General features: G+C 56.0%; 53 protein-coding genes (1 of these 53 only partly in view). 23 read left to right on the top strand and 30 right to left on the bottom strand.

The annotated features are described in order from the left end of the window. The first annotated feature begins 105 nt into the window (after window positions 1-105). A complete protein-coding gene (locus SH421x_RS26405; RefSeq protein WP_488853020.1) occupies window positions 106-1,212 on the top strand; it encodes a cis-3-hydroxy-L-proline dehydratase in 1,107 nt (368 codons plus the stop codon). A 13-nt stretch (window positions 1,213-1,225) separates the two neighbouring features. Here SH421x_RS26405 and SH421x_RS26400 read toward each other — a convergent pair whose 3' ends face one another. Next, on the bottom strand, window positions 1,226-2,011 hold the full coding sequence (locus tag SH421x_RS26400) for a class I SAM-dependent methyltransferase (protein ID WP_488853019.1): 786 nt from the start codon (window positions 2,009-2,011) through the stop codon (window positions 1,226-1,228). Window positions 2,012-2,090: 79 nt separating this feature from the next. On the opposite strand from SH421x_RS26400, the gene bioD reads away from it, so the two are divergent. Beyond that, window positions 2,091-2,789 (top strand): dethiobiotin synthase, encoded by a 699-nt coding sequence (bioD, locus tag SH421x_RS26395; protein WP_488853018.1) that lies wholly within the window; start codon window positions 2,091-2,093, stop codon window positions 2,787-2,789. A gap of 118 nt (window positions 2,790-2,907) precedes the next feature. Then, on the top strand, window positions 2,908-3,834 hold the full coding sequence (locus tag SH421x_RS26390; RefSeq protein WP_488853017.1) for a DNA-methyltransferase: 927 nt from the start codon (window positions 2,908-2,910) through the stop codon (window positions 3,832-3,834). A 33-nt stretch (window positions 3,835-3,867) separates the two neighbouring features. Here SH421x_RS26390 and SH421x_RS26385 read toward each other — a convergent pair whose 3' ends face one another. Next, on the bottom strand, window positions 3,868-4,980 hold the full coding sequence (locus SH421x_RS26385; RefSeq protein WP_488853016.1) for a fatty acid desaturase family protein: 1,113 nt from the start codon (window positions 4,978-4,980) through the stop codon (window positions 3,868-3,870). Window positions 4,981-5,327: 347 nt separating this feature from the next. Here SH421x_RS26385 and SH421x_RS26380 point away from each other — a divergent pair, with 347 nt between their 5' ends. Then, window positions 5,328-6,593 (top strand): beta-ketoacyl-[acyl-carrier-protein] synthase family protein, encoded by a 1,266-nt coding sequence (locus SH421x_RS26380; protein ID WP_488853015.1) that lies wholly within the window; start codon window positions 5,328-5,330, stop codon window positions 6,591-6,593. Here the strand turns inward: SH421x_RS26380 and SH421x_RS26375 are convergent. The 4 genes from SH421x_RS26375 to SH421x_RS26360 form a co-directional block, all read right to left on the bottom strand. Beyond that, window positions 6,590-7,147 carry a hypothetical protein gene (locus SH421x_RS26375; protein ID WP_488853014.1) on the bottom strand — a complete coding sequence of 186 codons (558 nt, stop codon included), beginning with the start codon at window positions 7,145-7,147 and terminating at the stop codon, window positions 6,590-6,592. The genes SH421x_RS26380 and SH421x_RS26375 overlap by 4 nt on opposite strands. A gap of 8 nt (window positions 7,148-7,155) precedes the next feature. After that, window positions 7,156-8,535, bottom strand: a complete 1,380-nt coding sequence (locus SH421x_RS26370) for a glycerate kinase type-2 family protein (protein WP_488853013.1) — start codon at window positions 8,533-8,535, stop codon at window positions 7,156-7,158. Between the two features lie 4 nt (window positions 8,536-8,539). Next, window positions 8,540-9,172, bottom strand: a complete 633-nt coding sequence (locus SH421x_RS26365) for a hypothetical protein (protein WP_488853012.1) — start codon at window positions 9,170-9,172, stop codon at window positions 8,540-8,542. An 81-nt stretch (window positions 9,173-9,253) separates the two neighbouring features. Further along, on the bottom strand, window positions 9,254-11,998 hold the full coding sequence (locus tag SH421x_RS26360; protein WP_488853011.1) for a hypothetical protein: 2,745 nt from the start codon (window positions 11,996-11,998) through the stop codon (window positions 9,254-9,256). 228 nt (window positions 11,999-12,226) lie between these two features. On the opposite strand from SH421x_RS26360, the gene SH421x_RS26355 reads away from it, so the two are divergent. Both SH421x_RS26355 and SH421x_RS26350 read left to right on the top strand, forming a co-directional pair. Next, window positions 12,227-12,517 carry a transcriptional regulator gene (locus tag SH421x_RS26355; RefSeq protein WP_488853010.1) on the top strand — a complete coding sequence of 97 codons (291 nt, stop codon included), beginning with the start codon at window positions 12,227-12,229 and terminating at the stop codon, window positions 12,515-12,517. A gap of 246 nt (window positions 12,518-12,763) precedes the next feature. Further along, window positions 12,764-14,287: a protein kinase domain-containing protein gene (locus SH421x_RS26350; RefSeq protein ID WP_488853009.1), complete on the top strand. Its 1,524-nt coding sequence runs from the start codon at window positions 12,764-12,766 to the stop codon at window positions 14,285-14,287. A 109-nt stretch (window positions 14,288-14,396) separates the two neighbouring features. Here SH421x_RS26350 and SH421x_RS26345 read toward each other — a convergent pair whose 3' ends face one another. Further along, a complete protein-coding gene (locus SH421x_RS26345) occupies window positions 14,397-14,621 on the bottom strand; it encodes a hypothetical protein (protein ID WP_488853008.1) in 225 nt (74 codons plus the stop codon). Between the two features lie 227 nt (window positions 14,622-14,848). Here SH421x_RS26345 and SH421x_RS26340 point away from each other — a divergent pair, with 227 nt between their 5' ends. From SH421x_RS26340 to SH421x_RS26330, 3 genes are all read left to right on the top strand, one after another. After that, window positions 14,849-16,399: a cation:dicarboxylate symporter family transporter gene (locus SH421x_RS26340; protein ID WP_488853007.1), complete on the top strand. Its 1,551-nt coding sequence runs from the start codon at window positions 14,849-14,851 to the stop codon at window positions 16,397-16,399. A 114-nt stretch (window positions 16,400-16,513) separates the two neighbouring features. Further along, window positions 16,514-17,161 carry a hypothetical protein gene (locus SH421x_RS26335; protein ID WP_488853006.1) on the top strand — a complete coding sequence of 216 codons (648 nt, stop codon included), beginning with the start codon at window positions 16,514-16,516 and terminating at the stop codon, window positions 17,159-17,161. A gap of 112 nt (window positions 17,162-17,273) precedes the next feature. Further along, entirely contained in the window at window positions 17,274-18,146 is an 873-nt protein-coding gene (locus tag SH421x_RS26330) for a hypothetical protein (RefSeq protein WP_488853005.1), read from the top strand. 155 nt (window positions 18,147-18,301) lie between these two features. Here the strand turns inward: SH421x_RS26330 and SH421x_RS26325 are convergent, their stop codons facing one another. The 4 genes from SH421x_RS26325 to SH421x_RS26310 all read right to left on the bottom strand — a co-directional run bounded on the left by SH421x_RS26325 (window position 18,302) and on the right by SH421x_RS26310 (window position 22,342). Next, a complete protein-coding gene (locus SH421x_RS26325; protein ID WP_488853004.1) occupies window positions 18,302-19,441 on the bottom strand; it encodes a Gfo/Idh/MocA family protein in 1,140 nt (379 codons plus the stop codon). Window positions 19,442-19,543: 102 nt separating this feature from the next. Further along, entirely contained in the window at window positions 19,544-19,912 is a 369-nt protein-coding gene (locus SH421x_RS26320) for a four helix bundle protein (protein ID WP_488853003.1), read from the bottom strand. Window positions 19,913-19,954: 42 nt separating this feature from the next. After that, complete coding sequence (locus SH421x_RS26315; RefSeq protein ID WP_488853002.1) at window positions 19,955-20,989, bottom strand: sugar phosphate isomerase/epimerase family protein; 1,035 nt, start codon at window positions 20,987-20,989, stop codon at window positions 19,955-19,957. Window positions 20,990-21,094: 105 nt separating this feature from the next. Then, complete coding sequence (locus SH421x_RS26310) at window positions 21,095-22,342, bottom strand: hypothetical protein (RefSeq protein WP_488853001.1); 1,248 nt, start codon at window positions 22,340-22,342, stop codon at window positions 21,095-21,097. Window positions 22,343-22,625: 283 nt separating this feature from the next. Here SH421x_RS26310 and SH421x_RS26305 point away from each other — a divergent pair, with 283 nt between their 5' ends. Continuing rightward, a complete protein-coding gene (locus SH421x_RS26305; protein ID WP_488853000.1) occupies window positions 22,626-23,789 on the top strand; it encodes an aldose 1-epimerase family protein in 1,164 nt (387 codons plus the stop codon). On the opposite strand, the gene SH421x_RS26300 is transcribed toward SH421x_RS26305, so the two are convergent. Continuing rightward, the gene (locus tag SH421x_RS26300) at window positions 23,775-24,584 is read right to left on the bottom strand and encodes an endonuclease/exonuclease/phosphatase family protein (RefSeq protein WP_488852999.1); all 810 of its coding nucleotides are present in this window, start codon (window positions 24,582-24,584) and stop codon (window positions 23,775-23,777) included. The two genes, SH421x_RS26305 and SH421x_RS26300, sit on opposite strands and share 15 nt — an antisense overlap. A gap of 284 nt (window positions 24,585-24,868) precedes the next feature. On the opposite strand from SH421x_RS26300, the gene dnaE reads away from it, so the two are divergent. Both dnaE and SH421x_RS26290 read left to right on the top strand, forming a co-directional pair. After that, the gene (dnaE, locus tag SH421x_RS26295) at window positions 24,869-28,411 is read left to right on the top strand and encodes a DNA polymerase III subunit alpha (protein ID WP_488856494.1); all 3,543 of its coding nucleotides are present in this window, start codon (window positions 24,869-24,871) and stop codon (window positions 28,409-28,411) included. 271 nt (window positions 28,412-28,682) lie between these two features. Then, window positions 28,683-30,059 (top strand): DUF1598 domain-containing protein, encoded by a 1,377-nt coding sequence (locus tag SH421x_RS26290; RefSeq protein WP_488852998.1) that lies wholly within the window; start codon window positions 28,683-28,685, stop codon window positions 30,057-30,059. A gap of 333 nt (window positions 30,060-30,392) precedes the next feature. On the opposite strand, the gene SH421x_RS26285 is transcribed toward SH421x_RS26290, so the two are convergent. Continuing rightward, window positions 30,393-31,277, bottom strand: coding sequence for a cupin domain-containing protein (locus tag SH421x_RS26285; protein ID WP_488852997.1), 885 nt, complete (start codon window positions 31,275-31,277; stop codon window positions 30,393-30,395). Between the two features lie 129 nt (window positions 31,278-31,406). Continuing rightward, window positions 31,407-32,243, bottom strand: a complete 837-nt coding sequence (locus tag SH421x_RS26280) for a DUF4261 domain-containing protein (RefSeq protein WP_488852996.1) — start codon at window positions 32,241-32,243, stop codon at window positions 31,407-31,409. 307 nt (window positions 32,244-32,550) lie between these two features. On the opposite strand from SH421x_RS26280, the gene SH421x_RS26275 reads away from it, so the two are divergent. After that, a complete protein-coding gene (locus SH421x_RS26275) occupies window positions 32,551-32,985 on the top strand; it encodes a hemerythrin domain-containing protein (protein ID WP_488852995.1) in 435 nt (144 codons plus the stop codon). Window positions 32,986-32,997: 12 nt separating this feature from the next. On the opposite strand, the gene SH421x_RS26270 is transcribed toward SH421x_RS26275, so the two are convergent. The 4 genes from SH421x_RS26270 to SH421x_RS26255 all read right to left on the bottom strand — a co-directional run bounded on the left by SH421x_RS26270 (window position 32,998) and on the right by SH421x_RS26255 (window position 38,830). Further along, window positions 32,998-34,515, bottom strand: coding sequence for a mercuric reductase (locus SH421x_RS26270; protein ID WP_488852994.1), 1,518 nt, complete (start codon window positions 34,513-34,515; stop codon window positions 32,998-33,000). 215 nt (window positions 34,516-34,730) lie between these two features. Beyond that, a complete protein-coding gene (locus SH421x_RS26265; RefSeq protein ID WP_488852993.1) occupies window positions 34,731-35,996 on the bottom strand; it encodes a DUF1501 domain-containing protein in 1,266 nt (421 codons plus the stop codon). Window positions 35,997-36,044: 48 nt separating this feature from the next. Continuing rightward, a complete protein-coding gene (locus SH421x_RS26260; RefSeq protein WP_488852992.1) occupies window positions 36,045-38,279 on the bottom strand; it encodes a DUF1549 domain-containing protein in 2,235 nt (744 codons plus the stop codon). Beyond that, window positions 38,276-38,830: an RNA polymerase sigma factor gene (locus SH421x_RS26255; RefSeq protein WP_488852991.1), complete on the bottom strand. Its 555-nt coding sequence runs from the start codon at window positions 38,828-38,830 to the stop codon at window positions 38,276-38,278. Before SH421x_RS26255 ends, SH421x_RS26260 begins: the two co-directional genes overlap by 4 nt. Before the next feature lie 378 nt (window positions 38,831-39,208). On the opposite strand from SH421x_RS26255, the gene SH421x_RS26250 reads away from it, so the two are divergent. From SH421x_RS26250 to SH421x_RS26240, 3 genes are read left to right on the top strand one after another with little or no spacing between them, the layout of a single operon-like run. Beyond that, window positions 39,209-39,694 (top strand): hypothetical protein, encoded by a 486-nt coding sequence (locus tag SH421x_RS26250; protein WP_488852990.1) that lies wholly within the window; start codon window positions 39,209-39,211, stop codon window positions 39,692-39,694. A gap of 11 nt (window positions 39,695-39,705) precedes the next feature. Beyond that, complete coding sequence (locus SH421x_RS26245; RefSeq protein WP_488852989.1) at window positions 39,706-40,275, top strand: SelL-related redox protein; 570 nt, start codon at window positions 39,706-39,708, stop codon at window positions 40,273-40,275. Next, window positions 40,272-40,619, top strand: coding sequence for a VOC family protein (locus SH421x_RS26240; protein WP_488852988.1), 348 nt, complete (start codon window positions 40,272-40,274; stop codon window positions 40,617-40,619). The genes SH421x_RS26245 and SH421x_RS26240 overlap by 4 nt, the downstream gene beginning before the upstream one ends. 164 nt (window positions 40,620-40,783) lie before the next feature. Here SH421x_RS26240 and SH421x_RS26235 read toward each other — a convergent pair whose 3' ends face one another. Further along, on the bottom strand, window positions 40,784-41,524 hold the full coding sequence (locus tag SH421x_RS26235; protein WP_488852987.1) for a leucine-rich repeat domain-containing protein: 741 nt from the start codon (window positions 41,522-41,524) through the stop codon (window positions 40,784-40,786). 120 nt (window positions 41,525-41,644) lie between these two features. On the opposite strand from SH421x_RS26235, the gene SH421x_RS26230 reads away from it, so the two are divergent. Then, window positions 41,645-41,866, top strand: coding sequence for a hypothetical protein (locus SH421x_RS26230; RefSeq protein ID WP_488852986.1), 222 nt, complete (start codon window positions 41,645-41,647; stop codon window positions 41,864-41,866). Window positions 41,867-41,952: 86 nt separating this feature from the next. Then, window positions 41,953-42,180: a hypothetical protein gene (locus SH421x_RS26225; protein WP_488852985.1), complete on the top strand. Its 228-nt coding sequence runs from the start codon at window positions 41,953-41,955 to the stop codon at window positions 42,178-42,180. On the opposite strand, the gene SH421x_RS26220 is transcribed toward SH421x_RS26225, so the two are convergent. Beyond that, on the bottom strand, window positions 42,170-42,946 hold the full coding sequence (locus tag SH421x_RS26220; RefSeq protein ID WP_488852984.1) for a hypothetical protein: 777 nt from the start codon (window positions 42,944-42,946) through the stop codon (window positions 42,170-42,172). The genes SH421x_RS26225 and SH421x_RS26220 overlap by 11 nt on opposite strands. A 109-nt stretch (window positions 42,947-43,055) precedes the next feature. Here SH421x_RS26220 and SH421x_RS26215 point away from each other — a divergent pair, with 109 nt between their 5' ends. Continuing rightward, complete coding sequence (locus SH421x_RS26215; protein WP_488852983.1) at window positions 43,056-43,874, top strand: shikimate dehydrogenase family protein; 819 nt, start codon at window positions 43,056-43,058, stop codon at window positions 43,872-43,874. Between the two features lie 421 nt (window positions 43,875-44,295). Here SH421x_RS26215 and SH421x_RS26210 read toward each other — a convergent pair whose 3' ends face one another. The 6 genes from SH421x_RS26210 to SH421x_RS26185 form a co-directional block, all read right to left on the bottom strand. Then, complete coding sequence (locus SH421x_RS26210) at window positions 44,296-44,874, bottom strand: hypothetical protein (protein ID WP_488852982.1); 579 nt, start codon at window positions 44,872-44,874, stop codon at window positions 44,296-44,298. Between the two features lie 102 nt (window positions 44,875-44,976). Beyond that, entirely contained in the window at window positions 44,977-45,465 is a 489-nt protein-coding gene (locus tag SH421x_RS26205; RefSeq protein WP_488852981.1) for a DUF2752 domain-containing protein, read from the bottom strand. Next, window positions 45,462-47,396, bottom strand: a complete 1,935-nt coding sequence (locus SH421x_RS26200; protein ID WP_488852980.1) for a tetratricopeptide repeat protein — start codon at window positions 47,394-47,396, stop codon at window positions 45,462-45,464. The genes SH421x_RS26205 and SH421x_RS26200 overlap by 4 nt, the downstream gene beginning before the upstream one ends. Window positions 47,397-47,508: 112 nt before the next feature. Next, window positions 47,509-48,816 (bottom strand): APC family permease, encoded by a 1,308-nt coding sequence (locus SH421x_RS26195; RefSeq protein ID WP_488852979.1) that lies wholly within the window; start codon window positions 48,814-48,816, stop codon window positions 47,509-47,511. Continuing rightward, window positions 48,813-49,553: a class I SAM-dependent methyltransferase gene (locus SH421x_RS26190; RefSeq protein WP_488852978.1), complete on the bottom strand. Its 741-nt coding sequence runs from the start codon at window positions 49,551-49,553 to the stop codon at window positions 48,813-48,815. The genes SH421x_RS26195 and SH421x_RS26190 overlap by 4 nt, the downstream gene beginning before the upstream one ends. Window positions 49,554-49,557: 4 nt before the next feature. After that, window positions 49,558-50,313, bottom strand: a complete 756-nt coding sequence (locus SH421x_RS26185) for a platelet-activating factor acetylhydrolase IB subunit (protein ID WP_488852977.1) — start codon at window positions 50,311-50,313, stop codon at window positions 49,558-49,560. A gap of 169 nt (window positions 50,314-50,482) precedes the next feature. Here SH421x_RS26185 and SH421x_RS26180 point away from each other — a divergent pair, with 169 nt between their 5' ends. From SH421x_RS26180 to SH421x_RS26165, 4 genes are all read left to right on the top strand, one after another. Further along, on the top strand, window positions 50,483-51,373 hold the full coding sequence (locus SH421x_RS26180) for an ABC transporter ATP-binding protein (protein ID WP_488852976.1): 891 nt from the start codon (window positions 50,483-50,485) through the stop codon (window positions 51,371-51,373). Next, window positions 51,370-52,344, top strand: a complete 975-nt coding sequence (locus SH421x_RS26175; RefSeq protein WP_488852975.1) for an ABC transporter permease subunit — start codon at window positions 51,370-51,372, stop codon at window positions 52,342-52,344. Before SH421x_RS26180 ends, SH421x_RS26175 begins: the two co-directional genes overlap by 4 nt. 402 nt (window positions 52,345-52,746) lie before the next feature. Next, on the top strand, window positions 52,747-53,679 hold the full coding sequence (locus tag SH421x_RS26170; protein WP_488852974.1) for a DUF1559 domain-containing protein: 933 nt from the start codon (window positions 52,747-52,749) through the stop codon (window positions 53,677-53,679). A gap of 63 nt (window positions 53,680-53,742) precedes the next feature. Beyond that, window positions 53,743-54,180: a hypothetical protein gene (locus SH421x_RS26165; RefSeq protein ID WP_488852973.1), complete on the top strand. Its 438-nt coding sequence runs from the start codon at window positions 53,743-53,745 to the stop codon at window positions 54,178-54,180. A gap of 25 nt (window positions 54,181-54,205) precedes the next feature. On the opposite strand, the gene SH421x_RS26160 is transcribed toward SH421x_RS26165, so the two are convergent. The 4 genes from SH421x_RS26160 to SH421x_RS26145 form a co-directional block, all read right to left on the bottom strand. After that, window positions 54,206-54,613, bottom strand: coding sequence for a hypothetical protein (locus SH421x_RS26160; protein ID WP_488852972.1), 408 nt, complete (start codon window positions 54,611-54,613; stop codon window positions 54,206-54,208). Between the two features lie 36 nt (window positions 54,614-54,649). Then, on the bottom strand, window positions 54,650-55,357 hold the full coding sequence (locus SH421x_RS26155; RefSeq protein WP_488852971.1) for an AIM24 family protein: 708 nt from the start codon (window positions 55,355-55,357) through the stop codon (window positions 54,650-54,652). 117 nt (window positions 55,358-55,474) lie between these two features. Then, entirely contained in the window at window positions 55,475-56,122 is a 648-nt protein-coding gene (locus tag SH421x_RS26150; protein WP_488852970.1) for an RNA polymerase sigma factor, read from the bottom strand. A gap of 76 nt (window positions 56,123-56,198) precedes the next feature. Beyond that, window positions 56,199-56,815 carry the 3' portion of a hypothetical protein gene (locus tag SH421x_RS26145; protein ID WP_488852969.1) on the bottom strand. It continues 340 nt past the right edge of the window, so the window shows 617 of its 957 coding nt (coding positions 341-957); the start codon falls outside the window, past its right edge; the stop codon is at window positions 56,199-56,201.

The following is a 56,815-nucleotide window of genomic DNA, read 5'->3' as shown; positions in this document are numbered from 1 at the left end:
CTGAGTGCTTTGTGTACAATGTACAAAAATGCATTCCCACGGCTTCAAGCAGTGATATAATTTGTTCAGCCCTCCTCCCTTCTTTCGCTCGCATCGAGACCCATCATGAAGATCACATCGATTGCCGTTTACCAAGTCGATTTGCCGCTACGAGAAGGAAATTATGCTTGGAGCGAAGGAAAGAACGTCTCGGTCTTTGACAGTACGGTGGTGCGAATCGAGACCGATTCAGGCATCATTGGACACGGCGAGGTTTGTCCATTAGGGCCGGTCTATCTACCAGCCTACGCAGCCGGCGTGCGAACCGGCATTGCTGAAATTGGTCCGGCGCTGATCGGCGATGATCCGACCGAGCTGGCCAAACTGAATCGCAAGATGGACTATCTACTGAAGGGACATCCTTACGTCAAGTCAGCGTTAGACGTGGCTTGTTGGGATATCTTAGGGCAAGCGGCAGGCATGCCGATTTGCACGCTGCTCGGAGGTCGATACGGCGATGACTTAACATTGTATCGAGCGATCTCGCAACGTTCGCCAAGCGAGATGGCCGAAAACGTGGCGATGTACCGAGGAGAGGGCTATCGCCGCTTTCAGTTGAAAGTCGGGGGTAATCCTGACCAAGATATCATGCGAATTCACGAAGCAGCCGAAATGCTGGAGCCCGGCGACAAATTGGTCGCCGACGCCAACACGGGTTGGCTAAAACATGAAGCGCTGCGCGTGGTTAACGCAGTGCGTGAAGTTGATGTATATATTGAACAGCCCTGCCCTTCGTACGAAGATTGTTTGGCGATTCGAGAGCGGACGACGCTGCCGTTTATCTTGGACGAAGTGATCGACAGCGTTGACATGATTGTGCGCTGCGCCGCCGAGCGCGCCGCTGATGTGGTCAATCTGAAAATCAGCAAACTAGGCGGGCTGACCAAGGCGCGTCAAGCACGCGATTTGTGCGTCTCGCTCGGGATGGCGATGACGATCGAAGATAGCTGGGGCGGCGATATCGTCACCGCTGCGATCGCGCATCTGGCGCACAGCACGCCGACCGAGTATCTTTTTTCGTCGACTGATTTCAACAGCTACGTCACCAAAAGCATCGCTGATGGAGCCCCGCAACGCGTCAACGGTCGCATGGCCGCCTCCACAGAGCCAGGCTTAGGCGTCCAGCCAAAGCTGAGCGTGCTAGGCAAACCAGTCGCCGTCTACGGCAAGTAAAAGTAGGCCTGCCCTAAGCAGAACAGACCACAATCCAACCGCTAGCGCGGAATCCACCTAGTAGCCAACTGGCTCGCAAGCGGTTTTGGCGATTGGTCGCGAGCGGGATGACGCGGTCGATCTCGAAGCCGGCGGTGCGCAATGCAGATAGCAGTTCGCCGCGGCTAAAGACGTGCAAAAAGAAATTCGGCACGTTGCGATAGTCATAGTATTTGTCTCCTCGCTCGTGCCATTTCAAAACGTGGGCGCGAAACAGGTGCAGCATCACCCAGCTGAAGCCGCTGGGTTCGAACAGGTTGAACCAAAAGTTGTGGACATGAACCACGAATTTGCCGCCAGGCTTCAAAATCCGACGCGTGTGCTCCAAAAATTTGGCGCGATTCGCGGCGCCGTGGATCATCCCCAGCGTGCTGAACAAACAGATCGCATGATCCACTGAATTGGTCTCAATCGTACTCAGATCGACCAGGTTCGCTAAGACGCAGGTGATATCAAGATCGTCGAGCTTTGCTTTCTCGGCCACCACGCGCAGCATCTCGGCAGAGAGATCGACCGCCAAGCCGCGATTGCCGCGGCGCACCAACGGAATCAACGCCCGCGCGGTGCCGCAGCCCAGATCGGCGACTAGCCCGGTTGGCGGGATCGACTGGGCAATGACCGCTTCGTCAAACTGAAAGAGATCGCTAAACGCGAAATACTCGTCATAGTCATCTGCAATTGCCGGCGACTCGACATAGTCCATCGTCCCCCGTGTGACGCCGGGAGGAAGTTGCCACCGAGGTTTTTGTTTACCAGCCATAGGAAGATTATAAACGGTTGCCTCGCTTTTCGATCAGGGGGCGTCGCCGAGCGCCTTGCCGCTTGTTAACCTGGTTTTTATGACCAACAAACCACCGCTCGGGCTGTTTATTACCGGTAACAATACGGAAGTCGGTAAGACTTACGTCACGGCGCTAATGGCGCGGCAAATCGTCGCCGCCGGAATCCGGCTCGGCGTATACAAACCGGCCGCCAGTGGTTGCCGTACGGTCGATGGTCAGCAGGTCGCCGACGACGCGATCGCGCTTTGGGAAGCAGCCGGTCGCCCTGGCGCGCTCGAAGAGGTCTGCCCGCAAATGTTCGCCGCTCCCCTGGCGCCGCACTTAGCAGCGCGAGCTGAAGGGAAAGAATTGGACGTCGACTTACTACGCCGCGGCGTAGAAGCTTGGACGGGACGCTGCGAATTGCTGTTGGTCGAAGGGGCCGGAGGGCTAATGTCGCCGTTTTCCGACGAAGAGTATGTCGCCGACTTGGCGCGGGATCTGGGGTATCCATTGATCGTGGTCGCGGCGAATCGTCTGGGCGTGATCAACGAGACGCTCCAGACGTTGATTACCGCGTCGGTATTTCGAGGCGGATTAGACATCGCCGGCGTGATTCTCAACGACTTAGCGCCGGCTGCCGAAGACGTGAGCCGCGACAGCAACTATGCCGAATTAAAACGGCGCTGTGCACCATCGTTGTTGGCGCATATATCTTACGCCGCGGCGGAGTTGCCATCCCAGATCGATTGGCTGGCGCTGGCGCGGGGCGAATAGCTCGCGTTTTTAATTTGTTGATCGCGCCCCCTGGTAGCAGGCTGGCGCTACTCAGCGCGCCGGTTATCATATGGCTTACTGAATAAATCGCCGAATACTCGCCAGGAGGGCTGATGCCTTGTCAAAGGTCACGCTCGATACACTGACCAACATCGACTGCATCCAAGGAATGAGCAAGCTGCCTGATGGCTCGGTCGATTTGGTGTTTGCGGATCCGCCATTTAATATCGGCTTCAAGTATGACGTCTACGATGATCGTCGTTCGGCCGACGAATACTTGGAGTGGAGTCGCGCCTGGATGGAGCAAGTGGCGCGAGTCCTGAAGTCGGATGGTTCTTTCTGGCTGGCGATCGGCGATGATTTTGCCGCCGAGCTCAAAGTGTTGGCCACCCGCGATCTAGGCATGCATTGCCGGAACTGGGTTGTCTGGTACTACACGTTCGGAATGCACTGCAAAGCGAAATTTACGCGCAGTCATACGCACTTGTTTTACTTTGTCAAACACCCTGAAAAATTCACCTTCAACGATATGTCCGTCCGAGTGCCGTCGGCGCGGATGCTGGTTTACGGGGATCGTCGCGCCAATCCCAAAGGGCGATTGCCGGATGATACCTGGGTGCTTCGTCCGCAAGATATTCCGGAGAGCTTTCAGGCGGAAGAAGACACTTGGCACTTTCCTCGCGTCGCCGGCACCTTCAAAGAGCGGGCCGGATTTCACGGTTGTCAGATGCCGGAGCAACTGCTCGGCCGAATTATCAAGGTCTCCAGTAGCGAAGCCGAGACGGTGCTTGATCCGTTCGCCGGCAGCGGGTCAACCTTGGTCGTCGCGAAAAAACTGGGACGCCGCTATGTGGGCTTTGAGATGTCGCCTGAGTACGCCGTCGCCGCTCAAGCACGCATTGATGAAGTGAAATCTGGCGACCCGCTGACAGGTTCGCCGGAACCCTCGATGAGCGCTCCCAGCACCGCCAACGGGCGACATGTAAACGATGTCAAACCACTGGGGAAGAAGCGTGCAACCAAAAAGGTAGCGAACAAGAAATAGAGGCGCGTCCGAAAATTGAGCCGTGGTCCTCTGCTACGCGGGCTGTTCTGCATCGCTGCGAGCAGCCGCCTGCTGGCGCTCGTATTCTCGAGAGCGACGCCAGAGATCCAGGATCCCTGAGCTGAGCGTCACGCGGTTCGTCTGACGATACGGCGCGTCTTCAGGTAATTCTTGCATCAAGCGACGATGCGCCGCCGGCATGTTGTGATACGGCATCGACGGAAATAGATGATGCAACGCGTGAAAGCGTGTGCCGATCGGACCCCACCATTCGGTGATCCAAGGTCGGCTGGGATAATTGATCGAGTCGAGCAACTGTTCGACAAAGGACATCTCCCCTTCTTCATTGTCAAACCGATGCGCTCCTAACGTGCGGATTGCGTTGATCGTCAAGATCGTTGCGCCGGTCAGATAGCATTGAATCAGGAAGGGAAACGGATACTTGCCTACCGTGCAGACGCTGATCGCAATCCCCAAGCACCACAGGAAGCAGGCGACCTCTTGCAGGCGGATGATGCGCATCGCTTGCGCTGTCGGCAGAGGACGAATGTAAGCCGGATCCATTACCAGCGATGACGCGTGTCGCAGCACCAAGTTGCGCAGCGACGGGCTGAACCAAGTCAGCGGCGTCAGAATCAGGTAGCGAAAGACCGTCAGCGGCGGAACCAGTAAATTGCCGAGCACAAACGCGATCATCTGCCAGCGCCCGTTTTGGCCTAGCGCCAAGTATTCGCCATCTTTGTCGGTCCCGTAGTGTTTGCGACGATGATGGTCCAAGTGGGGATAATAGATGAATGAGGGCATCAAAAATGGGATGCCGACCAACAGGTTCCAGGCAATTCGGAAATTAGTAAACGTTCCGCTGCGCAAATGGACGAGTTCATGGATGAGCATCGCCAAGCGATAGAACATCAGGCAACTCAATACAAATAGCCCAATCTGCTGCAGAGAGAACAAGGGCGACGGTTTCACCAACGCGAACGCGGTCATACCGATTGCATAAGAAACCAGTAAGTCGGTCCAATAGATGACCGGATTGGGTTTGAATAGATCGTGAACAATCTTGCGGGCGGCCGTCAGAGAGACTTCAGGACGTGCGGCCGATTGTTGACGACAGGTGGTGGAGCGCGTATCGGCAAGACTCATCGGTAGGTTTTCCTGAGCACAGCCTAATGAACGTGAGAAACCCAGCCCCCTCTGCAGGGTTCTGTTCTTCCTTGGGTTGAGCGGTTCGGCGAAAACTATCCATAATTAACGGTCAGATGATCGCGGCGAGGCCACCATACTTTCCGCAACCCGCAAAGTCGGCATATTTTATGAAGGGGGCCAGAATTATGCGAATTCAGGCAGCTAAGTAAAGCAGCGGCCCTTTGCGCATTTCCCATAACGGTGACAATCGTTAGATTCACCAAGGGGCGGTATCTTTCGCGATTTCGGCCCGATTTAACTGCATAGCACACCCCTTTTTTTGATACTGGGCTTTTCGGACCCTCATGGCAGTACCCCTGGAAGTAGTGATCACCGGCTTAGGCGCTGTTGCGCCAAACGGCATCGGCGCCCCCAATTTTTGGAATGCGCTGGTGACCAGCCAAAGCGGTATTGCTCCGTTGGATCAGTTCTCCGTCCCAGGTTTCGCTGCTAATTTCGGAGGAGAGATCCGAAATTTTGACCCCAAGGTCTATGTCAAACCACGAAAAAGCCTGAAAGTGATGTGTCGGGAGATCCAGACTGGGTTTTCCGCTGCGGCGATGGCGATGGAGCAAGCCGGACTCGAGCCGGGAAGTGTTGATCCAGAACGCCTAGGGGTGGTGTACGGCAGCGAGATGTTTTTCTCGAATTATGACGACATGATTTCAGCCTATTCGCGTTGTCTCCGCGATGGCGAATTTCTGTTCGAGAACTGGGGAGATGCGTTTACCTCAGAGATCAATCCGCTTTGGATGCTCAAGTACCTCCCCAACATGCCGGCCTGTCATGTCGGGATTTATTTTGACGGACGAGGGCACAACAACACCATTTGTAGCGATTCCATTTCGTCCCATGTGGCGCTGTCCGAAGGGGTTTCGCAGATTCGTCGCGGCCAAGTGGATGCGATGATCGTCGGGGGAACAGGATCCCGCGTTGCGATCAATGCGCTGATGTTCCGCGGCGACGAACTGCTCTCACGCCGCACGCACGAGCCAGAAAAAGCCTGTCGTCCGTTCGATAGGGATCGCGACGGCGCGGTCCATGGTGAAGGCGCGGCTGCGCTGGTGTTAGAGAGTCGCGCTTCGGCCGAAGCCCGGGGAGCGGAGATCTTGGCGGTTGTGGCCGGCGACGCCAATCGTTTTGCGAAAACCGGAAAAGACGAGCCGTTCACAATCGGTGCAGTCGCCAACAGTATTTCAGCTGTTCTCGAAGACGCCCAGCTTGCGGTTACCGACGTCAGCGCCGTGGTTGCGAATGGGGTCAGCATGCGGAAAGACGACGCCTATGAGGCGGCCGCAATCGCTGCGACGCTCGGAAAAGTTCCGGTGACGGCGCCGAAGAGCATGACGGGCCATATCGGCGCCGGTTGCGGAGCGCTCGATTTGGTCACTGCGACGTTGATGCTGCACAAGTCGCTCATTCCACCTACACTAAACTACGAAACGCCTGATCCGACGTGTCCTATCAACGTTGTCGCCGGAGAAGCACAAGCAGGCCCGCTGAAGTCGGTGATTAGTCTCTCGCAAAACCGGACCGGGCAAGTGACGGCGGTCGCTTTGAAACAGCCTTAAGCTTGAGCCCTCGCTTGCTCGCGTGCGGCGATTGCTGCACGGCCTTGTAAGATTCTGCGTCGCCACCAGATCCAGATGCAGACCGCCATCCCGCCGAAGAAGCCCAACGCATAGGCGGCCAGATGCGCCCAAGCGTCGATCAGAAATCCGAGCTCCGCTTCTCGCCGCATCAGTCGCGCAAAATCAGGACTGGGACGAATCACGCCGGTGCTCCCTAAAAACCAAGCGCTCAGTCCGGCGATCAACGATCCGATCGCCATGGTCAACAGCAGATAGGCGAGCGGGCGGATCAAATCTCGCGCGGTGAGCTTGGGTTCATCGCCCCCGCGCGCCAAAATGACGGCTGGAATCGAAAGAATGAGCCCAACCCACCAAGTCGCTTTCACGCCCCAAGTGAACGCCAGCAGGGTCGGGTCGGTCGCGCCGCCCCAGACCGGTGGGTGGAAGACGGTGAAATATTCAAGGCAAATCCGCGTCGTGATCAGGTCATGACACACGCCGTACAAAATCGCCGCAGTGATGCATAGCAGAATGATTTTTAACGATTCCAACATCCGGAGTTTCACTTGCGAGATTCGGTTTCGATCCGATCAACCACCGCGACGCGCAGGTCGCAGACGTTGGTGTGGGTAGGCCCCGTTTTCAGTAGTCGGTCGAGCGGTTCAAAAAAATGGTAGGCGTCATTGCGTCGCAAGTAGTCCTTCGCTGCGAGTTGTCGTTTATTAGCCTGCGTTGCGCCGGCTGCATCGATCCAGGCGCCCGCCGCGTCGGTCGGACCATCTTCTCCGTCGGATCCGCCGCTCAGAATCGCCATCCCCGCCAACGGCTGCTCTGGATCCGCTTCGCAAAGTCGTTGATAGGCAGCGAGGGTCAATTGCTGATTTCGCCCTCCCTTGCCGCGTTCCTCTGCGGCGGCTAGTTGAACCACCGGTTCGCCGCCGGTGATCAAACAATCCGGTCCTTTCGAATCGCGCATCCGCAGGGTCATCTCGGCTAGATGACGGCCGACCGCTTCGGCCTGACCTTCACTTTGCCGCGCACAAGTCATCGCGTGCGAATAGCCGCGGCGTTCGGCCTCGATGCCGGCGGCGTCGACGGCGACGGCGTTGTTGCCGATGATAAAGTTGTAAACATCGCAGGTGGGGCGCGGAGCGGTTGGTTGTTTTTGCTGAAGAGCCGCCACGATCGCCGCAAACTGCGGCAAGTCTCGCGCGCCAAAATCTTGCATCACCTGCAGCGCGTCGGCCGCAGTCGATTCATTCTGAGTTGTCGGCCCCGAGGCGATCACGTCGAGCGGATCTCCTAGAACATCCGAGATGATCAGCGACACGAGATGACCTGCTTTGCATGCGAGGGCTAGACCATTTCCCTTGACGCGGCTTAGCTGTTTGCGCACCGTATTTAACTGCACGATGTCGGCCCCGGCGCTGCTCAGGTAGTGTGTGATCGCCTGTTTGTCGGCCAACGTGATGCCGGCGATCGGCGCCGCCAACAAAGCAGAACCTCCGCCAGAAAGCAATGCGATACAGAGATCGCGTTCACCCAGGTTGCTGACGCGATTCAGGATTTCGCTGGCGATCTGCACGCCGGCCGAAGTGGGCGCATTGCTGCCGGCTGGTCGGCCGCCGCGCAGTTCGATACGCGACAAAGGACGGACGCAATCCTCGGGAACGCTCAGAAGTCCGCGGAGTCGCTTGGCCTGCATCAGGTCTTCGCCGAGGGCCATTTCTAGGCCGGCCGCCATGCCGGCGCCTGCCTTGCCGGCGCCAACCACCGCGATGCGATCAATGCCGCTTAGATCAAGTTCGATATCGGCCAGACGCAGCTGGTCGCCGATCAGTTGCACATTGTCGCGGAGTAGTCGTTCGCTGCAAACGGCATCGACGCCGGCACGCCAAATCGCGAGCAGATCGGTTTGCAATTGGGCTGCGGTGCGCTTCATCGGTTCACTTGGTTCCCGCTTCACGAATGCGAAAAATATCGAGCCATTGCTGAGGGCGATCGACGAGAATGTGACTCAAAGAGTTCTCTTCATCCGCGCAGCAGACGAGCCCAATCAGGTATTGCTGAGCGTTCGATTCAAATCGCCCGGCAATCGCGCACCAGGCCGTTCCAACCCCCTTGTCGCCTGGCAAAGCTGCTTCGACGAAAAAGCTCTGAGCAAATCCGCTGACGCTTAGTTGTCCTGGCCAACGAAAAAAATCAGGGCGATGAGAGCGGACAACTTGCATCATGCCGGGAGCAAACGCTTCTAACAATTTGCGAAGTTGATCTTCATCAGGGATTGGGCGATTGCGGCCACTCGGCGCAATCACCACCGCGATAATGCGCACCGGCACGTGATACACTTCTGCGCGCGGACCGATTAGCGTGCGCGGTCCCTGGGTGAATCCCCGCTCAATATCAATGCGGGTCAAGCTTTTGCTCGGGGGGGGCGCCGACTGCGGACGCAACCAGCGTAAAGCAGCATAGCCTAGCAGCGCAACGCCCGCTAAGAATCCCAGCAGGATTGGATCAGGCGCATAGTCAAACCACGACGCGGTCGTTTCAGGTTCGATTTGCAATAAAAAGACCGGCATCGAGAATCAGGACAAGCCAGTAGCGAAGATTGGAAGGTACGCAGTTAAACGTATCGTAGCTTCCCCCGCCGCGAGTGCAAACTAGCGTTGATCCTGCAGCCAGGCGTCGTCCTCCGGCTCTGTGGTATCGAGCGGCGAACTGGGACGCGGCTGGCGACGGCGCTGTTGGTACACTTCGATGGTGACGTCGTCGATGGTGACGTCGGCCAATCCGATCATCTCGAAAGTCAGCCGCATTGTTCCCGCTTGGTTCGCGGCTCGAATCAGCGAGAATTCTTGCCAGATGTCGTCGGCCGGCAATTGCAGCCCCAGACGTTTGCCACCCAGGGAGTCATAGATACAGAGAGCGGGTTGGCCAGGAGCGGTTGGCGAGCGAGCTTTGACCCAACCCCGGATCAGCAGCAATTGCCCAGGTTGAACGTCGACTACCGCCGAGTCGATCTGCAGCGGCGAGGTATCGCCCAGCACGGGAGTCAGCTCATTTTCGGACAGGACGCCGAGTCGCAGCGCGTAGTTGCCCCCCTTCACTTCACTGCTGGTCAGTTCGCACTGCAGCTTGATTCCCGGAGAAGGTCGTTGCGATTGCCGCCAGCCGGTCGAAAGCAAAAAGGAGAGATCTTCCATGTCGCCGCCCGCTAGCCGGTTCGCTGATGGCTCCATAATCGCTAGGCGAGACTGAAGCTGCAATGCGAGCGGCAACAAGTCGTACGAGATCGAGAGCGGATTGGTCACCGGCGAAAAATATTGCGAGGTTGTCCGCTCCCACTGCAGCCGTTGGACTTGTTGCAGGCTTCCCATCGCCGCGGCGATTTTCCCATCCGCCTGGTTGAGGTTGCCGATTTCTAAGCCGCGTTCCGCTTGTCGCAGCTCACCCCAGGCCGAAGCGATTTGAGTGGTCGCGACTTGATCGCCGCCGCGTAATTGGGCGGTCACATCACGAGCCAGCGCAAGCGTCTGCTGGGCGATTTCGTACTGGAGTTCTGTAATCCGGCGCCCGTTTTCTGCGATTCTCCGACGCATATCGCGTTGCACAATCGGATCTTGCGTCAGTAGGATCAGCGAAATACGCGATCGGTCGTTCAGCACCAGACGCATGCCGCCATATCGTCGCGAATGACCGACCGGTCGCAGGCCAGAGTTATGCAGCAGGAAAGGTTCGCTATCGGTCGGCACCCCAGGGACTTGAATCGCAATCGAACGGTCAGGGATCGGCGCAACCGTAAACGGGTCGCCAGTGGTCGAGCGGACGACAATCAGCAGCTTGGCGGTCGGAGTCGAGAGCATCGTCGCTTGCACGGTGGGATCGGGCGTGGTGATCGGCGTCAATTGTTCTGCGGCGGCAATCCACGGTTCGACCAGCGCTAGCCGGCGATTGGCCAACTCCAACGCTGCGCGGCGATATTCGGTAACCGGCTGATCGCCTGCCAGCGAAGTTTGACTGGTGAAGACAAATCCCCGTGCTCCGCCGCAAGCTGCCAGAAACAGCTGTTGCTGTAATTGATCGGCTTCGATCGCAGCCGACAGTTGCGGCAGCGAAGACAAGGCTTCCAATTGGCGCCGAGTCTCGGTGGGATATTCGGTTTCGATAACGCTCCAATGGGCCGTCCCCTGCGAACAGAAGAGGCTGCGTTCTTCAATTTTTTTCGAGAGTGCGGCTGGCAAAGCGGTGCTGCCAATCAGCGGCACGTTGTGCAGGATGATGTCAGAGAAGCGACTATGTTCAAACAATGCGGTGGTCGGCGCCGACAGTATCGGACGATTCGAGTCATGATCGGCGCGGCGGACATCGTCGGCAGTTAACGCAAAGTCTGGAAAATCGGCTACGCGGTCTGAGGTCGGGATTTGCCACGCGAGCAACCGTACGTAAGCGCCATCGACCGCTCCTTGGGCTGGAGGGGGAGCGACAAAGGTCATGTCGTATCGCTGCAACTCATACAGCATCGCCTCGTCGGGCTTCGTTGAAAGTCGAATCGCATTGAAGCCCAGCTGACGCAGCAAGGCCAGCGGCTCTCCGTGATAGTCAATCACGCGATGGGCGAGCGGTTGGTTGTCGACCAGCAGCATGTTGCCATCTCGCGAGACGACTGCCCGCGGAGGCGTACCAATCACTTCGGCCCGCGGAGTCGAGGCGCGCAGGCTGACATTGACCGTTGATTTTTCGCCCTGCGGCTGTAGTTGCCCGGTGAGCTCTAGATCGTCGAACCAGTATTCGGTGAAGCCGGGACCGGCGTAAAAGTTAATTCCGACGACGTCGATGTATGCTTCGCGGGGATCAAAGGAAGGCCCATATTGGGCTCGCAGGGCTGCGGTTCGTCGATCGACTTCAGCTTTGAGGTCGCCGGCGGTCAGCTGTTGCCAGCGACCTGCCTGTTGGTAGGTGGAGCCTCCCAGGAACATTGTTGCTGGGATTCCCTCGGAATCAGTGAAGCGGGGAAAGACGACGCGCACCATCATTTGGGCGCCGGCGCGTTCTCCTTTTAACCAGATGGTCGGTTTCAGATCTGCGATCACGCTGCTATGCGGAACCGCCGAGCCAAACATCAGTTTGCTGCCGACAGCGGCTTCAAACGCGAGCGTTTCGGTTCCCCGGCCGCTGCGCGCGACAGTTTGCGTCCGTTCATGACGAACCACGCGAAAGTCGATGTCGACGTCGAGCAACTGAAAGCTGGGCTGCGCCCCCTCGAAGTCCTCTTGGTACGACGCCTGCGCAGCGGCCGAGAAGGCCGAAAAAGCGCTGACGATTATTCCAAGCAACAACGAATAACGCATGCAACAGCACAGATTGCAAAAAGGAGGCGAAAACGCGACATGGACGTTGTCGCGCATAAAGTGGGCTTGTACCTGGATTTGCGCTCGATTGCCAGATCAATCGCGTGGTATTTTGGCAACGTGTTGTCTGAGGGCCGCAAATCACAGATTTCTCTAAGTCATTATCTAGTAGGCGGTTGCGCTTGCATGTGGCGTTTTGGCCGCGATCTTGGCACGATCGGTGCTTATAATCTCTGGCGAAACCCACCGTCGCTGTCGCCGCTAGTCTTGAAGGAAAAAGTCACCATGAGCCAAGCTCCCAAAACTGATCGTCACGCAGAATCCGCCCAAGACGAATTGCCGAAAGATCTGGTCGAATTGGCGATCGCGATCGCTCAAATGCCGGGAGATGTCCGCATGAAGCTGGAGCCGATCATGAACAAAGTGATCGACAACAGCCGCCGCCGCCGCCGAATCTATACGCTGGTTCAAGAGGCGCTCAGCCAGTTGCGGCTCGATATGAAGTATCTGATGTTCGACCTCGAAGCGACCCGCCGTGAACGAGATAACTACAAATCGGGATCAAGTGACGAATAGTACGTATCGGTAAGCCCTGATTTATCAGAACTCGACCTAGTGTCGAGTTTTTTTATCTCGGAACTTTCCGCTAACGTGGTAATATGAAGAAAGCCAGCCTGCCAGCAGAAGTAGCGATTCGGAACAGTCGTTTGCTTCATCGACTTACCTTCACTAGAGTATGTAAGTCGAAACCGGCACTTTTCATATGATTTTTAAGTAGTCACGCGAGAAGAGGAAAAGGCGCTTTCTGCGCCTTAATGCGCTATGACCGACCTGTCTGCGGAAGATTTTGCGCAGCGCGTCCTGGATTATGGCCTGATCGAACCTTCACAATTGGAGGCGATTTGGGGTCAGCTAGGTACGCGTGAGATATCTCTGGGAGAATTCCAGAATGTATTGCTGCGCCGCGAGATTTTGACCAATTATCAAGTCGAACGCTTGTTAAAGGGTCTAAAAAACGGCTATTTCTACGGCAACTACAAAGCGCTGTACATGATCGGTAGCGGGACTTTTGCCCGGGTCTATCGAACCGTCCATAAAGAAACCGGAAAAGTGGTCGCCGCCAAAGTGCTGCGGCGGCGCTTTTGCGAAGATCCTAAACGCTCCAGCCAGTTCATGCAGGAAGGGGAGCTTGGCAAAGCGCTGCGGCACCCGAATATTTGCCCGATCTATGAGGTTCACTCTGAAAGCAACTCCTATCAGCAGGGCGCGAACTTCTTTCTGATTATTGAGTTTATCGAAGGACAAAATCTGCGTGAACTACTGCGGATTCGCGGCAAGTTCAATCCGGTCGACGCAACGAAGTTGATGAGCGATATCTGCAGCGGATTGGCCTACGCCGCAGAACGCGGCTTGACCCATCGCGACTTAAAGCTCTCGAACGTGCTGATCTCTAGTCGCGGCCGCGCCAAATTGGTGGACTTTGGTCTGGCTGCCTTTGCCGAGCAGGTTCAGGATGATGGCGCTGCCGCCAATCCGCGCACGGTGGACTACGCCGGTCTCGAAATGGCGACCAATGCTCCCCGCGACGATCATCGCAGCGATATCTATTTCGCCGGAGCGATCTACTACCAAATGCTGACCGGGCACGCGCCGTTGTACGAAACTCGCGATCGTCAGAAACGGCTCGCAGCGACCCGCTATACCGACTATGAGCCGATTGCGCGCATTGCGCCCGACCTCCCCCGTTCAGTCGCTGCAGTTGCAATGAAGGCAATGGAACTGAATCCGGATAAGCGTTATCAGTCCGCTGCAGCGATGCTCAACGATCTGAAACTGGCCGCACGCCGCTTGGAACAGGGGGACGATGGCGCCGCCGGTGAGATTCGCGCCAAGCTCGAAGCGGAAGGAGGCGGAGGCCCCGTCGCAAAGTTCATGGAAGGTTTGAACAAGACAGTGATGGTCGTTGAGCAGAACCTAGAAATGCAGGATGTGCTCCGCGATCGCTTGAAAGCGTATGGATACCGGGTGCTGGTGATTAGCAATCCCGAACGGGCGATGGCCCGTTTTGCGGAAGAGGGCGCCCGAGCCGCGGACCTTTGCTTGTTCAGCACGATTGATCTCGGTTCTGCAGGATTGGAAGCGTTCAATCGATTCGCTACCGATCCGCACACGGCCAACATTCCTGCCATTTTGTTGCTCAAAGAGCGTCAGGCGAACTGGAAGAGCGACGCCAAGCTGAGTGATCATCGTGCCGTAATGCTGATGCCGATCAAAGTGCGGCAATTGCGCATGCTGGTCCGAGAGCTACTAAAAGAGCCGGCCGAAGAAGAGGTCGAATCCTCTTAGAGTCGCGTCAAGCAATAATTTTCGGGTGCGACGCCTAAAATCGCCGCCAAGAAATACAAAAAGGATGCCCTGTTTTAGGTCATCCTTTTTTTGTGCGTGCGACTACCGACTAGCGGCCGTGGCGAAAGTGGTGGACGCGACGAACCGTGTTGCCATAAAAATGGCCAGGACGATTCGGGCGAGTCAGCAGCGGTTGCGAACGAATAACTTCGCGCTGCGCTTCGGTCGTGGTGACTACGTCAAACCAAGCAGCTGAGCTTTCGCCAGCGCTGACCATGCAAAAGGCCATCGCGAGAACGGCCAACAAAGGGAGATGTAGCTTTTTAAAGTTCATTGGGCGTATCCTCCAAAAGCGAATGAGCAAAGTGTCTTGATGATAAATTAGCACGCGAATCGTGCGCTGCGAGGTAATTTCGCCACTTAGTTTACATTGCCCGGCTTGGCTAATTGGATTGATCGTTACAGTTGGTTGTTCCGGAAGTCGAGTAGTTTCTCTCAAGCATCTTCGCTATCTTTAACCAGCGGCGGCGCTCGATCAATGGCGAACATGTGGGGGACACGATGACCGCAGAAGTACAGCAAGAACCAAAACAATCGTCCAGCGGAAGCTTCACCGGGCTCATTCTGATTCTGGTGGGTATTTTGGCAGGCGCCACTTTGGGGCTGTTCTACGGCGAGACAATGTGGCGCGCCGCTCATGGTCCAACAAAAGCAGTTGAAACGCTCCAAAAAACCTTGGCGCAAAAAGAGCAGTTTTCTCAGCGTGAAACTGCCGCCGCAGCTGCGACCAATGATCCCTTGGCCAAGCAAAAACACGAGAAAGAAGCGGACCGACTGGCAGCTCAAGTAGTTGTCATTGATGCTCGGCTGAGAGAAGTCGAGACGATTGCAGACGATACCGAGAAGCAGCGCGCCGCCGGTCAACTCTATGTGGCCGAGACCGTTTGGATGCTGACTGAGTTTTGCGGCGACGTTTTTCTGCAGATCTTGAAGTTGCTGGTCATTCCGTTGGTGATTACCAGCATGATCACCGGCATCACTTCTCTGGGCGATATTCGCAAAGTGGGACGCGTGGGCGCTTACGCGGTTACCTACTACTTTATCACCACGTCAATCGCCGTCTTGATCGGCTTGATCCTGGTGTTGGTGATTCAGCCCGGTACGAAATCAGACGATACCTTCGCCTATCAAAGTGAGTCGGTGTCGGCGAAGGAACGCGGGACTCCGATTGAAAAGCTGCTAGAAGTGGTCCGCGGAAAACCAAGCGATCCCGGCAGCGGTATGTTCCCGGCGAACATTTTTCAGGCGGCCACTTCGACCAATGTGTTAGCGCTGATCGTGTTTGCGATCGTTTTTGGTTCAGCGTTGACCACGATTGGTGAAGAAGGGGAGATTGTCATTCGCTTCTTCAAAGCAGCGAACGAAGCGGTAATGAAGATGGTCCACTTGGTGATGATGATTGCGCCGATCGGCATCTTTGGCCTGGTCGCTACCAACATCGCCAAAAACGGGGGCGCAGCCGGTTTTAGTGATCAGATGCAGCGCATCGGCTGGTATGTCGCGGCCGTGACGATCGGCTTGCTGCTGCATGCCGTCGTCTTGATGGTGATTGTCTGGTACTTTGGCAAAAAAAATCCGATCAAGTACACGCTGGGAATGTCTCGCGCGCTTTTGACTGCTGTCAGTACCGCCAGCAGTTCGGCCACGTTGCCGGTCACGATTGAATGCGTCGAAGAAAACAACGGCGTTTCGCCCAAAGCGGCCGGCTTTGTGTTGCCGTTGGGGGCGACGATCAACATGGATGGCACCGCACTTTATGAAGCCGTGGCGGTTATTTTTATCGCGCAAAGTCTAGGAATCCCACTTGGGATTGGTGAGTTGCTTGTGATCTTCCTCACTGCTTCACTCGCCGCAGTTGGCGCGGCAGGCGTGCCAGAAGCGGGGCTGTTCACGATGGTTATTGTTCTCCAGGCGGTAGGGCTACCAACTGAAGGAGTGGGCATCATTCTGGCGATCGACTGGTTTTTGGATCGCTTACGCACCACCGTAAATGTGTTTGGTGATTCAATCGGCGCCGCGGTAGTTGATAATTTGGTAGTCTCCCGCGCATAATGGGCTAATCACTCATCTTTTCACTTTACTCCTCTGCATTCTCCTGATCTCCGCGCGCCGGCAGGCGTGACGACTCACCTCTTTTCGCGCTCTTCTCTACAACAAAGACATATCATGCACCGTCTGCTCTGGGCGACGTCCTTCGCTCTTGCTAGCGCTATCTCCGTTTCGAATCCGGTTCATGCGCAATCGAACAAACCCAAAGAAGTCAAGCTCCGCGACATATTTGGCGATCAAAAAGAACGCGAAGTCACCATACGGAGCGTAGTCGATCTTGATGACATCCGGATCCGTTTTGGAGACAAGACGGCTCGCGTTCGCATGGCGTCGGTCGCCCCGTTTCATGAGTGGCCCGTCGGCGATAACCCTGAATGGGTCAAAAAGCAGGAGCAGCTCAAGCAGCAACTCGTCGATCAGTTGGAAGACAAAAAGTTCCTTATTCGAGTCGCACTCTGTCAGACGGCAGGGAAATTTCCAGCGGTGGATATCGAAATCCGTGCGGATTATCTGGTCGATCGCGAAAGCATGTGGGAAGGGCTGAAGCCGGCCGAACGCGTCGGTTGGGCGCGTACATCGCTAAATATCGACATCGTCAACCAAGGCCTGACGATCTATCGGCCCGAATGCGCAGCACGACCGTTGGGCCAGGAAAAGCTGTTTGAAGAAGCCCAGCAAAACGCCGAAGTCTTCCGCCGCGGACTCTGGAAAGATTATCGTTTTTCACGTTCTGTAGAGTCGATCGATAACCTCGTGCGACACTAGCTGTAGATTGAAAATCAGCAGCCTGCTAGCTGTATAAAGCTCTTGACGCTGCCGCGCCATAAGGGCTACTCTCCGGGCGTCATTGATCCACCCGAGAGACGGACGCTTTGCGATGGCTGTTCGCCGCCTATTATTGACCTTGTTTGTTTGCGCTTTGAACTGCGCAAATGGAGCGGCGCAAGGATTGCTTGAGTCGGCTGCATACGAAGCGCGGGAGCCTGCGTCGCCGAGTAACGTTTCGCAGGAACAGCCCAAGTCGCAATCCAAAAAATCGCAACACAATCAGGATTGCGATGATTCCTCATCCTCCACGGATAGTGGTTCGCTCCTCCTCGCTGGCGCATTCATCACAGGCGTCGCGATTACGTCTCCCTGGTGGGGACCCCAGCAAGCGCTGGGAGATGAATTTGCGCGGCCCGGCTCTTTCCAAGCTTATCCCGGCCAATTAGAGAGCGGTTACATGTTGCTGGGCGAAGAATGGGCCGAAACGGGCAAGCCTTATTCGGTGCGGGCCAGTGTCGAATACGACAATGACTTTCACGATCTGTCGCGTGTCGGCGCCAAGCTGCTGGTCGAGGGATCGCAGCGGTGGGGAGTTGATACGCAATGGAATCAGTACTTTGAGAATCGCCCAAACAGCGTCGACGAGCTGACGACCGGAGATTTGAATCTGGTTTTTCGCTTTGCCCAAAGTGAGACGGTCCAGTTCCGCAGCGGATTGGGCGCCAATTTTTTACACGATCGCCAACAGGGAACCGACGTCGGATTCAACTTCACCTATGGCTTCGATTGGTATCCGACCAAGTACGTGATCTCGTCCAATGAACTCGACTGGGGCTATGTCGGGAACGCGTCGCTCTTTCATCTCCGCTCGACCATCGGCGTTCACTTCCGACGCTTGGAAACCTACATCGGCTACGAATACACCAATATCGAAACCGCCGAGTTATATGGCTTGGTCTCTGGCATCCGCTTCTGGTTCTAAATAGTAGGCCCGGCCATACCTGGCGACCGCGCGTGCAAGTCGATTGCTGTCCTGCGATCGTTACAAAAATCGGGAGAAGCAGAGAGCGGCAGGCATGGCCGGCCCAACAAAAAAAGGCTCGCAGATGCGAGCCTTAATTTCGTTATGGGTGTCAGCTAAACATTGATCCATTGGCGCGACTTACCGCTTTCCAAAACGGCGTCACAGACCTTGGCGGTTTCGAGCGCCGACTTGAAGGTTGGTTCGCACGGTTTTCCTTCTTCGAGCGACTTCAGGAAGTCGGCGACCTGGTGAACGAAGCTATGTTCGTAGCCGATGCTCAGCCCCGGCACCCACCAATGGCTCATGTAGGGATGATCGCCGTCCGTGACGTGAATCGACTTCCAGCCGCGCTGCGGGCCATCGTCGGCGTGATCGTACATCTCCAAACGATTCAAGTCGTGTAGATCCCAGCGGAGCGAAGCGTTGGCGCCGTTGATCTCTAGCGTGTAAAGCGCCTTATGACCACGTGCGTAACGAGTCGACTCGAACAGGCCAAGCGACCCGTTGTTGAAGTGGCACATGAACGCACATGCGTCGTCGATAGTGACCTTTTCTTTCTTACCGGTCAGTTGGTGCATGCGCTCTTTAACAAAGGTCTCGGTCATCGCGCTGACATCAGTGATCCCGCCGTTGAGCCAGATCGCGGTGTCGATGCAATGAGCCAGTAAATCGCCGGTGACCCCAGAACCGGCGGCGGCCGCGTCCAAACGCCAGAGGCCGGCGCCGCCTTGCGGCAGTTCGGCGTTGATTGTCCAGTCTTGCAAAAAGTTGGCGCGATAATGATAGATCGTGCCGAGCTTGCCGCTATCGATGATCTGCTTGGCCAGCGATACCGCCGGCAGTCGGCGATAGTTGTACCAAACGGTATTGGGGACGCCGGCCTGCTCGACCGCAGCGACCATCTCTTCACCTTCTGCGGTGGTGCGCGAGATCGGCTTTTCGCACAGGATCATCTTGCCAGCTTTAGCAGCGGCGATCGAGATCGGTGAATGGGTATCGTTGGGCGTGCAAACATCAATCGCATCGATATCATCGCGAGCAATCAGCTTTTCCCAGTCGGTCTCGTAAGACTCATAGCCCCACTGCTCGGCAAATGCTTTTGTCTTTTCTTCACTACGCCCGCAAACGGCTTTAAGCACCGGCGTGTAGTTCAGCTCTGGAAAGAAATCAGCGACGCGTTTGTACCCATTGGTATGAGTACGGCCCATAAAGCCGTAGCCGACGAGACCGATGTTGAGAGGTTTTTTAGCCATGTATTGAGGACCTTTCTGAAGGGCGTTGGTTGTGGGTGATGGGGACTTGGGAATGTCTAATGTCTAAGGACTAATGTCTAATGAAGAAGCAAGAGTCCTTGTTTAACTATTGCGGAAGATGGCGACGAATATCAGGTGCAGTTCTTTCGCCTCCTGCCATAGCTTGCGGCATTCGTCCTTTTGCTCGGGAAGTGCGGTGGCCAGCATGCGAAGCCAATGCTTGGTTTCCCTCGTCTCACGTTTACAAACGCTAATACGATATTTGAACTCTTTTTTGGTGCCAGCGTCATCCGCTTCGCAGTAGTTGGCGCCGATGCTGGTTGCGGAGCGTACAGTCTGTTGAATGAGGGGCCGCGTTACCGAATTCTCAGGTACCGCACGGAGGAAACGAATCGTCGCTTCCCCAAACCGCGCCGTCCGTTCTTCCAGGTCAAACGGACGCTTGGCCCGCGAGTCCTCGTCATTCGGCATTCGAACTTCGTCATTCATTAGACATTAGGATTTAGACCTTAGTCATTCCCACCCATGCGCCCCCCGCACCTTCACCATCGCCTCCAAAATCGTGTTCCAGGTTGCGCTTTGTTCCAGCATTTCGTTGGGGAACATGCAACCGTCCCAGCAGATGTGTTTAACGCCGCGCTGTTGGGCGCCTTCGAGCCAGTAGCCAGAGCATTTCACGATGTCGACCTTGCCGTTGGGATCGTCCGCGGGGCAGTGTCGGCCTGTCTTGTCGTGGGCGCCGGTGCCGTGGACAGTACCGTCGTTTTGGGCGACGTGGAAGTCAATCGTCCAAGGACGCAGCGCATCGGTCATCGTCTTATAGGCGGCCCAGAACTCTTCGTCGCTATAGCCTTCTTTCAGCAGCGCGTGCTCTGGCGCGTTGTAGCCCATCAGGTAGAGATAGGTATGCGCCAGGTCAGCCTGAAAGCCGACGGTTTGCGGCATGTCGACCGCTTCTAGCAGGTTCAGCACATCGCGCCACGAGTGCATGCCGGCCCAGCAAATTTCGCCTTCGGCGGCCAGGCGTTCGCCGTGATCGGCGGCGATCTTGCCTGCTTCTTTGAAGGTGGCGGCGATCTTGGCGGTGCTGGCCGACGGATGTTCAAACCACTTCTCGGTACCCTCGGCCGAGTCGATCCGGATCACGCCGTATTCTCGGACGCCGTGATCGTTGAAGATCTTGGCGATACGACAGGCCTTTTCGATTGCTAGTTTGAACTTCGCCGTATCTTCGCCAGAGCCCATCGCTGAAGCGCCGACAGTACCGGGCCACACCGGCGCGACCAACGAGCCAATCTTCAGGCCCCGTGCGGCGACTTTGTCGGCCAGGATTTTGAGATCATCCTCGGACGCATCGGGATCGGTGTGCGGGTGAAAGAGAAAGCAGTCGATCCCTTCAAACTTTTGGCCATTCACCTCGGCGGCGGCCGTCAGATCCAGCATGTGGTCAAAGCTGATCGGCGGATGATCGGTGCCCTCTTCTTTGCCAACCAGGCCGGGCCACATGGCGTTGTGCAGCTTGGGCATCGCGTGCGTAGAATCGCTCATTTTCGGGTCCCTTTACGGTGCAGATAGAGATGAAGTGGGTGTGCGGCTTGCACACGAAAAAGCCCCGGGCGAAAGCGGCTCCGGGGCTGAGCGGATCAAGAGGCCTTACGCTTGACGGAACGCGCCCATCGCAGGCAGATTGCTATGAACATCGGGGCCGAAGTAGCGGAGGCCGACCAGCGGTTCGCTGCCGGTGTTCTCGATTTCGACGCCGGCAGTCGCCGCTTCGTGCGAGATGAAGACTTCGTCTTCGGTCTCGGCGCCAAAGCGAATCATCGCTGGGGTTTGCAGTTTCAGCTTGCCCATGCGGCCGCTGCCTTGCATGGTGATCCAACCGCTCGCGCCGGGGTCTTGCAGCGTGCATTTGGCGCCGGGCTCAATGGTCAGCTCCTTCGAGCTAAACATTTGCGCTCCGTCGACCGTGCCGTAAACGATCCAGCGATCGGTGTAACCCTTGCCGCTGCGTTCGGTGTCAACAATCGGCTCTAGGTAGTTGTTGGCTTTGAAGTTGGGATCGACATTCTTGTCCCAGTCCAATTGACCGATGATGAAGTCCAGGTCCTGGTGCTTCTCTTCCGGCATATCTTTCACCAGTAGCGACCACGGCACTTCCCGTCCTTCGACCAGCGATTGGAACATGCCAAAGACGTCGCTGCCCCATTGCGGTTCGTAGGTGCAAAGCGAACCGGGTGCATGCAGCACGCCCGGCGGAATCAACCAGCCGGTTCCCCGCTTCAGACGATGCGCCTGCGACAGATAGGTAACGCCGTTGTCCCCCTTGTGCCAATCTTCGAGACACTTACGCAGCTGGGCTTTGGTCGTGTCAGGGGTTAGCCCCATGAAGGTGTAGGCGAAATTATTATCGACGTTGTTCAACTGTGGTGGGAAGTAATAGCTTTCGGGCTTTCCTTCCTGACCGACCAACGCGGCATCTTTGGCGCTTTGATGGAAGTGATGCGGAATCGGTCCCATGTTGTCGAAGAACTTCGAGTAAACCGGCCAGCGATCGTACTTGCTGAACATCGGTTTGCCGATCAGGCGCTCGCCTGCTTCGGCGACGGCGTCTTTCAGTAGGAAGTGCTGGCCTTCAAACAGGCCAAAGCTTTGCCCTTCGTACCACACGCGACCTTCATTCGCCGCGTCCGTGGTGCTGGCGAACCAACGTTCGTCGATGCCGCCGCGGTGAGCGCCATAGGCGTACCAATCTTCTGGATGTAGCTTGATTCGCTTGCCGGGATGCAAAAAACTTCGCGGTACCCAGTTGGGCGAGAGTCGCAACAGACCTTCACCAGCGTCCAAAGCTCGATCCAAGATGGGGGCGACACTGTCCCCTTTCACCACGTTTTCGATCATCGCGTTCGTATCTCTCTGTGTAAGATGAAGCGCCTCGTGGGGCGATTTCCCTATGTCAGCGGCGGATTAAATTCCATTGCCAATGCTCGCGACGCTCGTTTCTGACCCTCCCTCAGGAGAGATCTGCGGAACCGCGCGAAACGCCTGTTTTAGCAGGTTTTTTGCAGGTCGCAAGTAAACCTAGTCCCCTTAACGCAGGGGCAGTGCTGGATTGGATAGCTTTAACGCGATATCGTAAATCAAAAAAATAGATGTCCCTAACACCCCCATCGAGAACCCCGCGATGACTAGCACAGTTTGGACCCTGCTAGACGCAGAAAAAAATCTCACACTCGACACGCCAGACGGTGAAGTCGCGACACTGGCTCGCGATTCCTTTAGCGATGTCTCGATCCGCAAATGGACGCTTCGCGGCGGACTCTCGCAGGGGGGCGATGTAGTGGAAGTGACCAGCGGAGGATTTCGACTCCGAATCTTGCCGACTCGCGGCATGGGCGTCTGGGACGCTTACTGCGATGGAGAGCGGATCGGTTGGAATTCGCCGGTTCCTGGACCTGTTCATCCGCAGTTTGTTCCCCTCAGCGAACCAAACGGCATCGGTTGGCTCGACGGTTTTAACGAACTTCTGGTCCGCTGCGGATTAGAAAGCAACGGCGCGCCAGAGTTCGATCCCCAGACCCACCGCCTGATGTATCCGCTGCATGGCCGCATCGCCAACAAGCCGGCGCAAAGGGTTACCGCCGAAATCACCGAAGAGGGAGAAGTGATCATCCGCGGAGAAGTCTATGAAACCCGCGTCCTGATCTACAACGTCAAGCTAACCGTCGAATATCGTATTGCCCGCGGCGAAAATGGCTTTCGATTGAAAGACACGATCACCAACCTCTCGGCCAAGCCGGCCGAAGCCCAGTTGCTGTATCACATCAACTTGGGCGCTCCGGTCTTGTCAGCAGGAGCGACGGCGGTGATTCCGGCGATCAAAGTTGTGCCGCGCAACGATCACTCAGCCGGAAATATCGGCGCCTGGGATCAATACAGCGGGCCGCAGGTTGGTTTTGAAGAAATGGTCTACTTTTGCGAGTGCGCCACGGACTCCGCTGGTCGAGCGCCGACGATGCTCAAAAATGCGGCCGGCGATCGAGCAATCTCGGTGACGTACAATACGGGGACGCTTCCCTGTTTTTCGCTCTGGAAAAACACGGCGGCCACTGCCGACGGCTATGTGACGGGGCTTGAGCCGGCGACCAATTTCCCCAACCCACGTTCGTTTGAGGTGAAAAACGATCGCGTGGTCAAACTGCCCCCCGGCGGTGCGGTGAATTTCGAGGTTCAACTCGCTTACCACGCGACGACAGACGCAGTTGCCGAGATGGAAAAGTCGATCCGCGATTTGACCCCACAACCGGCGCATCTGCTCGATGCGCCTCATCCGCTATGGTGTTCGTGACGGGTATTCGACAAAGGTCAACGTCGTCGTCACAGGGCAATGATCCGAAGGATAGTGCCCATCGGCGCTTTTCCAGCGGTCGATGGTCGTCTGAGAAGAATCGAAATCTTGTGAATAGAGAATCCAGTCGATCCGAGCCCCTGAGGTCTGGTCGCTCCAGCCGTTAAAGGTCCAAGTCGAAGCTTCCAGGGGGGCGGACATCCAAGAATCACGGAGATGTTGCCCCAACGTTTTATAAGGCGCAGATCCAGCGTCGGTGTTGAAATCGCCGGTCAGGATTACGGGACCGCTTTTGGTCGCCGACTTCATCTGGGCGACCAGCAGTTTGGCCGCCTCTTCGCGAGACTTGGGGCCGCGATGATCGAAGTGCGTGTTCCAAAATGTGAACTCGTGGCCTGACCGCTTGTCGCGCAGTTTGACCCACGACGCAATCCGCGGCAGCGACGAGTCCCAACTGACCGACCCAATTTTCTCGGGCGTCTCGCTCAACGCGACGCTTCCTTTGTCTAGCAGCTCAAACCGCGATTTGCGATAGAAGATGGCGCATTCTTCCCCCGCGGTCCCCTCCCCTTCGCGGCTGACGGCATAGCAGTCGTACTGCGGCAGTTTCTCGCGAATGTACTCTTCCTGAAATGGCAGGCACTCTTGCGTTCCCAGCAGATCGGGATCGTTACGCTCAATCGTCTCGATCACCAGCGGTTTGCGGATGTCCCAGTGATTTTCGCCATCTTTGGCCGAGCCATAGCGAATGTTGAACGACATCACGCGGAGCGATTCGCCGGGGGTTGCGCTCATCGCAATCGAGGGGAAAAGGGCCATTGTCGCGAAAGCGAGCAGGGAAAAAAGTCGTAACACAGGCGGGAACTCCAGAAGTGGGGCGAAGCGGATATCTATCTATCTATTGAACCCTAAGTTGCCGGCTGGGCAAACTATGCGGCGAAAAAACAGGAAAGTGAGACCCGCAAAAAAGTCTTGACGGTTATCAATAGGCGCCGCTCGCGATAGAATCCTGGTTGTCTGCCGCGGCGTCGCTTGTGCCGCTTTGAAGGAACGCCACTCTTTTCGCCCAAGAGGGAATGATGAGCGATCGCCGCTTCGTCCACCTGCACTGCCATACGCACTATAGCCTTCTGGATGGAGCGGGCTCGATTCCGCGATTGGTCGGCAGAGCGAAGGATCACGGCATGAATGCGCTAGCGATTACCGACCACGGTAATCTGCATGGCGCGCTGCAGTTCTATCGCGCGTGCAAAGCAGCTGAAATCAACCCGGTGATTGGGTACGAAGCGTACATTGCGCCCGGCAGCCGGTTTGAGAAGTCTGGCAGTCAGCGCGATTCGAACTATCACCTGACGCTGCTTGCGCAAAACAAGATCGGTTTCCGCAACCTCGTTAAGTTGGCGTCGGCTGCGTATCTCGAAGGGTTTTACTTCAAGCCGCGGATCGACAAAGAACTGCTCGAAAAATATAGCGAAGGTCTCATCTGTCTTAGCGGTTGCGTCAGCAGTGAGTTTTCCAAGACGATTCTTCGCGGCACGTCAACCGAAGAATTAGAACGAGAAGGCGCCAACGTCGCATCATGGTTCCAGCGCGTCTTCAAGGATCGCTACTTTGTCGAGATCATGAACAATGGGCTCGAAATTCAGCGGCTGCAATTGGAAGGGGCTGTCGATATCGCGAACAAGATCGGCGTGCCGTTGGTTGCGACCAGCGATACGCACTATGTCGATCAAGATGACGCCGAAGCGCAAGACGTGATGCTGTGCATCAACACCGGCAAGTTCCGCACCGACACCAATCGGATGCGAATGGAGAACGATCAGTTCTTCCTGCGCTCGCAAGAGCAGATGTACGCCGACTTTCCGCGTTTGGAGCATGCTGTCGCGCGCAGTCAAGAGATCGCTGACACGGTTGATCTTGATTTGGAGTTGGGCAAGCGGCACTTTCCCACCTACAAGTTGCCGCCCGAGAAAACAGCCGATGGCTACTTGCGCGAACTTTGTATCCAAGGACTGAAAGAACGGTACGAAGGAAATGAAGAGATGCTCCCCGGCGGCGAACTGTCGGAGGTCGTCATGGCGCGGCTGGATCGCGAACTGGGCGTGATCAGCCGGCTTGGGTTTCCCAACTACTTTTTGATCGTCTGGGACTTTGTGGTCGAGGCCCGCAAGCAAAACATTCCGGCTACCGCGCGCGGTAGCGGCGTCGGCGCGATTGTCTGCTATGCGCTTTACATGAGTCACGTTTGTCCGATCAAGTACGACTTGCTGTTCGAGCGGTTCCTTGACGAAAACCGCTTGGAAGCGCCAGATATCGATATTGACTTTGACAAAGAGCGCCGCGGGCTTGTCATTCGCTATGTGAAAGACAAATACGGCGAAGACAACGTTGCTCAGATTGGTACGTTCGGTACGTTGGCCGCTCGCGCGGCGATCAAAGACGTCGGGCGTGCGCTGGGTCTGCCACTAGATCGCGTGAACGCAATCACCGGCATGGTCCCCGAAACGCTGGGCATCAAGCTGAAGACGGCGATCGAAACCAGCGAAGAGCTGAAGCAAGCGTACGAAAACGACGGCGAAGCTCGCGAAGTGCTGAGCTTGGCGATGAAGATCGAAGGCTTGGCCCGCAATGTCGGTACGCACGCCGCGGCGGTCGTGATCGCTGATCGTCCGCTGACCGATTACGTGCCGCTCTGCCGCGTGACCGGCAAAGAAGATTTGATCACGCAGTGGTCGATGAACGACGTCGAAGACGCCGGGCTCTTGAAGATGGACTTCTTGGGTCTGCGCAACTTGACGATCTTGCGCAACGCGATCGATCTGATCGAGAAGCGCGAAGGAAAACCGTTCGACATTCATAAGATGCCGCTCGATGACGAAGAGACGTTTGCGCTGCTGCGGCGCGGCGAAACCAAAGGCGTATTCCAGCTCGAAAGCGGCGGTATTCGCGATCTGTTGCGCCGCATGAAGCCCGATAGTTTTCTCGATATCATCGCGACCAATGCGTTGTATCGGCCAGGTCCGCTGGAAGGGGGCATGGTCGACGAATACATCGAAGTCAAAAACGGTCGTAAAGCGGCCGAGTACAAGCATCCGGTGCTGGAAAAGATCTTGGAAGAGACCAACGGGGTGATGGTCTACCAGGAACAGGTGATGCGGATTTTGAATCAGCTCGGCGATATCCCGCTCGCCAAAGCGTACACCTGTATTAAAGCGATCAGTAAGAAGAAAGAGTCGCTGATTCAGCAGAACCGCGAACAGTTTATGATCGGCGCGGTCGAGAAAGGTCTGACCAAGAAAGAGGCCGAAGAATTTTGGGAGATGATTGTTAAGTTTGCCGGGTACGGCTTTAACAAAAGCCATTCGACCGCCTACGCGCTGGTCGCCTATCAAACGGCATACTTGAAGACGCACTATCCCAAAGAGTTTATGGCGGCCTTGCTGTCAGGCGATATCTCTGGTCGTAACTTCAAGACCAAAGATGCGCTGGTCGAGCATATGGAAGACTCCGAGCGGATGGAGATCGAGGTCCTCGCGCCGAATGTGAATACCTCGGATGTCGAGTTCGCCGTGGTCGACGGCGCCATTCCGTTTGCACTAAGCGCGATCAAAGGTTGTGGCGGCGGCGCCGCCGAAGCGATTGTCGCCGCGCGCCGCAAAGATGGCCCCTTTACGGACATCTTTGATTTCTGCGAACGGGTTGACGCTTCGCAGTGCAATCGAGCTGCGATTGAAACCTTGATCAAAGCTGGCGCTTTTGACTCGATGTCCAAAAATCGGGCGCAGCTGAGTTCGGTTTTGGATAAAGCAATCCAAGCTGGTGCTGCGGCATTGTCTGATCGCAAAGCTGGCCAGAAGAACCTCTTTGCGGCGATGGAAGATGCTGCGGGAGCCGGCGCAAAAGCGGTCAAGCTGCCGGACGTCGAAGAGTGGAACGAACGGGAAAAATTGCTCTATGAGAAAGAAGTGCTCGGCTTCTTCCTAACCAGTCACCCGCTGGCCGAATATGGACAATCGTTCGCGATCTACTGCACGCATACTTCTACCGACATTCCGCAAATGAAGGACAAGCAGGATGTGGTGATGGGGGGAATGATCACTTCGATCAAGCTTGCCCACACCAAACGCGCTCGCCCAGGCAGTAACAACACCAAGTACGCCAACTTTGACCTAGAAGATGTCAACGGCGCGATCCGCTGCATCATGTGGCCTGAACAATACGCAAATCTGGGAGATCTGGTAAAAACGGAAGCGGTATTTATTATCGAAGGGCGTGTCGACAAACGGGGGGGAGATGACGAGGCGAATTTGATCGTTAACAACCTAGTTCCGATCGAAGACGCTCATTCGCGATACACCAAAGGGGTGCGAATTCGGATCGACGAATCGCACCATGGGGTCGAGATTCTCCCGAGTTTAAACGAGATTCTGCGGGCCTATCCCGGCGATTGCGACTTGCAATTGGTGCTGCAATTGACCGACGGCCATGCCGCACTGCTACGAACTTCGCGGCGAGTCGACGTCTCGTTGGAGATGCGAGATCGAGTCGATCAGCTGCTGGGAGAAGGAAATTTCAAATTGATCACCGCTCCACCCAATGCACGTCGGCCGAGTAAGAATTGACGCAAGTTCTTGATTTGAAAAGAGTTGCGACGCGAAATTGTCGAGATTAGGCCTGCGGAGAGGAAAACCGTTACGATCTGTGCCTTTTTCGTCGATTGCTTGCCTTCCCTATTTTCCCAAATTAAGATCAAAGGGACGGCTGACTTGCGGCGATTTGCTGTGGGTTGTCTGTAACGGCATTGCCGGCTCATCTTTCGTCGCTTGCACTTCACAAGCGGTGAGCAATTCGCGCCTACCCTTTCTTGCTGCGTATTTGGACCAAGGATCAGACATGGAATTCCGCTCGACCCGGCTGTATCACTTGCTGTTGGCGACATTCGCCGTCGGATTATTGGTCGCCCCGGCTGCTGCTCAAACTAACAATGGCAACATCAACCAGTCCGGCGTTTACGTCGACGCCCAAGGCGTGCTGCGGATGCAACGCGCGGCTGATCCGACCGGACAGCTGATGCGCCAACGTTTGGAAGCCGCAAACGCGACGCAATCGCCAGAACTGCGTAAAGCGAGCGGGCTCCGCAAAATCTCGCTAAATCGCCTAGAAAAAGAGCTGGCCAAAGCGACCGATCAAAACAACACGATTTCAGAAGAGATGAAGCATCTCGCCGGACTGACGCAGTTGAAGTACGTCTTCTTCTATCCCGAATCCGGGGATGTTGTGATCGCTGGTCCGGCAGAAGGATTCGTGACCGATCTCGCTGGCGAAACCATCGGCACGACCACCGGTCAGGCAGTCTTGTCGCTGGACGACTTGATTGTTGCGATGCGAGCCTATGCCCCTGACACCCAGGGAGTCAACTTTGTCGGCGTTTCAATCGATCCGACTGCCGAAGGCTTGAAGAACTACAACCAGTATATTGCCAGCCTCGGCACCAATCTCGCGAATATCAACCTGAACACTCTGATCCCAGGTATGAAGCAAGCGTTGGGCAAGCAAAACGTCACGGTGACCGGTATCTCGCCCAAGACCAATTTTGCGAAAGTATTGGTGGAAGCCGACTATCGCATGAAACTGATCGGCATCGGACTAGAGCAACCGCCGGTTCGGATTCCTAGCTACACCGAAAAATCTCGCGGCGGCTCCAAAGCGTTGCAGCGTTGGTTTTTCACGCCGAACTACGAGTGCGTGAAAATGAGCGAAGATGGACTCGCGATGGAACTGGTCGGTGAAGGAGTCAAGTTGATTGGCGAATCCGAACTGGTGACCCGTGATGGTGGTCGCTTGCAGACCGGTGGCGAAGATGCCGCCAGCCGCATGTTCACCACGACCTTCACCAAGAAGTATCCAGAACTAGCCAAGCGGTCGCCGGTTTACGCTCAACTGCGTAACCAGATCGACATGCTGATCGCTGCCGCTTACATCCAAGAGTATGACCTTTACGGTCAGGCCAACTGGGGCTTGGGAGTCTTCAACGACGAAAGCCGTTATCCGGTTGAAGTCCTGAATGCACCGACTCAGGTCGAGACCGCGGTTAACGCCGTCTGGAAAGGTTCACGACTTGTCACCCCGATCGGCGGCGGCGTTTCGATCAAGCCCAAGTATGCTCTGTTGCCAGAACGCCAAGTGCCGGACGAAAACGGAGCGTTGCAAAAGGAACGTGCCGAAGTGGTTGTACCAGACCTCAAGCCGGGCCAATGGTGGTGGGACTAACGTTCCCAGGCCACAATCAGAAATAGAAAAAGCCGACCCCAATGGTCGGCTTTTTTTGTGGTTCCTAGCATCTCCCGTAAGGTGGTTGGAACACGCGATTGCCGCTGAGCCTGGGGAGAAAACCTGATTCGCGTCTGCAACCCACCAGACCATGCTTGTCGAGCGGAAGTTGGTGCTTCCACAAGCCGAGTGAGGTCGTTTGAAATTGGTTACCGGGATGCGTCTTGCTTCACCCAGCCCACGTCGAGCAACGCTCTTCGGCTTCCATGAGGCATTTGGATTTTAATCACGCAGCCATCTACAAACAGATTGCACACTGCGCGTGTCGACGCTCTAAACCGGCGCCGCGCTCTTATGGGCTTCTAAGAAGGTCGAGCGATACTCGCGAGGAGTCATTTGCTTGATCTTGCGGAAACTGCGATTGAAGCTGGAGAGATTGTCGAAGCCAGACTTTAGACTGACATCAAGAATGCTGTCTCCGGTCTCCATCAGCAGCCGACAAGCAATGCCGATGCGCAGCTCGCTGACATATTGGGTGACGGTCCGACCGGTAGCACGCTTGAACATGCGACTGAACGACGAGGGGTTCATGTCGACTTCTTTGCAGATCGCGGCGTGCGAGAGTTCTGGATCTTCGAGATGTTCGTTGATGTAATTACAGGCCTTGTCGATGCGCCAGTCGGACGCATGATCAAAGCCTGGGGTATACCCTTCGCTGGCGAGAACTTCGCCACCTTCTTCGGCCAGCAAATTTAAGCAGTTGAGCAGCGAAATCAGTTGCGTCAGCCCCTGCTGCTCAGGCATTTGCTTCATGATCTCGCCCACACGCTGAATGACGTTGGGGCTAAATAGTAAGCCGCGGCGGGCCTTGTGCAGCATCAAGCGGACGTCGGTCAGCTCAGGCGCTTCAAAAAAGGTTGCGCCGAGAAAGTCATTGCTGAACTGGATCACATACGCGATGTGTCGATCGAACTTTTTACCGACAAAGTCGTCAGAGAGCCAAGTATGCGGCAGATTCTCGCCGGACAGGACCAGGTCACCGGGGCTATAGCGAGCGACATGATCGCCCACGAGACGTGTGCCGGAGCCATAAGGAACGAAGGTGATTTCAAGTTCCGGATGCCGATGCCACTTCGCAGGCGTTTCTAGCGCTGAGCGTTCAAAACAGCGAAAGGAATGGCCCGGAGGCGGAACGAGTTTTTCAAATGCAATCGTCACGGCAGCTGTCTACGCATGGGTTTGCGATTTTGGGGCTCTCTTTAAAGATAGCCAGACTGGGCACTTATGCACACGCTATCTTGGATTTTCAGGTAAATTGCGCATGAATTCGCCCACTTTGGCAGAAATTCAGTCACGAACGCCCGATTTGTGACCCCCATTGGGGGCGATATCGACGACCGTTCGGTATGGGGGCGCAAGTGACTGCTCGCCTCGGTGGCTCCAGAATTGGCCCGGTCGGATCCCGGCGATGGCGTCCCCTGCGGCAACTTTGCCGGTCTCGAATAGAGTACACGCAGCGCGATAAAGCAGCGAAGTCATCAGTTGGGCGTCGATGCCGCGAAAGTGACATTGCACGTCCGGAATCCCCAAAGTCGCCAGCCCCACGCTATCGACCAGCGTATCGCAAGCAGAAGCGTCGGTGCCATCTTCATATTCGACGACGCGAAACTGGCGGAGATGAATCGCGCCGGGGGCCAGCCACGGGTTTTCTCCTACCGAATCGACCGCCGCGAGAAAATCTTCCGGCGAAACGAACGAACGCGACGCCGCCCAATAGATCGCATCGCACGGCGCTGTTTGAAGGAAGGCCGTGATGAGCTGTTGAATCATGCGGAGTCTACGCGCCGCCGGCAGCTGAGTCGCACGTACGTCGGCAATCTGGATTTCAAATTTGCATTCGGCTGCAATCTCGCGCGCTGCGGGCCAATTCCACGATTGTTCTAAAGCTTCGGTCCATGCTTCGTCACACGTTTCGGTATCAAGCGGCGCCGGAGTCGCGATCCATTGCGCCTTTTCATACTCAGGGGCGGTACGGACGAAGGCCAGGATTCCCTCTTCGCGATCCCCATCCAAAGGAGCGGCGTCGGGCGCGTGCTTCTCTAGATTGGTGAGGATTGTCCCCTTGTGCAGCGCGGGCCGCGCACGAAAGAGGAGGCGAACAACGTACGCTTTGGCGGCTTCCAACGTTGTAATTCCTATACAGGCTTAAGGGGCGGACTTCGTCGCAAGCGAGGCCTCGAGTAGGCTTGCCCGCAGTAAAATGTTCACGCCGCATTGTAAACGAAACGTTTGCGCACCGCGAATTTAGCGCCCTCACTCTCTCTAGGCGAGGCTCCCAGAAAGACGCGTTTTTTGCCAGAATATCGGCTGATTGTTGCATCTGCTTGCGATTATAATGCAAGTACGCCTTGCCTCTGATCACTGTCGTCGCCGCTGGGAATTGCGACCACCGGCTCCACACAAATCTACTCTTTGGTTGGAGTAAGGACCGATGACAGAGCAAACGATTCGGCTTGATTTTCATGCATTGCTGCTGGAGCATGACCTGCTCCGCAACATTCGGAGAGTCCTATCTGCGGACGATAATGGGCGGACCGAGTGGATTTCGCTGACCGAAATGCTCGACGAGCTTTATGATCGACTCGACGAGCACTTTCTGGCGGAAGAACAGGGAGAGTACATGCGTGAATCGCTCCGCCGAGCACCTCATTTGGCAGCGGAAGCCGCGCGACTTGCCGGTGAACATCCGTTGTTTTTAGCAGAGATCAAAGCGTGTCGCATAGAAGCCGACGATCAATCGCCCCCTTACTCTGCCGAGTTAAGAGGACGATTTCGGAAGTTCGCCGAGCGCTATTTGCATCACGAACATCATGAAAACTCGCTGGTGCAGCGCGCGTTCGACGTCGATATCGGCGTGGGTGACTAAGGCGCCCAAGACTTAGCGACGCTGCCAGGACAACCATTTTTGGAACAAGGTTTTCACTAGGGGAGAAAGCTTGGTCCGATTGTATTGATCCGCGATTCGTTTCAAAACTTCGACCTGAGTCGGATAGCAATGGATCACGTCGGCCAGCGTGTCCAATTTGCGCTTAGTCGACATCAGTAAGGTGATCTCGCTGATCATTTCGCCGGCATGCGGCGCTACGATCGTTGCACCGACGATTTTGCCGGTTCCGCGGCGCGTGTGGATCACGGCGAAGCCGCTTGTTTCGCCGTCGACCATCGCCCGATCGACCTCTTTCATCTCTTCGCGATAGCTGTCGATCAAGATTCCTTGTTCCTGCGCTTGCGCCGGCGTCATCCCGACATGCGCCACTTCGGGATCGCTATAGGTTGTACGCGGCATGATCAAGTTTGAGAGCCGCGCGTTTCCGTAGAAGAGTGCATTGCGCAAACAGGCCCGCGCCATCGCGTCGGCCGCATGCGTAAACTGATAACTGCCGGCGATGTCGCCTGCCGCAAAAATTTGCGGGTTCGTCGTCTGTAAGCGATCGTTGACGATCACCCCTTTTTTGTTGAACTCAACTCCAGCCTTATCGAGTTCGAGACCTTCCACATTCGGTCTTCTGCCGAGCGCGACCAGGATCGCATCGACTTCCAATATTTTCGATTCGCCAGCCGCTTCGATGGTCACCTGTGTCACGTCTCCCACTTTTTCGACATGGGTGACCAGATGATTCAAGTGGAGCTGAACCCCTTCTAGCTTCAGTTGTTGAAGGACTACTTCGCTGGCGCTGGGGTCTTCACGCGAAAGAATACGTGACTCGCGCTCGATCGCGTGGACCTCGCTTCCAAATCGACGAAACGTTTGCGCCATTTCTGTTCCGATCGGTCCCATGCCCAGCACCGCCAGACGCGCGGGTAACTTCGTTAGCGAAAAAATTGTTTCGTTGGTCAGATAACCAGACTCTGCTAGTCCAGGGATCGGGGGAATTTGGGGGCGTCCTCCCGTGGCGATCACGCAGCGTGCGAACTTGATCGTTTGACCGTCGACGCGGACTGCATCGGGGGCCACAAACTTTGCAGCTCCTAAGTAAACGTCGACCCCCAGATTGGCGAATCGCAAAGCCGCATCATGGCGAGAGATGTCGGAACGCACGCGACGCATTCGCTCCATCACGCGCGCGAATTCGACGCGTGGGTCGCAGACCGGATTGACTCCGTAAGCGGGCGCCGTTTGGAAGGCATGCGCCGCTCGAGCCGCGCGGATCAAGCTTTTGCTTGGTACGCAGCCAAAGTTCAAACAATCCCCCCCCAGAAACTTGCGTTCGATCAGCGCTGACGTGCCGCCGAGACCCGCCGCCCCAAGCGCAGAGATAATGCCGGCCGAGCCGCCGCCGATGGCGATTAAATTGTAACGCCCGCTGGGGATTGGATTGCTCCAATCGTCGGGATGGACATGTTTCACCAGCGCCGCATTGTGCTCGTCGGCGGGAAGCATTTCGATCGAAGTCATAAGCGAGTACTGGCTACCAATTTTGGGGAAACGGCGGCGTTAGGGGGCGCTTGGTATAGAAATATGGTACTCAATCTGCTTCGAGGCGGCTGCAACCATAAAAAAAGCCGGCGTCTTTCAAAAGACGCCGGCTTGGTTGCGAAATGCGAATGCTGGCTCGTGGGGCTCTTTTTGCAGCGCCGTCCGTCCATGAGCGCTCGTGCTTTGATCTTGGCTTAGGCGATCAGTTCTTTGATCACTTTGCCGCCGTTGGCGATTTTCATCGGCCGGCCATTCTTGCTGGTGAACGTCGTTTCGAGCGAAATGCCCATCGCTCGGCACACGGTCGCCATCATGTCTTCGGCCGAGTAAGGTTCGGTCTCAACGCGAGTTCCGTCGTCACTGGTCTTGCCCACGGCGATGCCGCCGTTGATGCCGCCGCCTCCGACGACGGTGCTCCAGCTGCGGGCCCAGTGATCACGGCCGGTGTTGCCGTTGATCCGCGGGGTGCGGCTAAATTCGCCCATCCAAACGATGGTGGTGTCTTTCAGCAGACCGCGTTGTTCCAGGTCAGTCACCAGAGCTGACATCGCTTGATCCATGCCTGGCAGTTTGGTGTCAGCCAAGGTATTGAAGATGTTGGTATGGTTGTCCCAACCGCCCAGGTCGACTTCGATGAAGGGTACGCCCGCTTCGACCAGACGACGAGCGAGCAAGCAGCCTTGGCCGAAGCCGTTGGTGCCGTACATCTCTTTCATCGCTTCTGGTTCTTCAGCGACGCGGAACGCTTTCATTTGTTCGCTGGTCATCAGGTTGACCGTCTTGTTCAAGATCTTGGCGTGATCTTCGGCGGCTGGGCCACGACGTTGGCTGATGAAACCGTTTTCGACCAGCTTCAACATTTCGAGTCGCTTGGCGAGAGTTCCTTCGCCCATGCCAGACATCTTCAGGTTGCGGACTTGGCCGTTGCTGCTAACGGTGAACGGCGCCCAGCTCATACCGAGGAAGCCTGGTCCAACGCTGCCGCCGCCGACCGAAACGAACGGCGGAATTTCTAGGTACGGACGTTGGTCAAACAACTCGTGCGCGACCACCGAACCATAGCCGGGGTGTTCGATGTTGGGATTCGGGACGTAGCCGGTGTGCATGTAATAGCGACCACGATTATGATCGGCTTCACGAGTGCTCATCGATCGAACGACCGACAGGTGCTTCATGATCTTGGCGGTCTTGGGCAGGTGTTCGCAGATTTGCAAATCGCCGGTGGTCGAGATCGGCTTGAACGGCCCGCCGGTGGTTTGTCCGGGCTTCAGATCCCAGAGATCCATGGTGCTGGGGCCGCCACCCATCCAAAGCATGATGCAGCTTTTGCCGCGGCTGGTCAGGTCGGCGGCGTTGGTGCGGATGGCGTTTCCCATCATCATCGCCGGAGCGACCATGGCCGAGGCGCCCGCCATGTGCTTCATAAAGTGACGTCGCGACATCCCGGTGGGAATGGACATAGTGTTCTCCGATTGGATAAAGGGCGATTTGCCTGGCTTGGAAGTAGTTTAGTGATCGAGCAAAAACTCGTTGCTGTTTAGCAGAGCCCACCAGATGTCTTGCAATGCGGCGGGCATTTCATCTTGGCGAGCGGTCAAAATTTGACTGATCGCTTTCCGTTCGCGACCGTTGGGCTTGCGCGCCAAAGCGGCCAAAAACAAGTGATCGATTTTTTCGCTGGGTGACATGCTGCTGTGGATGACGCTTTTCAGCACGCCTGAGTCGAGTCGAGTCGCTTTTTCCATCAAGCGGCCATTCATCATTTCGAGCGATTGTCCGTACGAACCATCTAATGCATGTTCGACGGTTCCCTCGTCATCCCCCATCTCGCGAGCAAATTGTCCCAACCATTGATGACGCGCGGCCGAATCAGCGATCAGCGCCGGTGCGCGTCGCGATTGGGCGACCATCTCCAACGACTGATACAGCTGCTCGGCTTCCATCTGACGCGAGTAATAGTGGGAGAACAGCGGGCGACCGCTATAGGGTTGATCCGCTACCTGATCGGCCCCTGTTTGATCGGGACCAGCTTGGCTGGAAAGCTGGAACGCATCGGTTAACGCCATCCACCGCATCAGACGTTTCAGGTCGAAACCGCTTGCGGCGAAATCGCCAGATAGTTCCTGTAGCAGTTCGGGATGGGAGGGGGGATTATGCTTCCCCATGTCGTCTACCAGCGGCGTAAAGCCAACACCAAAGAAATGTTGCCACATGCGGTTGACGGTCGCTTCGGCAAACATATCACTGTGGGTAACGTATTGGGCCAAGTAATCACGGCGATTCACATCGCTGACGCGCCCGCTGGGCGGAATCGGCTCGGCGCCGGGAAATTGTGGATAAGCGACATCGACAACGCCGTTGTTGCGCTCGAAGTAGACAAAGCCATCTTCCGGCTTGTCCCCAGGCGGAGCGTAATCTTTGTCGACGACGCGAAAACTGGCTTTCTCCTTTTCGGCATGTGATTGACGGAAAAAGGCGTTCAATTGCCAATACTGACGTTGGTCAAACGCATCCCAGGGATGATTGTGACATTGCGAGCATTGAGCCTGACGGCCGAGGAAAACCTGGCAGGTTTTAGCGGTCGCTAACGTGGCGTCTTGATCCAGCAGCGAGCCAAGAAAGTTGACGGCCGGGTTATAGTCGGCGGCGCCAGGTTGGTTGCTGCCGGCGGCGGTCAACAGTTCGCGCGTCAGCGCATCGTACGGCTTACCGGCCGCGACGCTTTCGCCGAGATACTTTTCAAAGGCGGCGCGGTTGACGTCGCTGTTGTCGGTCATACCGGCGGCGCGACCGATCAGCGTGTTTGCCAATCGCGAACCCCAGTATTGGGCCAGTTCGTCACGATGCTGCTCACCGTACAAAATCTCGTTGACCAGCTTCTCGTCGCGATCGCGTCCGCGCTGCGAGGCAAAATGCTTGATCTCTTCGACCGAGGGAATCCGTCCTAGCAGACGCAAGTAAACGCGGCGGCACCATTCTTCCGGGGTTGCTTCGGCGGTTGGTTTGACGCCGGCATCTTTCCAGGCAGCAGCCAAGGCATTATCGATTTCCGTCACCACCTGCGCGTCGCTCTTGGCCAAAGTCGGGATCGGCTCAGCGATAATTTGCGGGCGAGGACCGGCGGTTTCTGGCTTGATGGGTTTCGTGTTGTTACCGGCGACTTGTGGAGCAGCCGCCGGAGAAGGCGTATTGCCCGCCATTTGCGGCCTCGGCTGATCAACGCCAGGCACAATCTGCTGATCTTGATCGTTGTCGCCGCCAGCCGGTTGAGCGAGTCTTACTGGAGTTCGCGGTTCTGCATTGGTTTGCGGCGCAATCGATGGATCGAGCTGCTCGGAGGCAACTTGCTGATTCTCCAGTTGGTTGCTTTGGATGACCCAAGCACCAAAAACAACTAAAGCCAGCAGTGCGATCGACATGCCGCCGGAGACGATCCATTGACGCCGCCGCGCCCAGATCGTGCGACGCCGCGCCAGTTCGCTGCGTGAGGAACCCAACTCGGTGATGTCCATTTCAGAAACGGCAATCTCCGACGCGGGACCATCGACCGGCGGATGCGTCGCGTGTAACGCTTCGTCGTAGATGGGTGCAGAGATCGGAGCCAGCCGAGCGGCGCCGTTTTGCGAAGGAGCGGTTTGCGAATGAAGTTGAGCCAGAATGCGCGCGGTCAGATCGGGCGGGCTTTTCTGTTGGAAATGCTCGTCTAGCAATGAATCGATCAGTGGTTCGTTGCGTTCGGTCATGACTTGCGGGTCGACAGTTGATCTTCCAGTCGCAGTTTTCGTTCGATGCATTCGCGTAGTTGCGACTTGGCGCGTTGCATCAGATTTTTCGCTCCATGTTCGCCTACACCAATGGCGTCGGCGATCTCTTGCCGCGATTTGCGACTTTCAAATCGCATTCGCAGCGCCGTTTGCGCTCGGTTGGAGAGTGACTCCAAGCATTGCTGCAAGACGGTGATGATCTCTTCTCCTTGATCGGCCGCAGTCACATGCCGCCAGAAGGCGTCGATCTTTTCGACGTCGTCGGTCACGATCAGGCGCTTTTGACGGCGACGCAGATCGATCAGCAAGTTGTGGGCGACCCGTCGCAGGTAGGCGGCGGTAGCAGCCCGATCAAAGTCGTCAAACGGTTTTTGCAAGACGCGTAAAAAGGTTTCTTGCGTCAGGTCCTCGGCTTCATGATCGTTACAGCCCAGTGAACGCAAATACCGCCAGACCCCTGTTTGGTGGGTCTGGATCAGGCAAGTTGCCTGGTCTGCGGCGTTTGGCAAATCGGAAGGCTGTTCGCTCATAGAAGCGGCCGGGATGGGCGAGAGTACTCAAAAAGAGGGTTGCGGAACACCGATTGCATCGCAAGTCGTTATTCTGTAATTGGTTAGCTTGCGAGACGAACCGCCTGAATCTTGAAGCCCGGACGTATTATTCTATTCGCTGCGACGAGTTATTCGAGAAATTTGCTTTGCTGTAAGGCCATCGTACAGCGAATTGGTGGCAAAGGGGGGCTGTTTGCTTACTATTCGCACTCGGCGGCGGATCTCCTTTAGTTCGGTTCGTGCCGAGACCCGTATTTTATTGTTCCGTTGCCGGCTCTTCTTTCCATGACGGGCGACTTACAGCCGATACAATGCCGTTAGAGGGAGTTACCTGCAAATGCTAGGGAGAGAGAATCGATGCTGCGTCATGTCATGATTCTGGGGCTGATCTGGGCGATTCCGCTGGTCCTGACCGCCGAGCTGTATTCGCAGGAGGTCCGCGTTTTGCCGGGTTCGCCTGCGTTGCCAGCAGGTTTGGTGGAGTACATGCGATGGCATGCACAGCTACAGCGTGAATCATTGCAGCTGTTTACCAACTACCTAGAGCAGCGGGTCAAAGAGAAACAAGTTCCGCGTGGGCTGTTCCTCAACGCCAAAGCGATCCAACTACAAGCCGAACTCGCCGCGACCGCCGATCCAACCGCCAAAAAAGAATTGCTGTCTCAAATGACGAAACTGTACGACGAGCGCGTTCGACTGGACGCCGCTTCGCCGGACACCACTTGGTACGGCGTCAATCGGGCTCAGTTAGGAGAATCGATGAAGCGTGAGTATCAGCTTTTCGAGCAACAAGCGGCCGCCAGCCCACAGCAACCCGCGAAGTCTGCGTCCAAAAAGAAATAAAGAATCCAACGATGAGAACGACGGCAAGTCGAAATGGTTTGACGATCGGTGATCCTGCGCCCAAAGTGATCGTCCAAAATTGCGAAGGCGAGCGTGTCGCACTGGCCGAGCGCTGGAGCTCGCGTCCGCTGCTGATTCAATTTGCTCGGCATTTGGGCTGCCCGTTTTGTCGGGATCGCGCGAAGCAGTTGAAGCTGGGCTATCCCGAGATTCTGCAACATGGTGGCGATGTCGTCTTTATCACCATGGGTCCGCTGGAACGCGCACAGCAATTCAAGGCTGGCCTGCAATTGCCGTTTGACGTGCTAGTAGATCCGCATTGCTCGGCCTATCAAGCGTATCGCGTTCCGCGCGGCGACATGCTGCAGATCGCCGGCCCTAAAGTTTGGCTGTCAGGTCTCGGCGCGGTCGTCCGCAGCGGCGTGGGCCAGCCGACCGGGGACCTATTGCAGTTGCAAGGAACGTTTGTCGTCGACACCAGCGGCGTGTTGCGATTGGCGCACGTACCGCGTCATTCGGCCGATCATCCTGCGATGAGCGAGATTTTATCGGCCCTCGATCCACAGCCAAGCGAAACATGAAAGCAGAACTATTTGCCGTCGAAATCCGCACCGCGCGGTTTGCAGCGATGCTTGACTGGTATCGTGACGTGTTGCAATTGCAAGTCGGCATTCGCCAGACCGACGAAGGCTATGCGCTGCTGGTCAGCACTGGATGTCGCATTGCCCTGCTCTCGCGTGAAGATGCGACCGCCGGTCAGGCAATCATCAGTCTCGCGATCGAAGTCGATGATTTCGACGTCTGGCGCGAGTACCTCAACAGCAAAAGCATCCCGCTAGTCGCGCAAGACAGCCCCGAAGGGTTCCGAGAATTGGCGCTGAGAGACCCGGATGGGAATCGGGTGAAATTGTTTGCTTGGAGATGATTTTGGAACATGACGAATGTCGAAAGAAGCACGAATTCAGTATGTCGAATGAGTGGACAATCCAAAACGAGGTGATCGGTCTGGTTGCGATGGCATAGACTTGAACGACGAGGTCTACCTTACAAATTCGACATTCGAGTTTCGATATTCGGCATTTTCTCAACTCAATGCGTGTGCTGTACCTCCGTCTCTGGCAGCAACTTCTGTAACCGTTTGACGCCTGCGGCGGTGATTGGGGTTTCGTGGAGGTAGAGATGCTTGAGCGTCTTGAGTTTCGCCAGCTCTGCGATGGCGTTATCGGTTACTTGGACATCGACCAAAAAGAGATCCTCCAATTGCGGCAGTTCGGCCAAAGGAGCGATCCCGGCGTCGGTGATTCCGGTACGGGCCAGACTAAGCACTTTCAGCGTCTTTATTTTGGCCAAATGCGGCGTCGCGGCGTCAGTAATGGTGGTGCGAAATAGCGTTTGTTCGACGTCGGTGATTACGCTGCCGCCCAGATAAAGCTCGCGCAGTTGAGGCAGATCCTCGAGATGGACCAGCGCTTGGTCGGTGATTGGCGCGCCGCGCAGGTCGAGGACTTCTAAATTCGGCAGTCCGTCGATGATCGCTAGTTCTTGGTCCGTCAGCAGCAGCGGATAGCGAGTTGCCACGACTTGGATTTGGTCTGCGCCGTTGCGGCCAACTTCGAGGCCGATCTCACGAAACTGGGCGACCACCTCGTTTTCGTCGCTGGGATCTGCCGGAAGCGGCGGGGGGGCGGTCGCGATCCAGATACCCCCGCCGATCGCCGCCAAGACGCAGCACATCACCAGCAGCGCAGACGCTGCGATGACAAGTTGCGAGAGAAACGATTCTCGTGCGGGGCGCTGAGGTTCGAGTGACATCGGGCCGATAGGAGTCATAAAGGAGCATTGCGATGAGCGGCGACGCGCTTTAGTGTAACGCATAGCGAACCCGAAAGAATCCATCGCCATTGAGCGATGCTTGGCTGGGACAACGAATAATCAGACTGGAGAGACGCGATGCAACAGATCAAAATTTTTATGTCGGTCGAGAGTGAAGTTTCGCAAACCGAAGCAGAAGTGAATGCCTGGCTGAAAGAGAGCGGCGTGCGCGTCCTGCAAATTTTTGGCAATATTGCTCCGCAAACGTCGCCGCTGGGAGAAACGATCGGAACCGCATCAGGACCGCTTCGTTTTCCGCCTTCCGACGTGATTTTGGTCGTGCTTTACGAAACCGCCTAAGAACCAAACCCGTCAGCCCTCCGTAGAAAGCCCACGGCAGCAAGGAGCACCGGAACAACCGCAAACTTTACGGAGAAAGTGACGCTATGCAGCGATCGGGACAAACACGTAGATCAGCCAACGGCTTGCGCGGCTTCGCCAGCATGCTGCTGATCGAAGGTTGCGGGCTGTTGGCGATTGCCGCGATGCTAGGAGCCCCGGTGAATGGGCTCGCTCCATCAGCCAACAATCAGACGCATTCGGTCGCATGTACAACCTGGGGCGCCAGCACGCCGTTGGCGGCATTGTTGCGGTTGCTGCAGATCAGCGAGTAGTCGACAGCGAATTAGCCGGTGGTGAATTATTTGCTAGCGGCAGCAGCACTGGTTCTGCTTCTTTGGGCTGTGAGCCGTGTTTCTCAATCAGCATCCAAGTCAGATAATAGACCGCCATTGCGGTCAAAATGGTCGAAGCGAAAAAGCCAGCCGCCGGGGAGCTGTCAAACGCTCCCATCACTTGCCCAAGTCCAAGCGCGGTGATGATCAGCACGGCTTGCGAAAGCGGGCCATTTCTCTCGGTCGCGATCAACCAAGCCGCAAGCCAAGTGAGAATCGCCAGCGATGTCAGGCACGCCAGCAGCATCCCGGTGTATTCGAGCTGCAGCGGCAGCGTCCGTAGCGCTGCGCAGAATACCGCGATGAGCGTGGTCAGTCCTAATATTTCGGACAGCGAAAATTGACGCTTGGGCATCGTGAGGAAGCGGCTCGCCAATAGGGGGAACGCGATCATGCTGACCAGCGTCGAGAGAGAAGCCAGCCAGACTTGCCAGGAAAGGGGAGTTAGCCGGGCCATCAGCAGAGCAACTGCGACTGCCGCCCCCAAACAGACGACCAAGCGAAACGCGAGTTGCCGTCGCGGTGAAAGCCCCAGATAAATCGCCCCCGCACCGCACTGAGCCAGCAATCCCCCAAGCAGCAAAATGCCGGGCAGACTGCGAGCACCCCATTTTTCGGCCGCAGTCAGCAGTGCGGCATCGACCGCCAAAGTGGCCGCCAGGAAGAGCAAACGGAGTAATCGAAGGGGAGTCATACCCTTTAGCATGCTTGCCGCCTATCGCCAAGGGAAGCGCCGCAGCGGTCGGGGTCGTTGCATCACGGCCCCGAAAGCTTCAGAATGTATCGGCCGTATCGATTTTCCTGGCGCCCACCACATGACGCACGAAACCCTGCAAGAGATAGTCTGTTCGCTTGGCTTTCCCGCCGCCGGAAATCCAACGCAGTACGTCATGGAAAAATGCTTCGAGGCCGCCGGCTGCGATTGGCGCTGCCTGACGCTAGAAGTAGAGCCGGGCAACTTTGGTGAAGCGTTGCGGGGCGCCAAAGCTCTAGGCTTTTTGGGCGCCGCAATCGCCGCCCCCTTCTTGCAAGAAGCAGCGACGTTGGTCGACGAAAAGGGGCCGGTTGTCGAGATCGGCGGGTTGGCCAATTGCATCGCGATTCGCGAGGGCAAGCTGTATGGTGAAAACACCGAAGCGGCCGCCGTGGCTGCGGTGCTGACAGAGATCCACGATAAGCGTATCGTCATCGCCGGCGCTGATGGCCGCGGGCGTGCGATCGCCGCCCAGTTGGCGGCGTTGTCGCCGCAAAAAATCACGATCTTCGCGGCGGCTGACGAGCCGGGCCAGTCGCTGGCGTTGCGTCTGCATGACGAATACGCAATCGAGACCGCGTACGAACTGGCCGCCAAGCCGCTGCCGCTGGTCGATGTCGATATCGTGATTCAAACCGGTGACGACAACGACCCGCTATTGTTCGATCCGCAGACCATCACTACCGAGATGACGATCGTCGACCTGGCGATTACGCCCCGCGATCAGCTCGGCCAGGGCGTCAAAGAGGTAACAGCGACGCTCCACGACGGGCTCACCATCGCAGCGCACTCGCACGCGATCAATTATCGCATCTGGACCGGCAGTGAGCCGGACGTAGTGATGATTCGTGAGACGTTGGAAGAGTATCTGGGCGTCTAATCGCCGACTGATCCAAAGTGAATCGTCGCAACACCAGTCCGAGGCGCTAGTTTTGAAGTTTTGAAGTTGCGCTATTCGCCCCAAAAAGAATGGAACGCGGCAAAGCCACTGAGGAAGAACGGAAAAACGCGGTAGGAACGAAGTCGAAAACGTTCACACTAGCCCGCAGCGCCAGCGAGGGAACACGCTGGGCGATGCCAACTCGGCCTGAAGTAGTCACCGGATTCCCTCGCTGGCGCTGGCGGGCTAGTGTCCTATCGGTTCGAAATAGCGCAACCTCAAAAGGCGCGAGCCGAGGGGATGCGGTTTGAATCGGTGCAGAGAAAGCGATTCGCTTCGATCCGCCAAGCGGTTTCCGGCCGTTTGTTTTCCGCCAACGTTCACATTCGCAATTAAGTTGTCAACAGACTTTCTTCGACAGCTATTCTTGTGACGTGGACAACGCCCAAACAATGATTCGTTGCTCGTCCATCCATGTGTAGGACTCGGTACAAGTTCTTAATTTTCCTCTCTCTAGATAGACCACGATCGTCTCCTTCACGGAAATCTTATCCGAGACATCAAAGCATGCCGATAGGTCGGGTTTTTTCTCCGGCCAATCCTCTTGAGGAAATTGAATTGAGCGAGTACGCAATACGACTGGATGCTTCACAAATGGGTCATCTACGAGGGCGGGAACAATTGCCAGTTGGCGGAATAATTCAGAGAATTTGAACACCTGTCCGTCAGGAGATCGCTTAAAAGAGTATTCCTTAACGAACTTATGAACATCTATTCCTCCATCCCGGACGTCCTCGCCTAGCGATTTAACAACATCCTCGATGACGCCTGGTCCTGTGACAATATCTGTGTTTCTCAGCAGCTCAAATGTGAATTGCTCTGCAACGATATCGACTCCAGGAGGCAGATCACCAGCTAGGCACTTGTCAGGTTCAGCGTTTTGGCTGGCCATCATCAAAATTGTAATGAGGAATATCACCAAAACTCTGGTCTCGATCATCTTCATTCTCCACATCATATGTTATTAGCCCGGTAGGGTGCGTCTGGACCTTGGTATTACCCACATTTCTACAACGCTGCTATTTTTGGGCGAGGCTATTTCTTACAAAAACTTTACGCCCCACTGCACTAGCATCACGGCGAAGATCGCCGAGAAGGTGACTGCGGCGGGGATGCCTAGATTCCAGGACGGCAAGCCTTGCCGGATTCGCCAGAGCTGGGCGATGCGGTAGGGAATCTGAAACAGGACGACGCCATACAGGAGAACTCCAGACGGATTGAAGGCGAGTGAGCCTGCCAAGTCGCCGTGCGAGAGTAAGATGAAACTGCGCGTCAGTCCGCAGCCAGGGCAATCGATTCCCCAATAGAGTTTCATGCCGCAGCTAGGGGGAAGCGCTGCGCTGATCCAGGGGACGTAAACCGCTTCGCCGGATTGAAAATTGAAAACCAGCGACGCGATCAGCACTGCCGAGGCCATCGCTAGCATGACGCAATGAAACGTGAGCAGCGATTTCTCGCGTGGCTCTTCGATCAAGTATTCGTCGAGCGGCGTCGCATCGATCGCATCCGCCGCGTCACCAGAGGTGCTCACTTGTCCGCTTTCTCTGCACTTTTCTCGGCAGCGGGAAAGAACGAATCAGGATCGACCGGCGGTTGCCAGCGAACGAGTGGGCCGACATGCTTTTCGTAGGCGTCGGCAAAGCGAGCATATTTTTCGCGAATCTCCAGGTAGTGAGGCATTTGCTCCACGGCCTCGGTCTGGCATTCGACCGCTTTCGCGTACTCTTTGTTCGCGAAGTAGCAGTGCGCGAGCGTGTCTAGGTAGGCGCCTTCGCCGGGGGACAATTCTAGCGACAGCAGACTCGCTTCGATCGCATGGTCCAGATCGCCGTAGGTGTTGCCAACTAACCAGGCGTATTGATTTAGTTCTCGCGTGTAGGTGCGCAGATCGCTGCCCAGGAATTCAATGCCGCGGCCATTGCGTTTGAAGAAGTCCCAGTGCTTTTGGAAATCTTCGACCGTCTTTTTGAATTCAGCCCGAGCGTCTTCGATTTTGGGCCGCGCGTATTCGAGCCATTTCGAGTCGTCAGAAATTCGATGCATCATGATCAGCACGTCGACCTCAAACGGGTCACGCTCGTTCGCTTTTTTCAGTTCGGCTTGAGCGGCGGCGACGTCTCCTCGCTGTTCGGCGGCGCGGGCCAAAAAGTAATGGTAACGGGCTCGATCGCCTTCGGCTTCTTCTGAAGTTTTCCCTCGTTTGTTTTCGGTTTCGTAGATATCGATCAGCGGCTTGTAGGCGGCGGCGGCGTCATCAAACCGCTTTTGATCCGACAGCATTTCGCCCAGTTGGCGCGTCGGCCAGGCGCTGTACTGCGGGCTGAACGGGCCTGCTTTTTCGATCACGCGGCGATACTCACGCTCGGCCCAGCGGATCAAGCCTCGTTCATGCAGTGAGTGGGCCGTGAGAAAGACGTTGTCGAGCGCCGTGTTATTCATGTCATGCGCCTGATCGGCGACCACGGTCGCTTCTTCGATCTTGGCTTGCACTAGTTTCGCTTCGGCCAACAGATACAGCAGCATCGCTTCGGCGGCGAAACGGCCGTTGACTTCGCCTGCTTTCCCCTGCTGAGGATCGGCATAGTGAGTGGCCAGCTCTTCAACGATTTGAGGTCCGCGTTGATTTAGCAGCCAAGTGGTGACGTCAATTAGTTCTGAGGGGGAGCCTTGGCTGATGCGGATCACTTGACGCATCGTCGCCAGCGAATCGTTATCGCGTCCCAGTTTGCGTTGCTGTTCGACTTGCCAGCGCAGCAGATCTTGCACGATGTGCCGCGTTGTTCGTTCGGGACGACCGGCAAACGTTTGCAGCTCTTGCTCGATCAACGCTTGGCGCTGATCGACAGCAGGCGCCGGATCTTCAAGGCTTACTTCGTACAGTCGCAGCCAAGTTGGCCCGGTCCGCTGGCTGGTTCCGATTTCGGTGGAGATCGTCTTTTGGACCTGCTCGATCGATTCGGGTGAGAGTCCAAGTTGTTGGTTGAGCGAGATGACCAGCGCCGCTTCTTTCGAGAGCCGCTCCGAGATTTCTAGTCGACTAATGCGCGACAGGGCCGAGACCGCGTCCATTGACGTCAGCTCGCCTAGTTGGCCGATCAGGCTGCTCCGTTGATCTTCGTCTTGTTTGCTGTATCGCGTTAGGATCGCGCGGACTTCGGGGCTGTAATCTTCGCGGGCCCAATTGACGTTCAAACTGCGCGCCAAGTATTGCGAGCGACGAGCGATTTCGAGATCGCGATGGTTCATCGCTTCGTAGACTTGATCAAACGCTGCGACACCGATGGTCGACAATTCGCTTTGGGCACGCTCACGAATCGCAAAATTGCGATGTCCCAACTGTTGGATCAGTTGCTCAATCCGGTCATGAGACGGATCTTCGCTCGCGGCGGCCAGCACGCTGGACGCGGTGACGAAGGTCGACAATAACGCAAGCAACAGCACAAGTATCAGGCGGCCGCCCATGGGAGCCCTCCGCAAATGGATTCGCAGCTAGGATTGATCTCACTCAGAATAACCGCTGAGTCAAAGCCGAAGCAAGGTTGTTGGCCGCAGGCAGTCCCCCCGCAAGTGGCGGTTACGGCTCCGCTGGCTGTTGGATACCAGCTGGAGTCCGCGTCCGAATCACCCAAAAGACCGCGATACCTAGGCCAAAAGTGATCGCCACCGGCAACAGCGCCCAGGGTTTTCCGATCGCAAACAATACGGCCGAAACAAGCGTTCCCAGTAAATATAATACCGGCGGCAAGCTAGCAAGACGAAGCAGCGGCCCTTGCCGAACCGATGGCAGCAGTGCACAGCCCACGGTTAAAGCGGCGCACAACGAGAGCGTGAGCCCTAAATAGTCGAGCAAATCTTTGAGTCGCGAATAATACAAAATCATGCTGATCGCCAAGACGCTTTGCAGCGCGATCGCGGTTTGCGGGGCCGACTCTTGGGCGCGAAACGAATGATGCAAAAAACCATCCTCGGCCATTTTGGCGTACACCCGCGGCGCGGCCATGATCATGCTCATCACCGAAGTGAATAGCGCGATCACGATGGTGGCGCTGACCAACTGCGAGAGCGGTTTGCCGCCGATCGCCTCGGCGGCGATCGCGGCAACCTCCGCCTGATTAGATATCGCAGTCGGCGGCGGTGCGAAAACAAAGACGCAGTTCAACATGACGTATAGCGCGATCACGATCGCCGTGCCAAGCAGCAGCGACTTGGGCACGTCACTTTCCTGCTTCGCTTCTCCGGCGACATAGACGGATGCATTGAATCCCAAATAGCAAAACGCGATCCAGACCAGCGAATTGCCAAATGAAAAGGCGAAGCTCCAGCCTTCGGGTTGATCGGCGACGGGGAGCGGCGCTCCTTGCCAATCGATACTAGAAGTCATCGCCAAGCAGAGAAACAGCCCAAGCAGGGCCAGCTTGAGCAGCACCACCACGTTCTGCAGTCCAGCTCCCAGACGTGCCCCCAGTCCATGCAACAGTCCGCACGCGCCGACGGTCACAATCGCGACCGATCCGCTGACCAGCGGGTAATCGATGTTGTGAATCACGTACTTCTCCAGCGTAATCGCCGCATAGGCGATCGCACCGGTAAAGCCGGCCAGCAAAGAGATCCAGCCGCCAACAAAGCCAGCCGCCGGATGCAGCGCCTTCGAGAGAAACAAATACTCTCCGCCAGACTCCGGCATGACGCGACTCAGTTGGCCGTAACTTAGCGCCCCCATCAGCGCGATGAAACCTCCCACGATCCACGCAATAACTACCCAGCCCGGCGAACCGACGCTTCCCAGCGTATAGCCCGAGGTTGTAAAGACGCCGGCGCCAACCATGTTGGCGATCACCAAAAATGTCAACGTCCAGAGGCCAAATGCGCGACGATCGCTCATTCAGCCCCCTTTTTGCGAAACCGCAGGAAGTAATTTTCCGAGAACTTTTCGATCTTTGGTTCTTCCTCCAGCACGAAGCCTGCTTGTTCAATCTCTTGGCGAAATGTCTCTTTGCCAGCGCGAACATGCTCGATCGTCCACGCGCGCGACGTTCCGGGAATGCGATTGAAGTCGATTACGACCAGCGAACCATCTTCACGCAGCGCGCTGCGGATCGACGCCAACGTGGACTGCGGATACTCAAAGTGATGGTAGGTGTCGCAGATAAAAACAAGGTCGACCGAGTTCGGAGGCAACTGAATCGAACGCTCTCCACCCAGCACGCAGGTGATGTTGGATAGACCTAACTGACCGGTGCTATCGCTAATATGCTGCAAAAACTTGGGAGAAATATCGACTGCATAGACCCAGCCGGTTGGACCAACCGCGCGAGAAAACAATCGCGTGTAAAAACCGGATCCAGCGCCGACATCAGCAATGAGCAGGCCCGGCTTTACGCCGGCTGCTTTTAATACTTCTTCGCGCGCATGAAAGACTTCGCGACTTTCGACTTCAAACCGCTCAATCCACGCATCAACATCTAGCGACTCATCTAGAAAGGTAGAGTTGACGCCGGGTTTGACGCTTTGCTCGACCGGTGGTGCAATCTCTTGGGCCCCGGCCGTAGCGGCCGCGACCATCCCTAGTAGGATGGTCGCGTGGAGTACATATTTACGGCAATGCAGCGGCATTGGCATGTCCTTACTTTTTCGGCTGGTCGCCCATCAACTTGGCGATCGTCGGTTCGACAGCTTCGGCCCACATGCGATAACCTTTTTCTTTGGGGTGCAACAAGTCGGGCATGACTTCCTTCGACAGCACGCCATCTTCGGTCAAGAAGGTGTTGTTGATGTTCAGGAAGAAGACATTCTTGTTGTCGGCCAGATCTTTGATGATCTCGTTCGTGCCGTCGTTCAGCTTGCGCATCTGATCATCTTTGGTGGCGCTGCGGGGGAAGATGCCCAGAATCAAAACCTTGGTTTCCGGCAATTTTTCGCGCAGTTCTTCGACAATCAGCTTGATGCCGGCGGCGGTGTCGGCCGAGGGGTCTTTGCGATGGCCGACGTTGTTGGTGCCGATCATCAGCACGGCCAGTTTCGGCGACATGTTGTCGAGGGCGCCGTGTTCAAAGCGCCAGAGGACATGTTCGGTGCGATCGCCGCTAAAGCCGATATTGTGGGGATTGCGGTCGGCGTAGAATTCAGCGAAGACTTCTTTGCCAGCGTTTTCCCAGCCATGGGTGATCGAGTCGCCAATCATGAGCAGGTCGATTTTATCTTGGGCTTTGGCGGCAGCCAGTTTTTGGGCATGGCGATCGGTCCACCATTTGTCAGGACGCGCTTCAGGCGTCACCGCTGGAGAAGTTTTTACCGCTTCTTGGGTCGCAGCGTCTTGGGCGTGCGAAATCGAACCAAAGACGAGGGAGGCCAGCAGTCCAATTATCCAGATACGCAGCATGGTGAGTCTCAACTATGGGGTAGGTGGTGCGATAAGTCGATAACAGTCAGCCGAGCCAAGTGAGCCTGACTTCCTTAATATTCTAGTTTCTTCCGGCGCCACTTGCACGCCAACCTAGGGAATCGGTTATTTTCAAAAACTGAATACGGTCCTTGAAAGTAAGAACCTTATGCTCGAAACCAACCGACTTACCAAACGATACGGCGATTTCCTGGCGCTGGACGGGGTGACTTTGCACGTCCCCCCAGGGCAGTGCTGTGGAGTGCTGGGCCCCAACGGCGCTGGCAAAACCACGATGTTTCGCCTGTTATTGGGATTTTTACGCCCCACTTCTGGTACTGCGACGATCGACGGAATGGACTGCCAGCGACGCGGTCTTGAGGTCCACCGTCGGCTCTCGTATCTACCGGGAGACGTACGGCTATTTGGCGAAATGCGGGGTCGCGACATCCTGCGTTTTTTTGCCGACATTCATCCGCAAGGCAGTCGAACCCGCTCCGAAGAGACCGCCCAGCGGTTGGATCTTGATTTGAAACGGCGCGTCGCGTTTATGTCGACCGGCATGCGACAAAAGCTGGGGCTCGCGATCGCGCTGTCGATTGACGCGCCGCTGTTGATCTTTGATGAGCCAACGACCAGTCTCGACCCGAATGTTCGCCATGAAGTGGTTCAGATGATCGGCGATGCGCATCAAAAAGGGAAGACGGTCGTCATCTGTTCGCATGTGCTCTCCGAGATCGAAGATATCTGTCAGCGTGCGGTGATCATGCGGAACGGACGAATTGTTCATGATCAAGACTTGCACGCGATGCGACGACGGCACGTGATCCGCGGCGTGCTCACGCAACCGCTGCCGCAGGTTCCACACAACCTAACCAATCTGATCGTCGACGTCCGTCAGACGGCGGAGACGTTTCAGATCGAAACCGATGGCGACTTACAGCCGGCGCTGGCCTGGCTAGCAAACTTGCCGGCCATGCAGATTCAGATTTCGCAACTTGGCTTGCGCGCTATTTACAATCGATATCACTTTGAGCAGCCTGAGGCGGTTCTAGCATGAATGCGACGCTATTGGTTCGCTCGTTTCGCGAAGCGCAATTGTTGATGTTCGGTTCGTTTGTGACCGTCTTCAGCTTTTGCATGATCCGCGCATGGATCGTCGGCAAGGTCGAGATGAGCCGTTTTCAAAGCATCTTAGAGATCTTGCGCCCCGAGGTTGAACGCTATTCCTCGGTCGACGTTTCGCAGCTCTTCACCTATCCTGGCCGCGTCGGCGTTACCTTTAACGAGCCGCTGGTCGTGCTGCTAATGATGACTTGGGCGATTGCCCGCGGCAGCGATTCGGTCAGCGGTCCGCTGGGACGCGGCACGCTAGAGATGATGTTGTCCCAACCAATCAGCCGCTTTCAATTTCTCTTCTCCAAGAGCATCGTGACGGTCGTCGGCTGCGTGGTCATTGCGATCGGCGCTTGGTTAGGAACCCATGTTGGCGTGCAGACCACGATGGTCAAGCAAGAGAAGCCGCCGGTCAGTATTCGACTGCCGGTTTTGAACATGCGGGTCGAAGTTCCCTTCACCAAATCGAAAGAAGCGCCGGTCCGCGTTCCGTTGGCTGACTTTGTAGACACGCAACTCTTTATTCCTGCCGCAATCAACTTGGGGTGCCTGGGCATCTTCTTCGCAGGGCTGACCACTTGGATGAGCTCTTGGGATCGCTATCGCTGGCGCACTATCGGCATTGTGACCGGTTTTTTGATTGTGCAGATGATCGTCCGTGTCGTTTCGATGGCGGTTAAAACGGCGTACTGGATGAAGTACTTCACCATCTTTACGCTTTACGAGCCCGAGGTGCTGACCTCTTACGGCGTACGCTACCCGACCGAAGTCTGGACCTTCTATCTAGAAAACAACAAAGGCGACCTGGTGATCGGCGGACTGACCTTGGTCAGCGGCTTGTTGCTAGGTGGTCTGCTGACCTTTGCGATCGGGCATTGGGTCTTTTGCAAGCGTGATCTGCCGGCGCCAGTCTAGCGTGTGATCATGGCGATTGGTCGTAATTGCCATTGATTTTATTCCCAAAAAATGTTGGCAGATCGGGCGGAATCATACACCGGCAGAATTAGATGGGTCTCCCCACTGATGGGAGATTCTCCATTGTGCTGTTTTATAACGGCATTTATGGCGAACTAATTGTCGCAATTGGTGAACCCAATTTGCGATGATATTTTCTGAAAAACAGAGTAGCTTTTCTGTTGGTAGTCGCAAGGGCGCGACATGCTTCCGTTTTTGGAGGCAACCGGCTTGGCCGGTAAGCGACAGAAACGGTTTATCGCTAACAGCGCAGGCTTCTCGACTGCCCTCTACCTCGACACGCGGTCTTATCACTGTATTACTCATCCCTGCTCTTTCGTATTTCCACAAGGAACCTACTCCATGCGATTTCCTCTGAACTCGCTGCGCCATCGGTCTGGATTTACGCTGGTCGAACTCTTGGTGGTGATCGCCATCATCGGCGTGTTAATCGCCCTGCTGCTCCCTGCTGTACAACAAGCGCGAGAAGCGGCTCGGCGAATGCAATGCACTAACAATCTGAAGCAAATGGGCTTGGCCATCCACAACTATCACGACACTTTTCTCGTCTTTCCATCAGGGCACGTCCAGGTTAACGATACTTTCTATGGCAACTGGTGTATTGGGATTTTGCCGTTTATTGAACAGCAGAATCTATTCAATACCTATGATCACACGACCCATTGCAATACATCGGCCAATGCAACCGTGGCGCAGACCAAGGTGGATGAGTTTACTTGTCCAAGTGATCCACTGGGGCGAGCTGTCATCCGGCCAGCTTCTGGCTATAGCTACGATTTGCACGCGATTTCGTACAAAGCGATGGGGGGCTATAGCAATAATGGTGCGAAAAACTGGGATCACCTGGCTGAGATCAGCGGCCTCAATAATCAATGGAAAGGAATCTTTCACACCGTTGGTACCGGCCATAGCCAAACACTTGGTTTTGAAAAGATGGCTTCGATTGTAGACGGCACTTCCAACACGCTAATGGTTGGCGAATATCATCAACCGCTCGATCAGCCTGCACGCGGCGCCTTCTGGGGCAACTCGTATTGGGGCTACAACATCGGCATGGTGATCAACGAGCCATATATTATCGGAAATCGCTACGATGCGTGCGCCGCCGTCGCGAGCAACATTGGAGTTTGTCGCCGCGCTTGGGCGTCCAATCATCCCGGCGGATTCAATTTTTCGCGCGCCGATGGTTCGGTTTCATTCCTACCAGAAACAATTGACTTAACCATCTTTGCAGGACTGGCGACGATGGCTGGTAGCGAAGCGACGCAGTTGTAGCAAATTCGCTTGCTGGTTTGATTTCATACGCCATTTTGCAACTTCAAAAGGTGGTCTTCACTCATGTTTGTCTATTGTAATTATCGGGTTGCGATGCTGGCTCTGACGATCAGTTCGTCCCTGCTGGTCGGCTGCGGCTCAAGCGGCGCGGATACGGCGCCTGTGGCCGGTACGGTCACCTTGCAAGGCAAGCCGCAAGCAAATCTGGTCGTTAGCTTTATGCCGCAGTCCGACGGTAGCCAGGCCAAGGGGAAGGCTTCAATGGGCGTGACCGATGCCGCTGGTAGGTTTACGCTGAAGACAATCGACGCCGACCCGCGCGACGGAGCATTGATCGGCAAACATAAAGTCGTGATCCGCTTACGCGCCGAAGAGCGCGCCGAGGATGATCCGGTCGCGGCGCCCAAGGCGAAAATTCAGTTGCCGGAGAAAGCGATCGATGGCAGCATCGAGTTTGAAGTGCCTGCTGCGGGAACAACGACCGCTGATTTTCAGTTGTGAGAGTTGGCCGTATCCAAACCTTGACCTACTCTCCCTTCAGCCGGCCGACTGACGATTGAAAGTACTTTTGGCGACGTGGGTTGACCTCTTCGCCTTCGGCGTCTTGTTGCGACGCGAGATCGTGCAGATTGGCCTGACAGACGCGACAGCCGACGGTTTCTAGATGAAACTGAAGATAGGCCGCTTCATCATCATCCAGCACTTGCAGCAAATAACTGCCGAGCGTTTCACGACTGGGACAAGTCAGCCGATGTCGCCGCCAGATTTCGCCGATGGTATGGACCCCGGCATCGCGTCGGCCATTGATTTGCGCAAGCTGCTCTGATAACTCAGGCTGCTTGCGTAGCGTTTCTTCAATTTCGGCCATCCGCTCGACGGGGAGCGCCTCGTCGAGATAGGCTTCTAAATCGGTTCTGCTAATCGGTCGCGTCATAGACGACTCTTACTCCTACAATCAAACGATTTCGGACTACGCTTCGGCGTGGTAGAACTCTTCGTACGGTTGAATGACGACAAAGCCGTTGCCGCGGAACTCCATCTGGAACGATTCTCCGCTGCCGCGACCAAAAAAGGTCTTCAGCGAAACGTCCGTTCGCAAGTTGGGTTCTAGCGTGCCGCTCCAAGCGACGGTTGCGTTGGGGTCCGTAATCACCGGATTGTCAGGCGTCACGACCAGCGTCAGCGGCTCGTAGTGCGTTGTGATCGCAACCATACCGGTCCCGCGCAGGTGAACCTGAAACAAACCGCCTGCGAGCATCGACGAGACGCGTTTCATCATTTTGATGTCCCAGTCGATGGTTGTTTCGAAGGCCAGGATATCGTTGCCGTTGACGACGATGGCTTCGTTTTCCAGCTTCAAGATTTGCACTTTCTTGCCGTAGTCGGCCAGATACAGCCGACCTTGGCCAGAAGCCTTCGTCAATTTTGCTCCCTCGCCGGTAACTGCTTTTTTGAGAAAGCCTCCGAGTCCTTTTTCAAAGACTCCTTCGCGCTCAAATTTGATGTTGCCCAGATACGACACCATCGAACCCATCTTGGTCCAGACAGTTCCATTGAGGTTGACCTCCAGCATTCGCGCGGTTTCCATTTCAAACAAGCCTTGCCCACGGTCTCGTTGGCGGGTTTGTTCGACAAATTCGCGCAATGTATAGCGGTTATCGACGTTCGCAGTGTTCATGGTGTCCCCCCAAAATTAGATTAGTTTGCGATGATGAGACGCTCGAAGTGACTTGGGATTGCGTTTGCCCAGCAAACCCAAGTAGATCAGTAATGGTTCGTGGTAAACCGGCGAATCTTAGCTGGGTGCGTAAAGTTCAGGAAAAATCTCCTCGTTCAGACCTTGTTTACGTACGGCCGCACGCAGCTTCGCCAGAAAGTCAAATTTGTAATTGGCGACGTTTTGTTCGGTCAACTCCAGCAGATCGGCCACTTCTTTGTTGGCGAACCCGCGGACCAACAATAGTTCGAGGCATTGAATCTTGACCCAGTCTCCGCGACTGCGCCAATGTTCGATCTGCCCACGGATCGCTTCAATCAGGGCCGCTTCTTCCAGATCACGGCGTTCACCGCTGCGGACGATGCTCGACGCAGCGCGTTGTGTGCCTGGAAGTTCCCAGTTGTCGCTTGATCCATCACTGCCGGTGTGAATCGGCAACGTCGGTCGCCGACCTTCACGGCGCAAATGATCGGTCAGTTTGTAGGCGCAGATCGCGAAGAGATAGCTTTCGAGCGAACGTTTTCCATCGTAATTCGGAAGACTGTTCAGAAAGCCGATGAACGTTTCTTGGACTACATCCTCGCTCGGAGCGCGACGACGCAGGCGACTTTCGGCGAAGGCGAGCAAGCGGCCTTCGTAACGTCCGATTAAATCGCCCCACGCATCCGCATCCCCGGTGCGAATCCGATCAATTAACAGTACGTCGGTTTCAGAGACCTCAGACATAGGCGGCAGTTTTGGGCGGTAAGAGGAGCAGCCGCTTGGCCGCTGCGGTCGTCACGGACGACGCCCTGGCTGCGGACTAAATCGGCGGGAACCATTGGGTCAGCAGGATCGCCCCACCGACTACTCCTAGTATCGCCGCGCCGGCGACGGTCTGCAACCTTGCCCGATATCGTCCGGCGGTCGCCGAATTATAAGCCAAGCTGCCATACAGAACGCTCAGCACGGTCAGAACGCCAGCGAACAAGGCGCCGGCATAGATCAATCGCGTCCCTTGTTGGGCCTGTTTCCAGCGAGTTTCGACTTCGCGTCGAAACTGCTGATTAAATTGCAGGAATGCGTGCCACTGCTGCATGGGGCCGACCGACGTCTCCAGCGACTCTTTGTAAGTCTGCAAATGGATGTTGTCCGCGATAAAATCGTCGTCCAGCGGAACTCGACGTGCATGCTCGGCGCCCCCCAAAACCAGCGCTGTCTGCTCCTGGACCGCTTCGCGTGTCAAAGATTGGAGCGCTTTGTAGCACTCGGTCGAGCTGGTGTAGGGGCCCGTCGAGAGCGATACATAATCTACCCCATCGCGCGACTCCGGCTCTTGGTCGACCCAGGCAGGCCGCCCCGGCGGGATCATCCCGGCTGGGTCTGTAGTCGGAATTGCCGGGATGCTCGGCTTGATCAGCGAGTTAAACAGGGCGTCGC

Source organism: Blastopirellula sp. SH421, from assembly GCF_057808535.1.
The sequence above is the reverse complement of the archived record's forward strand: the minus strand, read 5'-3'. Positions and strand labels throughout refer to the sequence as shown.

Bases quoted from the DNA above. Each gene is read 5' to 3' on its own strand.
- SH421x_RS26385 (WP_488853016.1), bottom strand. From the start codon at position 4,980: ATGAGTCTTGCCGATACGCGCTCCACCACCTGTCGTCAACAATCGGCC.
- SH421x_RS26230 (WP_488852986.1), top strand. From the start codon at position 41,645: ATGCAACAGATCAAAATTTTTATGTCGGTCGAGAGTGAAGTTTCGCAA.
- SH421x_RS26400 (WP_488853019.1), bottom strand. From the start codon at position 2,011: ATGGCTGGTAAACAAAAACCTCGGTGGCAACTTCCTCCCGGCGTCACA.
- SH421x_RS26315 (WP_488853002.1), bottom strand. From the start codon at position 20,989: ATGAGCGATTCTACGCACGCGATGCCCAAGCTGCACAACGCCATGTGG.
- SH421x_RS26195 (WP_488852979.1), bottom strand. From the start codon at position 48,816: ATGAGCGATCGTCGCGCATTTGGCCTCTGGACGTTGACATTTTTGGTG.
- SH421x_RS26375 (WP_488853014.1), bottom strand. From the start codon at position 7,147: ATGTTGGAATCGTTAAAAATCATTCTGCTATGCATCACTGCGGCGATT.
- SH421x_RS26275 (WP_488852995.1), top strand. From the start codon at position 32,551: ATGACAGAGCAAACGATTCGGCTTGATTTTCATGCATTGCTGCTGGAG.
- SH421x_RS26225 (WP_488852985.1), top strand. From the start codon at position 41,953: ATGCAGCGATCGGGACAAACACGTAGATCAGCCAACGGCTTGCGCGGC.
- SH421x_RS26235 (WP_488852987.1), bottom strand. From the start codon at position 41,524: ATGACTCCTATCGGCCCGATGTCACTCGAACCTCAGCGCCCCGCACGA.
- SH421x_RS26355 (WP_488853010.1), top strand. From the start codon at position 12,227: ATGAGCCAAGCTCCCAAAACTGATCGTCACGCAGAATCCGCCCAAGAC.
- dnaE (WP_488856494.1), top strand. From the start codon at position 24,869: ATGAGCGATCGCCGCTTCGTCCACCTGCACTGCCATACGCACTATAGC.
- SH421x_RS26255 (WP_488852991.1), bottom strand. From the start codon at position 38,830: ATGAGCGAACAGCCTTCCGATTTGCCAAACGCCGCAGACCAGGCAACT.
- SH421x_RS26325 (WP_488853004.1), bottom strand. From the start codon at position 19,441: ATGGCTAAAAAACCTCTCAACATCGGTCTCGTCGGCTACGGCTTTATG.
- SH421x_RS26185 (WP_488852977.1), bottom strand. From the start codon at position 50,313: ATGCTGCGTATCTGGATAATTGGACTGCTGGCCTCCCTCGTCTTTGGT.
- SH421x_RS26210 (WP_488852982.1), bottom strand. From the start codon at position 44,874: ATGATCGAGACCAGAGTTTTGGTGATATTCCTCATTACAATTTTGATG.
- bioD (WP_488853018.1), top strand. From the start codon at position 2,091: ATGACCAACAAACCACCGCTCGGGCTGTTTATTACCGGTAACAATACG.
- SH421x_RS26250 (WP_488852990.1), top strand. From the start codon at position 39,209: ATGCTGCGTCATGTCATGATTCTGGGGCTGATCTGGGCGATTCCGCTG.
- SH421x_RS26370 (WP_488853013.1), bottom strand. From the start codon at position 8,535: ATGAAGCGCACCGCAGCCCAATTGCAAACCGATCTGCTCGCGATTTGG.
- SH421x_RS26245 (WP_488852989.1), top strand. From the start codon at position 39,706: ATGAGAACGACGGCAAGTCGAAATGGTTTGACGATCGGTGATCCTGCG.
- SH421x_RS26305 (WP_488853000.1), top strand. From the start codon at position 22,626: ATGACTAGCACAGTTTGGACCCTGCTAGACGCAGAAAAAAATCTCACA.
- SH421x_RS26220 (WP_488852984.1), bottom strand. From the start codon at position 42,946: ATGCTAAAGGGTATGACTCCCCTTCGATTACTCCGTTTGCTCTTCCTG.
- SH421x_RS26240 (WP_488852988.1), top strand. From the start codon at position 40,272: ATGAAAGCAGAACTATTTGCCGTCGAAATCCGCACCGCGCGGTTTGCA.
- SH421x_RS26150 (WP_488852970.1), bottom strand. From the start codon at position 56,122: ATGTCTGAGGTCTCTGAAACCGACGTACTGTTAATTGATCGGATTCGC.
- SH421x_RS26345 (WP_488853008.1), bottom strand. From the start codon at position 14,621: ATGAACTTTAAAAAGCTACATCTCCCTTTGTTGGCCGTTCTCGCGATG.
- SH421x_RS26360 (WP_488853011.1), bottom strand. From the start codon at position 11,998: ATGCGCGACAACGTCCATGTCGCGTTTTCGCCTCCTTTTTGCAATCTG.
- SH421x_RS26330 (WP_488853005.1), top strand. From the start codon at position 17,274: ATGGCTGTTCGCCGCCTATTATTGACCTTGTTTGTTTGCGCTTTGAAC.
- SH421x_RS26405 (WP_488853020.1), top strand. From the start codon at position 106: ATGAAGATCACATCGATTGCCGTTTACCAAGTCGATTTGCCGCTACGA.
- SH421x_RS26155 (WP_488852971.1), bottom strand. From the start codon at position 55,357: ATGAACACTGCGAACGTCGATAACCGCTATACATTGCGCGAATTTGTC.
- SH421x_RS26380 (WP_488853015.1), top strand. From the start codon at position 5,328: ATGGCAGTACCCCTGGAAGTAGTGATCACCGGCTTAGGCGCTGTTGCG.
- SH421x_RS26340 (WP_488853007.1), top strand. From the start codon at position 14,849: ATGACCGCAGAAGTACAGCAAGAACCAAAACAATCGTCCAGCGGAAGC.
- SH421x_RS26335 (WP_488853006.1), top strand. From the start codon at position 16,514: ATGCACCGTCTGCTCTGGGCGACGTCCTTCGCTCTTGCTAGCGCTATC.
- SH421x_RS26180 (WP_488852976.1), top strand. From the start codon at position 50,483: ATGCTCGAAACCAACCGACTTACCAAACGATACGGCGATTTCCTGGCG.
- SH421x_RS26365 (WP_488853012.1), bottom strand. From the start codon at position 9,172: ATGCCGGTCTTTTTATTGCAAATCGAACCTGAAACGACCGCGTCGTGG.
- SH421x_RS26175 (WP_488852975.1), top strand. From the start codon at position 51,370: ATGAATGCGACGCTATTGGTTCGCTCGTTTCGCGAAGCGCAATTGTTG.
- SH421x_RS26215 (WP_488852983.1), top strand. From the start codon at position 43,056: ATGACGCACGAAACCCTGCAAGAGATAGTCTGTTCGCTTGGCTTTCCC.
- SH421x_RS26270 (WP_488852994.1), bottom strand. From the start codon at position 34,515: ATGACTTCGATCGAAATGCTTCCCGCCGACGAGCACAATGCGGCGCTG.
- SH421x_RS26260 (WP_488852992.1), bottom strand. From the start codon at position 38,279: ATGACCGAACGCAACGAACCACTGATCGATTCATTGCTAGACGAGCAT.
- SH421x_RS26300 (WP_488852999.1), bottom strand. From the start codon at position 24,584: ATGAGCGCAACCCCCGGCGAATCGCTCCGCGTGATGTCGTTCAACATT.
- SH421x_RS26320 (WP_488853003.1), bottom strand. From the start codon at position 19,912: ATGCCGAATGACGAGGACTCGCGGGCCAAGCGTCCGTTTGACCTGGAA.
- SH421x_RS26290 (WP_488852998.1), top strand. From the start codon at position 28,683: ATGGAATTCCGCTCGACCCGGCTGTATCACTTGCTGTTGGCGACATTC.
- SH421x_RS26350 (WP_488853009.1), top strand. From the start codon at position 12,764: ATGACCGACCTGTCTGCGGAAGATTTTGCGCAGCGCGTCCTGGATTAT.
- SH421x_RS26170 (WP_488852974.1), top strand. From the start codon at position 52,747: ATGCGATTTCCTCTGAACTCGCTGCGCCATCGGTCTGGATTTACGCTG.
- SH421x_RS26265 (WP_488852993.1), bottom strand. From the start codon at position 35,996: ATGTCCATTCCCACCGGGATGTCGCGACGTCACTTTATGAAGCACATG.
- SH421x_RS26165 (WP_488852973.1), top strand. From the start codon at position 53,743: ATGTTTGTCTATTGTAATTATCGGGTTGCGATGCTGGCTCTGACGATC.
- SH421x_RS26190 (WP_488852978.1), bottom strand. From the start codon at position 49,553: ATGCCAATGCCGCTGCATTGCCGTAAATATGTACTCCACGCGACCATC.
- SH421x_RS26310 (WP_488853001.1), bottom strand. From the start codon at position 22,342: ATGATCGAAAACGTGGTGAAAGGGGACAGTGTCGCCCCCATCTTGGAT.
- SH421x_RS26200 (WP_488852980.1), bottom strand. From the start codon at position 47,396: ATGGGCGGCCGCCTGATACTTGTGCTGTTGCTTGCGTTATTGTCGACC.
- SH421x_RS26160 (WP_488852972.1), bottom strand. From the start codon at position 54,613: ATGACGCGACCGATTAGCAGAACCGATTTAGAAGCCTATCTCGACGAG.